Source organism: Pseudomonas citri, assembly GCF_025336485.1.
GTDB lineage: Bacteria > Pseudomonadota > Gammaproteobacteria > Pseudomonadales > Pseudomonadaceae > Aquipseudomonas > Aquipseudomonas citri.
In genome coordinates this window covers 1-56,444 of the sequence record NZ_JAODAB010000009.1, presented here as the reverse complement: position 1 = coordinate 56,444, position 56,444 = coordinate 1, and the positions used below count along the sequence as shown (strand labels likewise).

At 62.4% G+C, this 56,444-nt stretch carries 52 protein-coding genes (1 of these 52 running past the window's edge); 25 read left to right on the top strand and 27 right to left on the bottom strand.

From position 1 onward, the window contains the following. Both N4Q37_RS12655 and N4Q37_RS12650 read right to left on the bottom strand, forming a co-directional pair. A protein-coding gene (locus N4Q37_RS12655) for a methionine ABC transporter permease (protein ID WP_053149304.1) crosses the window boundary here: on the bottom strand, positions 1-493 show its 5' portion. It extends 170 nt beyond the left edge of the window; 493 of the gene's 663 nt are visible here — the first part of the coding sequence; it begins with the start codon at positions 491-493; the stop codon falls past the left edge of the window. Next, positions 493-1,500 (bottom strand): methionine ABC transporter ATP-binding protein, encoded by a 1,008-nt coding sequence (locus N4Q37_RS12650; RefSeq protein ID WP_260958339.1) that lies wholly within the window; start codon positions 1,498-1,500, stop codon positions 493-495. Before N4Q37_RS12650 ends, N4Q37_RS12655 begins: the two co-directional genes overlap by 1 nt. 203 nt (positions 1,501-1,703) lie before the next feature. Between N4Q37_RS12650 and katE the strand changes: the two genes are divergently transcribed. Then, positions 1,704-3,866, top strand: a complete 2,163-nt coding sequence (gene katE, locus N4Q37_RS12645) for a catalase HPII (protein WP_260958463.1) — start codon at positions 1,704-1,706, stop codon at positions 3,864-3,866. Positions 3,867-4,029: 163 nt separating this feature from the next. Here the strand turns inward: katE and N4Q37_RS12640 are convergent, their stop codons facing one another. From N4Q37_RS12640 to zur, 4 genes are read right to left on the bottom strand one after another with little or no spacing between them, the layout of a single operon-like run. Beyond that, the gene (locus N4Q37_RS12640; RefSeq protein ID WP_260958338.1) at positions 4,030-4,743 is read right to left on the bottom strand and encodes a PA5502 family lipoprotein; all 714 of its coding nucleotides are present in this window, start codon (positions 4,741-4,743) and stop codon (positions 4,030-4,032) included. Between the two features lie 37 nt (positions 4,744-4,780). After that, entirely contained in the window at positions 4,781-5,569 is a 789-nt protein-coding gene (gene znuB, locus N4Q37_RS12635; protein WP_260958337.1) for a zinc ABC transporter permease subunit ZnuB, read from the bottom strand. Next, entirely contained in the window at positions 5,562-6,344 is a 783-nt protein-coding gene (znuC, locus tag N4Q37_RS12630) for a zinc ABC transporter ATP-binding protein ZnuC (RefSeq protein WP_260958336.1), read from the bottom strand. Before znuC ends, znuB begins: the two co-directional genes overlap by 8 nt. After that, positions 6,344-6,826, bottom strand: coding sequence for a zinc uptake transcriptional repressor Zur (zur, locus tag N4Q37_RS12625; protein WP_260958335.1), 483 nt, complete (start codon positions 6,824-6,826; stop codon positions 6,344-6,346). Before zur ends, znuC begins: the two co-directional genes overlap by 1 nt. 66 nt (positions 6,827-6,892) lie before the next feature. Between zur and N4Q37_RS12620 the strand changes: the two genes are divergently transcribed. Next, complete coding sequence (locus N4Q37_RS12620; protein WP_260958334.1) at positions 6,893-7,816, top strand: zinc ABC transporter substrate-binding protein; 924 nt, start codon at positions 6,893-6,895, stop codon at positions 7,814-7,816. 66 nt (positions 7,817-7,882) lie between these two features. Here N4Q37_RS12620 and N4Q37_RS12615 read toward each other — a convergent pair whose 3' ends face one another. Further along, positions 7,883-8,833, bottom strand: coding sequence for a homoserine kinase (locus tag N4Q37_RS12615; RefSeq protein ID WP_260958333.1), 951 nt, complete (start codon positions 8,831-8,833; stop codon positions 7,883-7,885). A gap of 54 nt (positions 8,834-8,887) precedes the next feature. Continuing rightward, positions 8,888-9,178 carry a DUF2782 domain-containing protein gene (locus N4Q37_RS12610; protein ID WP_260958332.1) on the bottom strand — a complete coding sequence of 97 codons (291 nt, stop codon included), beginning with the start codon at positions 9,176-9,178 and terminating at the stop codon, positions 8,888-8,890. Positions 9,179-9,252: 74 nt separating this feature from the next. Between N4Q37_RS12610 and polA the strand changes: the two genes are divergently transcribed. Next, on the top strand, positions 9,253-12,021 hold the full coding sequence (gene polA / locus N4Q37_RS12605; RefSeq protein ID WP_260958331.1) for a DNA polymerase I: 2,769 nt from the start codon (positions 9,253-9,255) through the stop codon (positions 12,019-12,021). Positions 12,022-12,301: 280 nt separating this feature from the next. Here the strand turns inward: polA and yihA are convergent, their stop codons facing one another. Continuing rightward, positions 12,302-12,943, bottom strand: coding sequence for a ribosome biogenesis GTP-binding protein YihA/YsxC (gene yihA / locus N4Q37_RS12600; protein WP_260958330.1), 642 nt, complete (start codon positions 12,941-12,943; stop codon positions 12,302-12,304). A gap of 190 nt (positions 12,944-13,133) precedes the next feature. Between yihA and N4Q37_RS12595 the strand changes: the two genes are divergently transcribed. The 7 genes from N4Q37_RS12595 to N4Q37_RS12565 all read left to right on the top strand — a co-directional run bounded on the left by N4Q37_RS12595 (position 13,134) and on the right by N4Q37_RS12565 (position 20,446). Further along, positions 13,134-13,424 (top strand): c-type cytochrome, encoded by a 291-nt coding sequence (locus tag N4Q37_RS12595; protein ID WP_003196231.1) that lies wholly within the window; start codon positions 13,134-13,136, stop codon positions 13,422-13,424. A 46-nt stretch (positions 13,425-13,470) separates the two neighbouring features. After that, positions 13,471-14,082, top strand: a complete 612-nt coding sequence (locus tag N4Q37_RS12590; protein ID WP_260958329.1) for a c-type cytochrome — start codon at positions 13,471-13,473, stop codon at positions 14,080-14,082. Positions 14,083-14,281: 199 nt separating this feature from the next. Then, complete coding sequence (locus N4Q37_RS12585; RefSeq protein WP_260958328.1) at positions 14,282-14,926, top strand: thiol:disulfide interchange protein DsbA/DsbL; 645 nt, start codon at positions 14,282-14,284, stop codon at positions 14,924-14,926. Positions 14,927-14,940: 14 nt separating this feature from the next. After that, a complete protein-coding gene (locus N4Q37_RS12580) occupies positions 14,941-15,819 on the top strand; it encodes an endonuclease/exonuclease/phosphatase family protein (RefSeq protein WP_260958327.1) in 879 nt (292 codons plus the stop codon). Next, positions 15,816-17,873 (top strand): GGDEF domain-containing protein, encoded by a 2,058-nt coding sequence (locus tag N4Q37_RS12575; RefSeq protein WP_260958326.1) that lies wholly within the window; start codon positions 15,816-15,818, stop codon positions 17,871-17,873. The genes N4Q37_RS12580 and N4Q37_RS12575 overlap by 4 nt, the downstream gene beginning before the upstream one ends. Before the next feature lie 104 nt (positions 17,874-17,977). Beyond that, on the top strand, positions 17,978-18,757 hold the full coding sequence (locus N4Q37_RS12570) for an N-acetylmuramoyl-L-alanine amidase (RefSeq protein ID WP_260958325.1): 780 nt from the start codon (positions 17,978-17,980) through the stop codon (positions 18,755-18,757). 75 nt (positions 18,758-18,832) lie between these two features. Continuing rightward, positions 18,833-20,446 carry an EAL domain-containing protein gene (locus tag N4Q37_RS12565; RefSeq protein WP_260958462.1) on the top strand — a complete coding sequence of 538 codons (1,614 nt, stop codon included), beginning with the start codon at positions 18,833-18,835 and terminating at the stop codon, positions 20,444-20,446. A gap of 7 nt (positions 20,447-20,453) precedes the next feature. Here N4Q37_RS12565 and N4Q37_RS12560 read toward each other — a convergent pair whose 3' ends face one another. Both N4Q37_RS12560 and algB read right to left on the bottom strand, forming a co-directional pair. Continuing rightward, entirely contained in the window at positions 20,454-22,244 is a 1,791-nt protein-coding gene (locus N4Q37_RS12560; protein ID WP_260958324.1) for an ATP-binding protein, read from the bottom strand. Between the two features lie 10 nt (positions 22,245-22,254). Then, positions 22,255-23,601, bottom strand: a complete 1,347-nt coding sequence (gene algB, locus N4Q37_RS12555) for a sigma-54-dependent response regulator transcription factor AlgB (RefSeq protein ID WP_260958323.1) — start codon at positions 23,599-23,601, stop codon at positions 22,255-22,257. 445 nt (positions 23,602-24,046) lie between these two features. Here algB and N4Q37_RS12550 point away from each other — a divergent pair, with 445 nt between their 5' ends. The 4 genes from N4Q37_RS12550 (at position 24,047) to N4Q37_RS12535 (ending at position 28,069) form a co-directional block, all read left to right on the top strand. Continuing rightward, positions 24,047-24,328 carry a hypothetical protein gene (locus N4Q37_RS12550; protein ID WP_260958322.1) on the top strand — a complete coding sequence of 94 codons (282 nt, stop codon included), beginning with the start codon at positions 24,047-24,049 and terminating at the stop codon, positions 24,326-24,328. Positions 24,329-24,408: 80 nt separating this feature from the next. Then, entirely contained in the window at positions 24,409-24,573 is a 165-nt protein-coding gene (locus N4Q37_RS12545) for a DUF1328 domain-containing protein (RefSeq protein WP_003177151.1), read from the top strand. An 801-nt stretch (positions 24,574-25,374) separates the two neighbouring features. Beyond that, positions 25,375-26,706 (top strand): glutamate/aspartate:proton symporter GltP, encoded by a 1,332-nt coding sequence (gene gltP / locus N4Q37_RS12540; RefSeq protein ID WP_260958321.1) that lies wholly within the window; start codon positions 25,375-25,377, stop codon positions 26,704-26,706. Positions 26,707-26,839: 133 nt separating this feature from the next. Beyond that, on the top strand, positions 26,840-28,069 hold the full coding sequence (locus N4Q37_RS12535; RefSeq protein WP_260958320.1) for a nucleoside recognition domain-containing protein: 1,230 nt from the start codon (positions 26,840-26,842) through the stop codon (positions 28,067-28,069). Here the strand turns inward: N4Q37_RS12535 and N4Q37_RS12530 are convergent. The 10 genes from N4Q37_RS12530 to N4Q37_RS12485 form a co-directional block, all read right to left on the bottom strand. Continuing rightward, positions 28,051-28,680 (bottom strand): ABC-type transport auxiliary lipoprotein family protein, encoded by a 630-nt coding sequence (locus tag N4Q37_RS12530; RefSeq protein WP_260958319.1) that lies wholly within the window; start codon positions 28,678-28,680, stop codon positions 28,051-28,053. The genes N4Q37_RS12535 and N4Q37_RS12530 overlap by 19 nt on opposite strands. Further along, complete coding sequence (locus N4Q37_RS12525; protein WP_260958318.1) at positions 28,677-29,615, bottom strand: MlaD family protein; 939 nt, start codon at positions 29,613-29,615, stop codon at positions 28,677-28,679. Before N4Q37_RS12525 ends, N4Q37_RS12530 begins: the two co-directional genes overlap by 4 nt. Position 29,616: 1 nt before the next feature. Next, positions 29,617-30,420, bottom strand: a complete 804-nt coding sequence (locus tag N4Q37_RS12520) for an ABC transporter ATP-binding protein (protein WP_260958317.1) — start codon at positions 30,418-30,420, stop codon at positions 29,617-29,619. Beyond that, positions 30,417-31,565, bottom strand: a complete 1,149-nt coding sequence (locus N4Q37_RS12515; protein WP_260958316.1) for an ABC transporter permease — start codon at positions 31,563-31,565, stop codon at positions 30,417-30,419. Before N4Q37_RS12515 ends, N4Q37_RS12520 begins: the two co-directional genes overlap by 4 nt. A gap of 52 nt (positions 31,566-31,617) precedes the next feature. Then, the gene (locus N4Q37_RS12510; RefSeq protein ID WP_260958315.1) at positions 31,618-32,640 is read right to left on the bottom strand and encodes a DUF2914 domain-containing protein; all 1,023 of its coding nucleotides are present in this window, start codon (positions 32,638-32,640) and stop codon (positions 31,618-31,620) included. Between the two features lie 208 nt (positions 32,641-32,848). Next, a complete protein-coding gene (locus N4Q37_RS12505; RefSeq protein ID WP_260958314.1) occupies positions 32,849-34,240 on the bottom strand; it encodes a M16 family metallopeptidase in 1,392 nt (463 codons plus the stop codon). 175 nt (positions 34,241-34,415) lie between these two features. After that, on the bottom strand, positions 34,416-36,074 hold the full coding sequence (locus N4Q37_RS12500; protein ID WP_260958313.1) for a Na/Pi cotransporter family protein: 1,659 nt from the start codon (positions 36,072-36,074) through the stop codon (positions 34,416-34,418). 228 nt (positions 36,075-36,302) lie between these two features. Then, the gene (locus tag N4Q37_RS12495) at positions 36,303-37,070 is read right to left on the bottom strand and encodes a TerC family protein (RefSeq protein ID WP_260958312.1); all 768 of its coding nucleotides are present in this window, start codon (positions 37,068-37,070) and stop codon (positions 36,303-36,305) included. A gap of 76 nt (positions 37,071-37,146) precedes the next feature. Further along, the gene (locus tag N4Q37_RS12490; RefSeq protein ID WP_260958311.1) at positions 37,147-38,454 is read right to left on the bottom strand and encodes a CitMHS family transporter; all 1,308 of its coding nucleotides are present in this window, start codon (positions 38,452-38,454) and stop codon (positions 37,147-37,149) included. Positions 38,455-38,728: 274 nt separating this feature from the next. Beyond that, a complete protein-coding gene (locus tag N4Q37_RS12485; RefSeq protein ID WP_260958310.1) occupies positions 38,729-39,055 on the bottom strand; it encodes a DOPA 4,5-dioxygenase family protein in 327 nt (108 codons plus the stop codon). Positions 39,056-39,139: 84 nt separating this feature from the next. Between N4Q37_RS12485 and N4Q37_RS12480 the strand changes: the two genes are divergently transcribed. Beyond that, positions 39,140-39,799, top strand: coding sequence for an NAD(P)-dependent oxidoreductase (locus N4Q37_RS12480; protein ID WP_260958309.1), 660 nt, complete (start codon positions 39,140-39,142; stop codon positions 39,797-39,799). A 15-nt stretch (positions 39,800-39,814) separates the two neighbouring features. Here the strand turns inward: N4Q37_RS12480 and N4Q37_RS12475 are convergent, their stop codons facing one another. After that, the gene (locus N4Q37_RS12475; RefSeq protein ID WP_260958308.1) at positions 39,815-40,765 is read right to left on the bottom strand and encodes a choline sulfate utilization transcriptional regulator; all 951 of its coding nucleotides are present in this window, start codon (positions 40,763-40,765) and stop codon (positions 39,815-39,817) included. Positions 40,766-40,879: 114 nt separating this feature from the next. Between N4Q37_RS12475 and betC the strand changes: the two genes are divergently transcribed. From betC to N4Q37_RS12460, 3 genes are all read left to right on the top strand, one after another. Beyond that, positions 40,880-42,391 carry a choline-sulfatase gene (betC, locus tag N4Q37_RS12470; protein WP_260958307.1) on the top strand — a complete coding sequence of 504 codons (1,512 nt, stop codon included), beginning with the start codon at positions 40,880-40,882 and terminating at the stop codon, positions 42,389-42,391. A 20-nt stretch (positions 42,392-42,411) separates the two neighbouring features. Further along, positions 42,412-43,332: a choline ABC transporter substrate-binding protein gene (gene choX, locus N4Q37_RS12465; RefSeq protein ID WP_260958306.1), complete on the top strand. Its 921-nt coding sequence runs from the start codon at positions 42,412-42,414 to the stop codon at positions 43,330-43,332. Positions 43,333-43,553: 221 nt separating this feature from the next. Further along, positions 43,554-45,122: a SulP family inorganic anion transporter gene (locus N4Q37_RS12460; protein ID WP_260958305.1), complete on the top strand. Its 1,569-nt coding sequence runs from the start codon at positions 43,554-43,556 to the stop codon at positions 45,120-45,122. 140 nt (positions 45,123-45,262) lie between these two features. Here N4Q37_RS12460 and aroE read toward each other — a convergent pair whose 3' ends face one another. Next, positions 45,263-46,084, bottom strand: coding sequence for a shikimate dehydrogenase (aroE, locus tag N4Q37_RS12455; RefSeq protein WP_260958304.1), 822 nt, complete (start codon positions 46,082-46,084; stop codon positions 45,263-45,265). Between the two features lie 14 nt (positions 46,085-46,098). Beyond that, positions 46,099-47,013 carry an oxygen-dependent coproporphyrinogen oxidase gene (gene hemF / locus N4Q37_RS12450; protein WP_260958303.1) on the bottom strand — a complete coding sequence of 305 codons (915 nt, stop codon included), beginning with the start codon at positions 47,011-47,013 and terminating at the stop codon, positions 46,099-46,101. 164 nt (positions 47,014-47,177) lie between these two features. Between hemF and N4Q37_RS12445 the strand changes: the two genes are divergently transcribed. Further along, positions 47,178-48,155, top strand: a complete 978-nt coding sequence (locus N4Q37_RS12445; protein ID WP_260958302.1) for an NADPH:quinone reductase — start codon at positions 47,178-47,180, stop codon at positions 48,153-48,155. Between the two features lie 171 nt (positions 48,156-48,326). Here N4Q37_RS12445 and N4Q37_RS12440 read toward each other — a convergent pair whose 3' ends face one another. From N4Q37_RS12440 to N4Q37_RS12430, 3 genes are all read right to left on the bottom strand, one after another. Then, a complete protein-coding gene (locus tag N4Q37_RS12440) occupies positions 48,327-48,884 on the bottom strand; it encodes an L-threonylcarbamoyladenylate synthase (RefSeq protein ID WP_260958301.1) in 558 nt (185 codons plus the stop codon). A gap of 73 nt (positions 48,885-48,957) precedes the next feature. After that, the gene (dprA, locus tag N4Q37_RS12435) at positions 48,958-50,052 is read right to left on the bottom strand and encodes a DNA-processing protein DprA (RefSeq protein ID WP_260958300.1); all 1,095 of its coding nucleotides are present in this window, start codon (positions 50,050-50,052) and stop codon (positions 48,958-48,960) included. A gap of 92 nt (positions 50,053-50,144) precedes the next feature. Beyond that, positions 50,145-51,170, bottom strand: a complete 1,026-nt coding sequence (locus tag N4Q37_RS12430; RefSeq protein ID WP_260958299.1) for a LysM peptidoglycan-binding domain-containing protein — start codon at positions 51,168-51,170, stop codon at positions 50,145-50,147. A 166-nt stretch (positions 51,171-51,336) separates the two neighbouring features. Here N4Q37_RS12430 and def point away from each other — a divergent pair, with 166 nt between their 5' ends. The 6 genes from def to N4Q37_RS12400 form a co-directional block, all read left to right on the top strand. Then, the gene (gene def, locus N4Q37_RS12425; RefSeq protein ID WP_144931056.1) at positions 51,337-51,843 is read left to right on the top strand and encodes a peptide deformylase; all 507 of its coding nucleotides are present in this window, start codon (positions 51,337-51,339) and stop codon (positions 51,841-51,843) included. 71 nt (positions 51,844-51,914) lie between these two features. Then, complete coding sequence (gene fmt, locus N4Q37_RS12420) at positions 51,915-52,874, top strand: methionyl-tRNA formyltransferase (RefSeq protein ID WP_260958298.1); 960 nt, start codon at positions 51,915-51,917, stop codon at positions 52,872-52,874. After that, a complete protein-coding gene (gene rsmB, locus N4Q37_RS12415; RefSeq protein WP_260958297.1) occupies positions 52,871-54,181 on the top strand; it encodes a 16S rRNA (cytosine(967)-C(5))-methyltransferase RsmB in 1,311 nt (436 codons plus the stop codon). Before fmt ends, rsmB begins: the two co-directional genes overlap by 4 nt. A gap of 24 nt (positions 54,182-54,205) precedes the next feature. Beyond that, positions 54,206-55,579, top strand: a complete 1,374-nt coding sequence (trkA, locus tag N4Q37_RS12410) for a Trk system potassium transporter TrkA (RefSeq protein ID WP_260958296.1) — start codon at positions 54,206-54,208, stop codon at positions 55,577-55,579. A gap of 28 nt (positions 55,580-55,607) precedes the next feature. After that, entirely contained in the window at positions 55,608-55,919 is a 312-nt protein-coding gene (locus N4Q37_RS12405; RefSeq protein WP_260958295.1) for a tetratricopeptide repeat protein, read from the top strand. 126 nt (positions 55,920-56,045) lie between these two features. After that, positions 56,046-56,444, top strand: a 399-nt coding sequence (locus tag N4Q37_RS12400; protein ID WP_260958294.1) for a hypothetical protein, incomplete at its 3' end; no start/stop codon positions are given.

Below are 56,444 nucleotides of genomic sequence, written 5' to 3'. Positions count from 1 at the left end.
CCGTGTAGGAAACCAGCGTAATGGCTGTGACCGTAATCGCCGCGAAAATGCCCGGGCGGGCTTCTGGCAGCAAGGCGTTGACGATGATCTGCCGGGTGGTCGCGCCCATGGCCTGGGTGGCTTCGATGATGCCGCGATCCACTTCGCGCAGGGCGGTTTCCACCAGGCGGGCGAAGAACGGTGTCGCGCCCACCACCAACGGCGGAATGGCCCCGGCCACGCCCAAGGACGTGCCAGTGATCAATACCGTGAACGGGATCATCACGATCAACAGGATGATGAACGGCAACGAACGCAGGATGTTGACGATCAGCGACAGCAGCGCATACACGCCCCGGGCTTCGAGCAACTGGCGCGGGCTGCACAAAAACAGCAACACGCCCAGCGGCAGGCCGAGCAGGACGGTGAACAGCAGCGAACCGAACAGCATGAGGAAGGTGTCGCCGGTTGCCAGCCAGATTTCCAGCCAGTCGATGTTTGCAAAAAATTCCATCAGCGCAGCACCTCCATGTGGACATCGGCCGCGGTGAAGCGGGCAAACGCCGCCTCCAGGTCACCGCCGGTGATGGCGAGGGTCAGTTGCCCGTAGGGGGTGTCTTTGATGCGGTCGATACGGCCGGCCAGGATGCTGTAGTCCACGCCCGTTTCGCGGGCGACGGTGCCGAGCAGCGGTGCGTAGGTGGAATCGCCCTGGAAGGTCAGACGCACGATGCGTCCCGGTACGTGGGCAAAGTCGTCGCGCTGTTCGCTTTCGTCGATTTGCTCGTCTTCCTGGACAAAACGCTTGGTGGTCGGGTGCTTGGGGTGCAGGAACACCTCGGCCACCGGGCCTTGTTCGACGATGACGCCGGCGTCCATCACCGCCACTTGATCGCAAACGCGGCGGATCACGTCCATTTCATGGGTGATCAGCACGATGGTCAGTTTCAGTTCGCGGTTGATCTCGGCCAGCAATTGCAGCACCGAGGCGGTGGTTTGTGGGTCGAGGGCGCTGGTGGCTTCGTCGCACAGCAGGATCTTGGGCTTGGTCGCCAGGGCGCGGGCGATACCGACGCGCTGTTTCTGGCCGCCGGACAGTTGCGCTGGGTATTTCCTGGCGTGGTCGGACAAACCCACCCGCGCCAGCAATTCGGCGACCCGTTGGTCGATTTCGCTGCGGGACAATTCGCCGGCCAGCGTCAGTGGCAGCGCCACGTTGTCGGCCACGGTCTTGGACGCCAGCAGGTTGAAGTGCTGGAAGATCATCCCGACCTGCTGGCGAAAGCGCCGCAGGCTGTTGGCGTCCAGGGCGGTGACTTCCTCGCCGTCGACGATGATCTTGCCGCCGCTGGCATCTTCCAGACGATTGATCAGGCGCAGCAGGGTACTTTTTCCCGCACCGGAATGACCGATGAGGCCGAAGACCTGGCCGTTCTCAATCGTCAGATTGGTCGGGTGCAGCGCGGGGATTTCCTTACCGGCAACCCGGTAGGTTTTATAAACGTTTTGAAACTCGATCACGTAGCGAACCTTGTGGGGCGCGTTGGAATAGGATCAGCGGTTAGCCGGGCGCGCATTTTAGCCTGTCCGTATAGAGGTTCTTAGCATTTATTTGCCAATCAACCAGCCAATTGGCAATAACGCGATCAAAGGCATAAAAAAGGAACGCTGCCAAACGGCGTCGGTCACTCCTTAAGCCACTCGAAAATGCCCGGGCTCTGTGCCTGGCCCCCGAGGAGTTATGCCTGATGAGTACCGACAAGCCCACCGCCACCCCGAGCCAATTGGCCGGTACCGACGCCCTGAACCGCGCCAACACCAACGCCAAGCTCGACAGACTTGAAGCGTTTCGCGTCGACGCCACCGAACAGGCGTTGCGCACCAACCAGGGCGTGAAGATCGCCGATAACCAGAACACCCTGCGCGCCGGCCCCCGTGGGCCTTCGTTGCTGGAAGACTTCATCATGCGTGAAAAAATCACGCATTTTGACCATGAGCGCATTCCCGAGCGCATCGTGCACGCCCGTGGCACGGGTGCCCACGGCTATTTTCAAGCGTATGAGGCCCATTCGGCCTTGACCAAAGCCGGTTTCCTACAAGATCCGAGCAAACAAACCCCGGTGTTCGTGCGTTTTTCCACGGTGCAGGGGCCACGGGGCTCCGGCGACACCGTGCGGGACGTGCGTGGCTTCGCGGTGAAGTTTTTTACCGATGAGGGCAATTTCGACCTGGTGGGTAACAACATGCCGGTGTTTTTCATCCAGGATGCCATCAAGTTCCCGGATTTTGTCCACGCGGTTAAACCCGAACCCCACAATGAAATCCCTACCGGCGGTTCGGCTCACGACACCTTCTGGGACTTTGTCTCGCTGGTGCCGGAATCGGCGCACATGGTGATCTGGGCTATGTCCGACCGGGCCATTCCCAAAAGCCTACGCACCATGCAGGGTTTTGGGGTGCACACTTTCCGAATGATCAACGCTGAAGGCCGTAGCAGTTTCGTCAAATTCCATTGGCGGCCCAAGGCCGGCACCTGTTCATTGGTGTGGGACGAAGCGCAGAAACTGGCCGGCAAGGACACCGACTACCACCGTCGTGACCTGTGGGAAGCGATCGAGATGGGTGACTACCCGGAATGGGAATTTGGCGTCCAGGTTGTCGCCGAGGAAGACGAGCATAAATTCGACTTCGATCTGCTCGATCCGACCAAGATCATTCCTGAGGAACTGGTGCCCATCACGCCGTTGGGCAAGATGGTGCTGAACCGCAACCCGGACAACTTCTTTGCCGAGGTCGAGCAAGTGGCGTTCTGCCCCGGGCACATCGTGCCGGGCATCGACTTTTCTAACGACCCTCTGCTGCAAGGCCGACTGTTTTCCTACACCGATACGCAAATCAGCCGACTCGGCGGACCGAATTTTCATGAGCTGCCGATCAACCGTGCGATCACGCCGGTGCACAACGGCCAGCGCGACGCGATGCACCGCACCACTATCGACAAGGGGCGCACGTCCTACGAGCCGAACTCCATCGACGGCGGCTGGCCGAAGGAAACTCCGCCGGGCCCGGCGGACGGCGGCTTCGAAAGCTATCCGGAGCGGATCGATGCCTACAAGATCCGCCAGCGCAGCGAGTCGTTCGCTGATCATTTCTCCCAGGCGCGGCTGTTCTACAAGAGCATGAGCGCCCACGAGCAGGAGCACATCATCGCGGCCTACAGTTTTGAACTGGGCAAGGTGGAGCGTGAGTTCATCCGGGTGCGGCAAGTGAATGAGATCCTCGCCAACATCGACCTGGAGCTGGCCGCGCGGGTGGCGAAGAACCTGGGGTTGCCGGCCCCCACCTGCGGCACCGTCGATGTGCCGACGCCTTCCCTGGAACAGTCGCCGGCGTTGAGCCAGGCGAACCTGTTGTCCGGCGATATCAAGACGCGAAAAGTGGCGGTGTTGGTGGCGAACGGCGTCGATGGGGCAATCATCGATACGCTCAAGCAGGCGCTGATGGTCGAGGGCGCTTACGCCAGGATCCTGGGGCCGACTTCGGCGCCGGTCACCACCGCTGACGGGCAGACATTGCCGGTGGATGCGTCTATGGAAGGGCTGCCGTCCATTGCCTTCGACGCGGTGTTCGTGCCAGGTGGTGCGGAGTCGATCAAGGCGTTGAGTGGGGACGGTGTGGCGGTGCATTACGTGCTGGAGGCCTACAAGCATTTGAAGGCCATTGGGCTTCATGGCGAGGCCCGGCAGTTGCTGGTGGAGTTGAAGCTGGAGGTGGATGCGGGGTTGATCGAGGATGCGGAGGCGAGCAATTTTTCGCGGTTTTTTGCGGCGATTGCCCAGCACCGGATTTGGCGGCGGGAGGCCAAGGCTAAGGGGGTGCCGGCTTGAGGGGGCTGAAAGGGTTTGTTGTTTAGTCGCGCGCTATCGCGGGCAAGCCTTGCTCCCACAGGTCGACTCTTGTAGATCCATTCTCACAGGGGAAACTCATTCACCTGTGAGAATTGCCCTGTGGGAGTCAGTCCTGTGGGAGCAAGGCTTGCCCGCGATGCTTTCAGGGCTGCCGAGGTGTCAACACCACCTGCGCCGGCACGTTGCGCAAAATCTGCTTCTGCAGCTTCAGATCAAACCCAGGGTCGAGTTTTGTCACGCGCTTGGTCAGCAACGTCGCCAGCCACGGATAGTCATCGATCCGCGGTACCTGGATGCTGACGTCGCAGTGGAAATTCACCACATCCGCCGCAATGGCGTCCAATTGCCGGCGCAGTTGCTGCATATCGCCGATATTCAGGGCAATCGTCGTGCTTTCCGCACTCGGGTCGATCAGTTTGGCGACGGGTTTGGCTTCGGCGGCCTTGAGGTCGGCCTCGGCTTTTTCCAGGTCGGCCTTGCGCGCTTCGGCGATGGCGCTGTTGACTTCGCCGGTCAATGCCGGGGCCTTGGGCATCAAGGCGCGGGCGCGGCTCAGGGCGGTGGCGGCGGCGTTGACATCGCCTTTTTGCAGGTCGATCTGGCTGCGGCGCAGGTACGCCTCGGCCAGTTGCCGCTGAAAGGGTTCCAACGACGCATCTTTCGGCGACTGGGCCTGCAACGCGGCCAACTGGTCTTCAGCGGTGGCCAGTTCATTGCTGGCCAGGCTTTGCTCGAGCTGCGCGATGGCCGGGCCCCGGGTATCGGGGGCCTCGGCGACCGGCGGCGGACTCTGGCAAGCACCCAGCAGCAGGGAAAATGCGACAAGGAGCAGATAACGGGAGGCGGACGGCTTCATTCCTGCGACTCTCTATTTGCGCAAAAAGCGAGCAAGTCTACACCCCTCGACGAGGCAGGACAAAACTCAGCAGAAACAATCCGGCGGCGCTGACCACGATCGAGGGGCCGGCGGGGGTGTCCTTGAACCACGACAATGCCAGCCCGCCGCACACCGCGAGCATGCCCAGCAGGCTTGCGCCGAGGGCCATCTGTTCCGGCGAGCGGGCGTGACGCTGTGCCGCAGCTGCCGGGATGATCAGCAAGGAGGTGATCAGCAGCACGCCGACGATTTTCATCGCCACGGCAATCACCACGGCAATCAGCAGCATCAGCGCCAGGCGCAAGCCCGTTACCGGAAGGCCTTCGACCCGCGCCAGTTCTTCATGCACGGTGACCGCCAGCAATGGGCGCCAGAGCGCTACCAGCAACAGCAGCACTGCCGCGCTGCCGCCGAGGATCCACGACAGGTCCATCGGGCTGATGGCCAGCAGGTCGCCGAACAGGTAGGCCATCAGGTCGACCCGCACGTCATGCATGAAGCTGAGCACCACCAGCCCGAGGGACAAGGTGCTTGGCGCCAGTATGCCCAGCAGCGTGTCGGAGGCCAGCGGTTGGCGCTGTTGCAAGGTCACCAGCACCACCGCGAGCAGCAGGCAGCCGACGGTCACCGCCACGGCCGGGCTGACGTCCAGCAGGAACCCGAGCGCCACGCCGAGCAACGCTGCGTGGGACAAGGTGTCGCCAAAATAGGCCATGCGCCGCCAGACCACGAACGAGCCCAGCGGCCCGGCCACCAGCGCGAGGGCCAGGCCTGCGAGCAGGGCGTACAACAGAAAGTCAGCCATGCTTGCAGCCGTCTCCATGAACATGGGGGGTGACAGGGGCACCGATGACCACCGAACCGTGCAGGTCGTGGGCGTGGTCATGATGGTGGTGATAAATCGCCAGGCTGGAGGCGTTCTTGCCGAACAGCTCGACGAACGCCGGGTCGCCGCTGACGTGTTCCGGGTGCCCGGAGCAGCAGACGTGGCGGTTGAGGCAGACCACCTGGTCGGTGGTGCTCATGACCAGGTGCAGGTCGTGGGAGACCATCAGCACGCCGCAGCCGTGACGGTCGCGCAGGCGGGTGATCAGGCTGTACAGCTCGGCCTGGCCCGCTACGTCGACGCCTTGCACTGGTTCGTCGAGCACCAGCAGTTCAGGCTCGCGCAGCAGGGCGCGGGCCAGCAATACGCGCTGCATCTCGCCGCCGGAAACGCTTTGCACCGGGCTGTCGATCACGTGTTCGGCGCCGACTTCGTTGAGGGCCGCCAAGGCCCGCGCGCGGTCCACCCCCGGCACCAGGCGCAAGAAGCGCAAGACCGACAGCGGCAGCGTCGGGTCGACGTGGAGTTTTTGCGGCATATAGCCGATCCGCAGCTTCGGCTTGCGCCAGACGCTGCCGCTGTCGGGCTTGAGCAAACCCAGCACGGCGCGCACCAGGGTGGTCTTGCCGGCACCGTTGGGGCCAATCAGGGTGACGATCTGCCCCGGCTCCACGCTCAGGTGGATGTTGTCCAGCACGCTCTGCCCGGCGAAGGTCACGGCCACTTGTTCGAGGCGGATCAACGCGTTGCTCATCAGGCCCCCTGGCAACCGGAACACAGGCCGACCACTTCGACGGTCTGGCTGTCGACCACGAAGCCGACCTCTTTGGCGCTGGCGACGATGGCATCGCTGATGGATTTTTGTTCGAGTTCGATGGCGGCGTGGCATTCGCGGCAGATCAGGAACTGGCCTTGGTGGGCGTGCTCCGGGTGGTTGCAGCCGACGAAGGCGTTCAGCGACGAGATGCGGTGGACCAGGCCGTTTTCCAAGAGAAAATCCAGCGCTCGATAGACTGTCGGCGGCGCGGCACGGCGGCCGTCCTGCTCGCTGAGCACCGCCAGGATGTCGTAGGCGCCCAGGGGTTTGTGGCTTTGCCAGACCAGCTCCAACACCCGGCGACGCAGGGCAGTCAGGCGCAACCCTTGGCGTGTGCAGAGGGCGTCGGCCTCGGACAATGCGCTGTGCACGCAGTGGGAGTGATCGTGGGGGCGACTGGCAAGTGGGGTGATAGGCATGGGCAGCGACGAGTTCCGTTAGAGACGTTATTATGTTACCCGGTCTCGCCTCTTCGAGTGGTCATCGTGTCTCGATTTTTTTCGCTGTTTGTCGTTTTTGTCGCAAGTTTTCTACTGATCGGCCCGGCCCAGGCCGACGTCAAAGTCCTGACCAGCATCAAGCCGTTGCAGTTGATTGCCGCTGCGGTGCAGGACGGCGTGGGCGTTCCGGAAGTGTTGTTGCCGCCAGGGGCTTCACCTCACCACTATGCGCTGCGACCGTCGGACGTGCGAAAGGTGCAGTCGGTGGACCTGCTCTACTGGATCGGCCCGGACATGGAAGGCTTCCTGCCGCGGGTGTTGAACGGTCGTACGCTGCCTTCCGTCGCGGTGCAGGAGCTGCCGGGGCTCAAGTTGCGGCATTTTGCCGAGGACAGCCAATCCCATACCGACGATGACGGCGACGAGCATGATCACGACCATCGTCCCGGCACGATCGATGCGCATTTGTGGCTTTCACCAATCAATGCGCGGGTGATCGCTGCCAAGATGGCCGCTGACCTGAGCGCCGCCGATCCGGCCAATACCGCTCGTTATCAAAGCAACCTCAAGGGTTTCAACCAGCGTCTGGATGCAATGGATGCGCGCTTGAAGACGCGCCTGGCGGGAATTGCGGGCAAGCCGTATTTCGTGTTCCACGAGGCGTTCGATTATTTCGAAGACAACTACGGGCTCAAGCACGCCGGGGTATTTGCCGTGGCTGCCGAAGTCCAACCCGGCGCCCAGCATGTGGCGGCGATGCGCACGCGCTTGCAGGCCGTGGGCAAGACCTGCGTTTTCAGCGAACCACCGCTGCGCCCGCGCCTGGCCGAAACCCTGGTGGCCGGGTTGCCGGTGAAGCTGGCGGAGTTGGATGCATTGGGTGGCTACACCCCGGCGACGGCGCAGGGGTATGAGCAGTTGTTGGAGAAGTTGGGGAGTGATTTGGCGGGGTGCCTGGAGTCGTTGTAGTTCGCTGCTAGAAACCCCGTGGCGAGGGAGCAAGCTCCCTCGCCACAAGAGTGTTCGGCTTTGCTGTTACAGGGCGAACGGCAACAACGTGTGAACCGTCTGCCGCTGCGCCAATCGCTGCTCAAACTCCATCGGGTCGTGAATCAACACATCCTGTCCGGCAAACGATTCGGCAGCGATCAAGCGTGACAGCCAGAACCGCACGCACGCCACGCGCAGCATGGTCGGCCACAGCTCGGCCTCGGCGGTGGTGAACGGTCGTAGCGCCGCATAGGCCCCCAGCAACGCCCGTGCCCGGGCGTCATCGAGCACGCCGTCGTCGTCCGAACACCAGTCGTTCAAGGCAATGGCGACGTCATACAGCATCGGCCCGGAACAGGCGTTGTAGAAGTCGATCAGCCCGGTCAGGTGGGTGCCTTCGAACATCGCGTTGTCGCGAAACAGGTCGGCGTGGATGTTGGCACGGGGCAGCGCGAGGATGCCGACCTTCTGCACGGCGATTTCGTCCAGCGCCGCCTGAAGCAACCGACGGGGATCGGTGTCGAGGTGCGACAACAGCTTGCTGCCCTCCTCCTGCATCCAGTCCAGGCCGCGATCGGTCTTGCGCTTGATCATGTTGTGCTGGGTGGCCAGGTGCAGATGCGCCAGCAACTCGCCGACCTGGGCGCAGTGTTGCGCGTTGGCCTGCTTGATGTGCTTGCCGGCCAGGCGCGGTTGCAGCAGCGCCGGCTTGCCCGCCAGTTCCCGCAGCGCATGGCCCTCGGTGGTGCGCAAGGCGTAAGGCACCGGCAGGTCGGCGGCGTGCAGCACGTCCAGCAGTTCGATGAAGAACGGCATTTCCTGCACTGGGCCGCGTTCAATCAGGGTCAGGACGAATTCGCCCTGCTCCAGGCTGATAAAGAAATTGGTGTTTTCGCTGCCAGCGGCGATCCCCTGGAAATCAAGCAGACGGCCAAGCCCGTAAGGGGCGAGAAAGGTTTCCAGCTCGGGCCGAGCCAGGGGGGTGAACACAGACATGGTTAAACTGCCAGTACGGGCGCCCTTGAGCGGGCGCCGATTGAAATTAGGAAACTATTTCCACTCAAAGATCTTCCATGACGGGATCAGCATATCCGGTTGGTCCGAACGGATGAAGTTTGCATCAGTGCCATCGGCGCGCACCAGGAAATATGGCTTGCCGTGCTTTGGCGTGACCTTGATCGCGTACAGGAAGCCGTTTTGCCGATACTCCTGAATGGTTTTGTCACCTTCGGTGCGGATGGTGACGTCCGGGTCCGCCGAGGGTGCGTCATCCGCTGCCATGACGGCCAACGGGGTGAATGCAAACAAGCCAGCCAGTAACAGGCGATTGAGTGTGCGCATGATAACCTTGTCCCTTTGTCGTCAACGGTCCCGCTATTCTAGCCTCGGACCCGCCGAAAAGGTTGATCCTGCTCATGAGCCAAGCGCCCCTCGTCCTGGTGGACGGTTCTTCTTATCTGTACCGCGCCTTTCACGCGCTGCCACCGCTGACCACTTCCAAAGGCCTGCCGACCGGTGCGGTCAAGGGCGTGTTGAACATGCTCAAGAGCCTGCGCAAGCAGTATCCGGACAGTCCGTTCGCGGTGGTGTTCGACGCCAAGGGTGGGACTTTTCGCGATGCGCTGTACGCCGAGTACAAGGCCAACCGCCCGAGCATGCCCGACGACATGCGCGTGCAGATCGAGCCGCTGCATGCCAGCGTCAAGGCCCTGGGCTTCCCGCTACTGTGCGTGGACAACGTCGAGGCCGATGACGTGATCGGCACCCTCGCCCGCAGCAGCGCGGCGGCCTCGCGCCCGGTGGTGATTTCCACGGGCGACAAGGACATGGCGCAGTTGGTCGATGGGCACATTACCTTGGTCAATACCATGACCGGTAGCGCCCTGGATGTGGCTGGCGTGAAGGAGAAGTTTGGCGTCGCTCCGGAGCAGATCATCGATTATCTGGCGCTGATGGGCGATTCTTCCGACAACATCCCGGGCGTTCCGGGAATTGGGCCGAAGACTGCATCCGGCCTGCTGGTGGGTGTCAACGGCGGTTTGGTCGAGCTGTATGCGCAACTGGACATCGTCGCCACGTTGCCGATCCGCGGCGCCAAGACCTTGGCCGCCAAGCTTGAAGAACACAAGGAAATGGCCTTCCTGTCCTATGAACTGGCGACCATCAAGACCGACGTGGCGCTGGACGTCGGTCTCGACGACCTGAAAATGGGCGCGCCGGATCACGAGAAACTCGCCGAGCTGTACACGTTGCTGGAGTTCAAGAGCTGGTTCGAAGAAAACCAGCGTGAGGCCAAGCGTGTCGGCCAGGACATTGCCGAAATCGCCGATGAACAGCCTGGCGCGGCCGAGGCCAGGTACGAGGTCATTCTCGATCAGGCGCGCTTCGAGGCCTGGCTGGCCAAGCTGGAAAAGGCGCCGCTGTTTGCGTTCGTCACGGAAACCAACGGTGACGACCCCCAGCATGCGCAACTGGTCGGGTTGTCGTTCGCCGTGGCCCCTTTCGAGGCGGCGTACATCCCGCTGACCCACTCCTACATGGGCGTGCCGGAACAGCTGGACCGTGACACCGTGCTCAAGGCCCTCAAGCCGCTGCTGGAAAACCCGACCAAAGCCAAGATCGGCCAGCACGCCAAATTCGAGACCAATATCCTGGCCAACTGCGCCATTGGTGGCGATCAGGACAACGGCATCCAGGTCCAGGGCATTGCCTTCGACACCATGCTTGAATCCTACGTGCTGGACTCCACCGCGACCCGCCACGACATGGACAGCCTGGCGCTCAAGTACCTGGGCCAGAGCAAGACCGATTTTCAGGATATCGCTGGAAAAGGGGTCAAGCAGCTGACATTCGACCAGATCTCCCTGGAATTGGCCGGCCCGTACGCTGCCGAAGATGCCGATGTCACCTTCCGTTTGCACCAGGCCTTGCAGGAAAAACTGGCGGCAATCCCGAGTCTGGGCAAGGTGCTCAACGAAATCGAGATGCCGCTGATGCCGGTGCTGGCGCGGATCGAGCGCCAGGGTGCGCTGGTCGATGCCAACCTGCTGGGCGTGCAGAGTGTCGAGCTGGGCGAAAAACTGGTGGCGCTGGAGCGTGAGGCGTTTGCCATTGCCGGCGAGGAATTCAACCTCGGTTCGCCGAAGCAATTGGGCGTGATCCTGTACGAAAAGCTCGGTTTGCCGGTGCTCAGCAAAACCGCCAAGGGCCAGGCCAGCACCGCCGAAGCGGTGCTGGCCGAACTGGCTGAGCAGGATTACCCGCTGCCCAAGGTGCTGATGCAGTACCGCTCGCTGAGCAAGCTCAAGAGCACCTACACCGATCGCCTGCCAGAGCAGATCAACAGCCGCACCGGGCGCGTCCACACCAATTACCAGCAAGCTGTCGCCGCCACCGGGCGCTTGTCCTCCATCGACCCGAACCTGCAGAACATTCCGATCCGTACCGCCGAAGGCCGACGGATTCGTCAGGCGTTCGTCGCGCCGAAAGGCTACAAGCTGCTGGCGGCGGACTATTCGCAGATCGAACTGCGGATCATGGCGCACCTGGCTAAGGATGAAGGCCTGCTCCACGCCTTCCGCAATGATTTGGATGTGCACCGTGCCACCGCTGCCGAGGTTTTCGGTGTCGAGCTGGACGCCGTCACCCATGACCAGCGCCGCAGCGCCAAGGCGATCAACTTCGGCTTGATCTATGGCATGAGCGCGTTCGGCCTGGCCAAGCAGATCGGTGTCGATCGCAAGCAGTCCCAGGCTTACATCGACCGCTATTTCGCCCGCTACCCGGGCGTGCTGGCGTACATGGAGCGCACCCGCGCCCAGGCTGCCGAACAAGGTTTTGTCGAAACCATTTTCGGTCGCCGGTTGTACCTCCCGGACATCAATGCGAAGAATCCGGCCTTGCGCAAAGGTGCCGAGCGCACCGCCATCAACGCGCCGATGCAAGGCACGGCGGCGGACATCATCAAAAAAGCGATGGTGGCGGTGGATCGCTGGCTGAGTGCTTCAGGGCTGGACGCCAAGGTCATCCTGCAGGTGCACGACGAACTGGTGCTGGAGGTGCGTGAGGACCTGGTCGAGCAGGTGCGCGAGGAAATCCGTCAGCACATGAGCGCCGCCGCCACGCTGGACGTGCCGTTGCTGGTGGAAGTGGGCGTGGGCAACAACTGGGACGAGGCGCACTGAGGCGTTGCCAGATAAGTGAGCGGACTCTGTGGCGAGGGGGGGGCCTCTCGCCGCATGGCTTTAGTTCGGAAAATTCCTACGGCTATTTCCAAAAATAATCTGAACTAAACCCGTGAACTGCTACTCAGAGAGTTTGAATGGCTGGTGAAGCCCTTCAATGCTCCTATGTTGTGTTAAGTGTTGGCAGATATCTGGACCCCGCCCTAGCGGTCCGGAACTTGGACCCCGAACTTCCCCCTCCCCATACGAAGTCCGGGGTTTTTTTTGCCTGCGATTTGGCTTATTCCGCCTCGTCGCTGCCCTTGTCCGCCAGTTCCATCCAATTGGCCAGCACGGTATAGGCCTCTTCCAGCCCCATGCGCTTGGGTGCCGAAAACAGCTGGATGGTGATCGCATCGCCCCAGCCCTTGCGGATCTGCGACTGGACTTTGAGCAAGGTGTTCTTGGCCGCGCCGTAGGTCAGCTTGTCGGCCTTGGTCAGCAGGATGTGCATCGGCATACCGCTGGCGACGGCCCAGTCAAGCATCAGCGTGTCGAAATCGGTCATCGGATGGCGGATGTCCATCATCAGGATCAGCCCTTTCAAACTCTCGCGGCTGCCCAGGTAGGCTTCCAGGTGACGCTGCCAGTGCTGCTTGAGCGGAATCGGCACCTTGGCGTACCCGTAACCGGGCAAGTCGACCAAACGGCGTTCGTCGTCTAGCTTGAAGAAGTTCAAGAGCTGCGTGCGTCCCGGCGTTTTCGACGTGCGGGCCAGGCTGGCATGGGTCAGGGTGTTCAGGGCGCTGGATTTGCCGGCGTTGGAGCGCCCGGCAAATGCCACCTCGAAGCCTTCGTCATCGGGGCACTGCTCGACTTTGGCGGCGCTGAGCATGAAGGTGGACTGTTGGCACAGGCCGAGGATGGGGTTCTTCAGTTGCATGGGATTTCCGATGTGGGCGGCGTCGGGAATGGACGCGGCAAGCTGTTCGTTTCCGTTTCAGTGACGCCAGTATATAATGCCGCAGATTTTGTGTGCGCTTTGTCCCAGCGTAGGACGAAGCACACGGGAGCGATCGACCGAAATTGCGCACTAGAACGCAGCTCGTTCCCAACCCTGAAAAGGTCGTTTTATGACGAAATGGCTGCTAGCTGCCGGTGTCTTGATGCCGCTTTACAGCGCTCAGGCTACACAGGATCCGGAAGCTGTGTACAACCGTGTTTGTGGTGCCTGTCATTCCGGCCAACTCCCCATGGCGCCCCGCAAGGGCGATCAGGAAGCTTGGACGCCGAGGTTGGCGAAAGGTATGGAGACGCTGGTGCAACACGTGACCCAGGGTTTCAAGGCGATGCCGCCGCGTGGTTTGTGCATGGATTGCAGTGCCGAGGATTACCGAGCCATCATCCAGTGGATGAGCGAGTGAACCCGGTCCATAACTCTTCAACCCTTAGCCGTAGTTGGATTAGCTGATGAACAAACTGATCGTGAGTCTGCTGTTGACCCTGGGGATATCCGGTGTAGCCCACGCCGCTGGTGACGCCACTGCCGGCCAGGCGAAAGCGGCCGTATGCGGGGCCTGCCATGGTCCGGATGGCAACAGCATGGCGCCAAACTTTCCAAAACTGGCGGGCCAGGGCGAGCGTTACCTGACCAAGCAACTGCACGACATCAAGTCGAACAAGCGCACTGTCTTGGAAATGACCGGCCTGCTGACCAACCTGAGCGATCAGGACCTGGCGGATATTGCGGCCTATTTCGCCAGCCAGAAGGGTAGCGTGGGCGCTGCCGATCCAAAACTCGTGGCTCGCGGCGAAGCGATTTTCCGTGGCGGCAACCTCGATAAAGGCCTGCCAGCCTGCACTGGCTGCCATTCGCCTAACGGTGCCGGCAACGCCGCTGCCGGCTTCCCGCACCTGGGTGGCCAGCATGCGCAGTACGTGACCAAGCAACTGACCGATTTCCGCAAGGAGGAAGGCGGTCGCGCCAACGACGGCGACGCGATGACCATGCGCACCATCGCGCGCAAGCTGAGCGACGAAGATATCGCGGCGGTGTCCAGCTACATTCAGGGCCTGCACTAAGAGCTTGGCGCCTGCGTTGCAGGGGGTGTCCGCCCCTTGCAACGTTAACGCTCGATTAATCTGTCGATGCAAGCATCAAAAGGGTGGCTTTGGCCGCCCTTTTTTGTGGCCGCTGCCGTTACACTAAGCACTTGAATCCGCCGCGACCGGTCTCGAAGATCGCCCATGGCGAGGTCACCTCATTGTCCAGGAGTAAAGCATGCGTAATCTGATCATCAGCGCCGCGCTCGTTGCCGCCAGCCTGTTCGGCATGGCCGGCCAGGCCACCGCCGAGGAGTCGAAGGCCCCTTACGTCGAACTGACCAACCCCGTTCCGGTGGCCGAGCCTGGCAAGATCGAAGTGGTGGAATTGTTCTGGTACGGCTGCCCGCATTGCTACGCGTTCGAGCCAGTCATCAACCCATGGGTCGAGAAACTGCCGGCTGACGTGAATTTCGTCCGCATCCCCGCCATGTTCGGTGGTCCATGGGATGCCCACGGCCAGATGTTCCTGACCCTCGAAGCCATGGGTGTCGAACATCAGGTCCACGCTGCGGTGTTCAATGCGATCCAGAAAGAACGCAAGAAGCTGACCGACAAAGAAGACATGGCGGCCTTCCTGGCAACCCAGGGCGTGGATAAGGACAAGTTCCTGGCCACCTTTGACTCCTTCGCCATCCAGGGCCAGATCAAGAAGGCCCGCGAGCTGGCGAAGAAATACGAAATCACCGGCGTACCGACCATGATCGTCAACGGCAAGTACCGCTTTGACATCGGCTCTGCCGGCGGTGCCGAGCAAGCGCTGCAACTGGCCGACCAGTTGATCGCCAAGGAGCGCGCGGCAACCAAGGCTGCCGCCAACTAAGCGCGGCCCACGCCATGGCCCGTTGGAGCACCGAGCGTATCGTTGGCCTGCATCAACCGCGGGTCAACGAGCATCATGTCACGTCCACGGGCCTGCCCGCCGAAAGTCGCCTGCGACTGCTCAGCTTCAACATCCAGGTGGGCATCAGCACCGAACGCTACCGGCACTACCTGACCCGTGGCTGGCAGCATTTGCTACCGCACCCCGGGCGGGCCGGTAACCTGCAGAAAATCGGCGACCTGCTGAAGGATTTCGACCTGGTGGCGTTGCAGGAAGCCGACGGCGGAAGCCTGAGGTCCGGCTACGTCAACCAAGTGGAGCATCTGGCCCAACTGGGTGCGTTCCCGTATTGGTACCAACAGCTCAATCGCAACCTGGGGCGTCTCGGCCAGCACAGCAATGGTGTGCTGAGTCGCCTGCGTCCCTGGGCGATCGAAGACCATCCGTTGCCGGGTCCCAAGGGGCGCGGGGCGATCTTGGCGCGTTTCGGCGAGGGCCCGGAGGCTCTGGTGGTGGTGATGATGCACCTGGCGCTGGGTGCTCGCACACGAACGATGCAGTTGGCCTATATTCGCCAGCTGATCGGCGATTATAAGCACCAGGTCCTGATGGGTGACATGAACACCCATGCCAACGACCTGCTGCACACGTCCCCTTTGCGCGACCTGGGCCTGCTGGCCCCGCAACTGGAGGCGACGTTCCCCAGCTGGCGTCCGCAACGCTGCCTGGACCATATCCTGCTGAGCCCGACCTTGACCCTCGAACGTGTCGAGGTATTGCCCCAGCCTATTTCCGATCACCTGCCGGTTGCGGTTGAAATTCGTCTGCCGGGTTCGCTCACGGCCGACGCATTCCCCGCGCTGAGTCCTGCCCCCTGCGGATCCGATGAATGAGCGACGACGCCGAACGCTGGAGAGAGAAGTACCTCAAGAGTATCGAACAGCAGGAAAAGCTTGAGCGCCGCTGGGACGCTCGGCTCGACTTGCTGCGTCGAGGCCTGGTGCGCAGCACCCTGGCCGCCGAAGGTACTGACAAGGCCGTCGATCAATGCATGAAGGAAATGCGCGAGGTGGTGCGTACCAATGACATGGACGCCGGCCTCGCCGCCCTGTTGCCACGCCTGGAGAAAGCCGTGCTCGATTCCGAGCAGCGCCGCGAGACCCGGCTCGAACAAATGACCGCTGCGTTGACGGCGTTGGTCGCGCAGCTACAAACCCTGCCGCTGCCCAAGGAAGTCAGTCGTCCCCTGAAGAAATTTGCCAAGCAACTGGAGGACCGGGTCGGCCAGGCGCGGGAGATACCGCTGCTGCTCGGCGAATTGAGCGGCTTGCAGGGCAAGGCGTTGAGCGCGCTGCAAACACCGGCCGAGCCGAGTCGACCGGGCTTGCTGCAACGGCTGTTTGGTGGCGCCGGCCCAGAGCAAGAGACGTCCCTGCTGCCAGAGAAGACCCAGGACAGCGTGGTGTCCGCGCCCGAGACGTCGCTGCCGTCCCCCGTGGTCCCGGATATCGATGCGACGACGCTCGCGTCAGCTCCGGTCCCCTCTCCTGCCGTCGCGCCGGAAGAGGCGCGGGAAGAGGTGCCCGCACCAACAGCGCCAGCGCCCTCCGAGCCCGTCGCCGTCGTGCCGCCAGTGATCGAGCCTGTTCCGGACCCTGCCCCGGCGCTTGCCGCCGAAGAGACGGAGCCGTCCGACGAACCGACCGAAACCGCCGAGCCGATCTCCAGGGCTGATGACCAGGACGTGTCGCCGTCCCTGCGCGAGAGTCCCGATGAGCTGCTGCCAGAGGCCGCCGTACAAGCCCTGCCCGCCGAGCCTGCCTCGGAGGAGTCTGTCGAGCCCACGCTCGCTGGCGATGCGGATGACGCCCACTACGCCCTGCCCGACTCGCCGGAGCCCTCGTACAGTTCGGTCGCCAAGCACATCGAGGACACGCTGCTGGGCCTGTTGGGCGACCTGACCTTGCCCGAGCGGCATCGACCTCAAGCCGAGTCGATGCGTGAACGGCTGAAAAACGGTTTGAATTGGTATGAATTGCTGCCGGTCCTCGATGACCTCGCGGTGCTGATGCTGGCGATCACGGACAGTGGCCAGCACGAATTCGAAGCGTACCTGCAACGGCTCAATGACCGGCTCGAGTCGTTCCAGAGCAGCCTGCGGGCCGCCAGTGAAGACCATGCCGACAACCTGTCGGCGTCCAGGGAAATGGACTCGCAGATCCGCGAGCAGGTAGATGGCCTGCAGAGCAGCGTGCAGCAAGCCGATGACCTGGAAGGCCTCAAGCAGGTGCTGGAAAACCACCTCGAAGGCTTGCTGGGCACCATGGACCAGCATCAGAAGCAACGCGACCAGCGGGAACAGGAAGTCTCGGCTCGCCTGAAAAGCCTGGCCGAGCGTGTGGCGTTGATGGAGCAGGATGCGCTGATCGTCCGGGAAAACCTCGAAGAGCAGCGACAAAAAGCACTCATCGACCCGCTCACCGGGCTGCCCAATCGTGCGGCCTGGTCGGAACGTCTGGAGCACGAAGTCGCGCAATGGCAGCGGCAGGGCAACAGCCTGTTGCTGGCCATGCTCGACCTCGATCATTTCAAGCGCATCAACGACAACTATGGTCACCTGGCCGGCGACCGAGTGCTCAAGCTCATTGCCTCGGTCCTGCGCAAGCGCTTGCGCGGCAGCGATTTCATCGCCCGGTTTGGCGGTGAGGAGTTTGTCCTGCTAATACCTGATACACCATTGGCTGCCGGGACGAAGCTCGCGGAGAACTTGCGCGCCGCCATCGAGGCCTGCCCCTTCCACTTCAAGGGCGAGCCGGTGACGGTGACCGTGTCCATTGGCATGACGGCGTTCAAAACCGGCGAAAACAGCGATTCTGTGCTCAAAAGAGCCGATCAGGCGCTCTATAGAGCAAAAAATGCTGGGCGTAACCGCGTGGAAATGGGGTGACCGGCAATTGTTCCATTTTGTGTCACCCGCAGAGGCGAGCCAACTCATTGCCGGGCAATACGTTACACTGTTGCATTAAATCCAGTGTGTATTGCTTTTCCGCCATGAAATTCGTCTCGCTCATTGTTGCGTTGTTGGTGTTGGCCGGTTGTGCCAGCGGTCCCCGGCTCGATACCCGCCACCCGTCCGCGAACCAGGACAGTCGCATCCAGTTTGTGGTGGTGCATTACACCTCGGCGTCCCTGGAGCGTTCCCTGGCCTTGCTGACCCATGGCGAAGTCAGTGCCCATTACCTGATCGGCGATGACAAAGGCGCGACTATCTACAAGCTCGTGGATGAAAACCGGCGGGCCTGGCACGCCGGGGAAAGTGAATGGGAGGGCCGGACCTGGCTCAACTCCAGCTCCATCGGCATCGAAATCGTCAACCCGGGTTTTGTCGACACACCGACCGGGCGTCTCTGGTACCCCTACAGCGAAGCGCAAGTCCAGGCCTTGATCGTCTTGCTCAAGGACATCGTCCAGCGCAATGGCATCAATCCCCGCGGCATCATCGGTCACAGCGACATCGCCCCCCTGCGCAAGCTGGACCCGGGGCCGCTGTTCCCCTGGAAGCGCCTGGCGCAGGCGGGCCTGGGCATCTGGCCGGACGAGCAGGCCGTGGCCCGCCAGCAAGCCATTTTCGCCACGCAGTTGCCCAGCGCCGGTTGGTTCCAGACCGAGCTGGCTCGCCTCGGCTACCCAACGCCGCAGACCGGCGAATGGGATGTAGCCACCCACCATGTGCTGGCGGCCTTCCAGATGCACTACCGGCCCACCCGCTTCGATGGCGCGCCGGACGCGCAAAGTGCGGCGATCCTCCAGGTGCTCAACCAGACAAATTAATGACGCCCGTCTGACGGTCACCGACAAATCAAAAACAGCAGCTATAACTCATTGGTGCCTTTCGGATTACCCATGATGACGGCTGCCCGCGAAACCCTGCAGAGCTGGCTCCATCGCCCTCTTTTCCTGGCGATTCTGGCGGCGACCCTCAGTACGCTCCTGTTGTTGGCGGGGAGTCTGTTTGTCGTGAAGCAGCAGATCGAGCTACGCGAAAGCGAGCAGATGAATGCCCAGGGCGGGCGCTTCGTGCAGCGCTTGGAACAGCTCTTCGGGCAGTTGCGTGAAAGCCTCGACGACCTGCAAAACCAACCGTTGCGCGGCTGTGACGACGACATGATCGCGACGCTGCGGCAGGTCAGCTTCAATTACCGCTTCGTCTATGAGGCGGTGTACATCGACAGCAATGGCAGCTGTTCCAACCGCCCTCGCCAGAGTGGCTTGTCGGTGGCGCGCCCGCCAGACGTCCGTGATGCGACCTACAGCTACTGGCTCGATACCACCACCGAACCCAATGAAAACCGCGCAGCGTTGATGCTGGGGCGCGGTAACTTCCGGGTCGCCACCTCGCGCGGGCATTTGACCGACGTGGTGGATTTACCCGCCGGTGGCAGCCTGTTGGTGGTCCTGGACCACGGTCGGCGAGCGATTCCGGTGCTGGGCGCCGAACAACTCTGGCCACCCACGGAACCCTGGCAGGCGAAAAACAAGCCTGCCCTGCAAGTGACGAAGACCCGGCTGATCTATCGGATGCCCACCGATACCCCGGAATATCAACTGGTGCTGATCGCCCCGCGCGATGGCTTTCATGTTCCGGCGAGCGCTTGGTGGATCTTGCCTATCAGTCTGGTGTTGGGCCTGGGGATCGGCTTCCAGGTGTTTCTGCTGGCACGCCATCGCCAGTCCCTGGACGCCGAGCTGAACGGAGCCCTGCGGCGCGGTGAGTTGCAGGTGCTATACCAGCCGATCTTCGATCTGCGCAGCCGTAATTGTGTCGGCGCCGAGGCCTTGCTGCGCTGGCGCCGACCGGACGGCACCCTGACCAGCCCGGACCTGTTCATCCCGATGGCCGAGGACACCGGGCAAATCCGCCAGATCACCGATTTTGTCCTGCACCGGCTGTTCGATCAGTTGGGCCAACTGCTGCGAGCCAACCCCCAGTTGTATATCTCGGTGAACCTGGGGGCGTGCGATGTGATGGTGCCGCGCATTGGTGAGGTGATCGCCCGATTGTTGGCGCGGCATCGGGTATCGGCGCACCAGATTGCCTTCGAAGTAACCGAGCGCGGGCTGATCGATGTGTTGGTCGCCCGGGAGAACCTGCAAGCGCTGCGCGACGTTGGGCACCAGGTGCTGATCGATGATTTTGGCACCGGCTATTGCAGCCTCGCTTATCTACAGACCCTCCCGGTGGATTGCCTGAAGATCGACAAGGCATTCATCGACGCCCTGGGCCACGATGCCGCCAGCAGCGGCGTGGCTCCGCACATCATTCGCATGGCCCACGACCTGCAACTCAAGGTGATCGCCGAAGGCATCGAGCACGAGTCCCAGGCGTCTTATCTGAGCAGCGAGGGGGTGACGTTCGGCCAGGGTTGGCTGTTTGCCCACGCCCTGAGCGCGGTGCAGCTCATCGAACTGATCACACGCGGGCGGCGTCGGCTCGGACGGCGTCTGGAGGACGAAGCCTGAACAGCCCTCAGACGGTCAACGCCATATAAAACTGGGTGCCCTGCCCGGGTCTCGAATAAACCCCCATGCGCCCGCCGTGGAGCTGGACGATCTCCTTGCACAGCGCCAGTCCAAGGCCCGCGCCGCCCTTCTTGCGTCCGACCTGGACGAAAGGTTCGAAGATGCGTCCCTGTTGACCGTAGGCAATGCCTTCACCGTTGTCCTCGACGCTGATGATCACCCGTTCGCCGTGGCGCCGGGCCTGGAGGCGGATCTGGCCATGGTCGCTGGTGTGGCGCAGGGCGTTGTCGATCAGATTGTCCAGCACCCGGTCCAACTGGGGAGCGTCGGCGTGCAGGCGCGGCAGCGGGCCTTGGATCGTCACCAGCAACTCGATGCCCTTGGCCTGGGCCTGGGGGGTGAATCGCAGGCGCGCGGCTTCGAGCATGTCCTCGATGGAGCAAGGGGCCAGGGTCAGCTTCTGCAAGCCGTTCTGGTAGCGAGAGAAATTCAGCAAGTCGTTGATGAGCTGCATCAGCCGCTGCATTTCTTCCGTGACGGTGTTGAGCAAGTCTGTTTCGCGGGACTCCGGCGGGAAATGCAGACGTTCCTGCAACAGGCCGAAGGCCATGTGCATGCCGGTGACCGGCGTGCGCAGCTCGTGGGAGGCGCGCAGGACGAATTCACTGCGGACCCGCTCGAAAGCTCGCTGTTCGGTGACGTCGTGTAACACCATCACCGCGCCGAGGATTTGGCCTTGGCCTTGGCTCATGGGGGTGAGGCTGTAGGTCAGCAAGCGTGACTCGCCGTCCACCTCGATACTCAAGTCTTGCGGTGCGCGTTCCAGGGTGCCGCCGCGCAGCACCAGTCGCAGTTCTTCATCCAGTTGCGGGTGCCCCAGCGCCTCGCCCAACCCCAGGCCCAGGCGCTCCTCTTCCCAGCCCAGTTGACGCTGGGCCACTGGGTTGAGGTGTTCGAGGCGGCCCTGGCGATCGATGATCAGCAAGCCGTCGTCGATGCTGTCGAGCACTGCCTGCAAGCGTTGCTGGCCAGCGAGCAATTCGTCGACATTGGTCGCCTGGTGCTTGCGCAGAGCCTGGGCCATGGCGTCGAAACGGCGTGCCAGAAGATTCAACTCGGCGGAGGTCGACGTCGGCAGCGTCACTTCGAAATTACCCTGGCCGATATCGTCCGCCGCTGCCGCCAGCGCCTCGATAGGTGCGCCGAAACGCTGGGCGATGCCGTGGGCGGTAATGAAACCGATGATCAGCACCGCCAGCCCAACCAGCCCCAGCAGGCCGGAAATCAACAACGCCTGGTTGCGGGCGCGGGTCTGGGTTTCGCCAATGTTGTTCAAGGCCTGCCGATACCCCTCGATCAGCCCATTGCGCAACGCGTTGAATTTATCGGTGAGGTCCTGGACCCCGGTGAGTTTGTTCGGTGACTGACGCGACGCGGCGAATGCCTCGAGAAACCCCATATAGTCCACTTTGGCCTGGCTGAAGTGGCGGGTCGCATCGTCCAGTTCGCGTTCGTGGGCGATGCCCTCCTCGATCAACGCCAAGTATTGCCCCTTGGATTGCTCCAGCTTGGCCGCGTCGGGCTGCTCGTCGAGCATGATGATCAACTGATCGCCCAGGGTCTGGCGCAGCTTGAGTCCCAAGTCCAGCAGGATGAAGTTGTCGCGTACCGATTGTTCCTGGGTGTTGGCCATCTGCATCACGCTGACCAGGCCTAGCAAGAGCCCCAGCAGTGCGACTGTGATCAGGGCCGAGATACTGAGAAACAGTCGGGTGCGCAGCTTCATCGCCAGTTTCATAGGGCATCGCTCACAGGTTGTATTGCTTGCGTTTGCGATACAGCGTGGAAGCATCGATGCCCAGGGTCTTGGCGGCCTGGTCCAGGGTGTCGGCCGTGGCCAGCACCGCGCCGATGTGGGCTTTCTCCAGTTCGTCGAGGCTCAGCGCGGCGCCGATGCGCGGTGCGTTGTTGATCGGTTGCTCGGCCATGCCCAGATGGCTGACTTCGACCTTTTCCTGGGGGCAGATAATGCTGGCGCGCTCGACCACGTTGCGCAGTTCGCGGATGTTGCCTGGCCAACGGTAACCCAGCAGCGCTTCGCGCGCCTGGTCGCTGAAGCCCCGGGCCGGGCGCGCGTATTCCTTGACGAAGCGTGCCAGGAAACGGTCGGCCAGGGTCAGGATGTCTTCGGCACGCTCGCGCAAAGGCGGCAGATGCAGGGTAATGACGTTCAAGCGGTACAGCAGGTCTTCGCGAAAGCGCCCGTCACGCACCATGTCTTCGAGGTTGAGGTTGGTCGCGGCGAGAATCCGCACGTCGGCGCGACGGGTGACGGGGTCGCCTACTCGCTCGTATTCCTTGTCTTGAATGAATCGCAGCAATTTCGGCTGCAATGTCAGGGGAAAATCGCCAATCTCGTCGAGAAACAGTGTGCCGCCATCGGCCTGGTTGACCCGTCCCAGCGTGCTTTCGCTGGCGCCGGTGAACGCCCCGCGGCTGTGGCCGAACAACTCGCTTTCCATCAGCTCGGTGCTTAGCGACGGGCAATTGATGGTGACACAGGACTTTTTCGCCCGTTTGCTCCAGCCGTGGATGGCCCGGGCCAACTCGCCCTTGCCGGTGCCGGATTCGCCGAGGATCAGGATGTTGGCGTCGGTGCTGGCGACCTGGCGGGCGGTCTCGAGGACGACTTTCATCGCTGGGCTGTGGGAGTCGAGGCCGTCCTTGGGTTTGCGCACTTCGCCTTCCAGGGCTTCGAGTCTTGCCGACAGTTGGCGGACTTCCAGTTGCTTGGCGGTCGCCAGGCGCAGTTGGTCCGGGCTGCACGGCTTGACCAGGTAATCGGCCGCCCCGGCCTGGATCGCATCGACGGCCGTGTCCACGGCCGAGTGAGCGGTGACGATCACCACCCGCATCCAGGGTGCCTGGATACGCATCTGGGCCAGCACGTCGAGGCCGTTGTCTTCACCCAGGCGCAGGTCGAGAAAACACAGGTCGAACACTTGGCGTTGCAGCAGGGCATCGGCCTGGGCGGCGCTGCTGGCGGTGGCGACGGTGTAGCCTTCATCTTCCAGGCAATAACGGAACGTACGCAGGATGGCGGACTCATCATCTACCAGCAGAATGCGGCCTTGATGCTCGGTAGTAGATTCCATTTTTCCTACGCTCCTTTAATGAATGATGTTGGTTAGTGTCAGAAAAATCGGGCAAGTTGCATGGTTAATTCCTATGCGCTGTGGCGCAGTCAGCGTAGCCTTACCCATGTCCGACCGCTAAAAGATTGATTTGAGTTCATTTTTTTGTCCCCCGCCAATGTCGAGCGATTCGGCTTGCCGATTCCGACAGTCAATCCCAGCGGGTCATTCAAAAGTCCTTTGGCAATCTGCCCTCCTTCTATCGTGCAAAACGCACGAGTCTTACGGCGACGATCGTGCAGGATGCGTCTTCGGTCTTTCTCGAAGCTTTTATAACGTATTGATCAGGAAGAGATTTTTCTGACAGAAAAGATGGCATGGGCACTGCAATGACCTGATCAACGTGGGCGTCACTTATGCCTCAATCAGATCACCGCACCCGGTCGGGGTGGGGAGGAAATTCAGGATGAATCGTCAACGCAGCGCTCGATTTCACATCACTCCCCTGCATATCCAGCAGGGCCTGTGGGCTGCCCTGGCGTTGCTGGTTACCCTCGTGGTCGGCCAGCAATGGCTGCTCTGGCAAGAAAACCAGCGCCCCGAGGCGCCAGCGGTGTCGATCCATCGCGCCGCGCAGATTCATTTCAGTGCCGTCGGCAACGTCGCGCAAGCGTCCGCTTCGATGCGAATGATCGAGGTGGACCAGGCTCAGCCTGTGACCGACAAGCAGGAGCGTTGGGTGTTTTAACGCAGGGACCCGGTCGTCCGCTTTCGCGCAACTCTCACCGCCAGACCCTCACTAAGTAGAAAAGCGTAAGGAGAATCACCATGTTGAGTTGGGCAATCACCTTCCTGATCATTGCCATCATCGCTGCAGTCCTGGGCTTCGGTGGTATCGCTGGCACCGCCACGGGCATCGCCAAGATTCTCTTTGTCGTGTTCCTGGTGATGTTCATCGCTTCCTTCTTCTTTGGCCGTCGCGGCCGAGGATGATCGTGGGGTCGCCGTCGTGCGCCTGGGCAAGTTGCTGAAGGTATGCACAAACAGTTAACGCAACCCCTCAGTAAAGACCCGAATGGGCAGTCGAGTTCGAGAACGGGAAAGGCAGCCTTTGCTTTTCCCTCTGCACGACCCGAGGAGGGTCGCTGCATGACCAGGGGGCCGGGACGTTCTGACCGTTTTGGGTCGGAGGGACCTACGGGTACAAGGAGTGCCTGCGCAAGGGCCGGGTCAGGAAAAGCTGCGACGCAGGTTCGCAAAGCCTTGAAGGCTGGGCGAACTTGCGCTGGGCTGTTCATGCGGCAAAAGCGTGTTCCAGAGCGGCCGGATTGATTACATATCATTACGGGTCCCGCGCTGCGGCATTTTGACTCGCTACCTTCGACACCCTCTGCGCGCCTGACCGTATATCGGAGAATGTTGGCACGATTCCTTCTGCCGATAGCGTCCGGCGGAGCGCGCGTTTCAGCGGTTCCCACAGGCAGGCGGAATAAAGGCGACTACGCTGCAATGGTCGTTTCACGGCACTTATGCCTGCTTGAATGTCGCATTCGAACTAACTCGGACGCGGCTTTTTTTCTGACAGACTCATGCCGATTCGGCATAGGGTAGGCGTTTACGGCATTAGACGAGCCCCCCCTCCATCGCAATAGTTGCGCCTTTTTTCGCCTGCCAGTAAGCCGCAAATGCGCGCTCGGGGTGACCTTATACGGGGGCAGAGGCCACGTGTGCGTATCGCCATTGGCGAACGGCACATGGCCTTTGCCCGTGTCCAACTGAAGTAAGGGTAATGATATGAAGAAGGCAAAACTAAGCCTCGCCTGGCAGATCCTCATCGGTCTGGTGCTCGGTATTGCACTGGGCGCGCTGCTCAACCATTTCAGTGCTGAAAAGGCCTGGTGGATCAGTAACGTGTTGCAACCGGCAGGCGATATCTTTATCCGCTTGATCAAGATGATCGTGATCCCGATCGTGATTTCCTCGCTGATCGTCGGCATTGCCGGAGTCGGGGACGCCAAGAAACTCGGGCGTATCGGCTTCAAGACCATCATTTACTTCGAAATCGTTACCACCATTGCCATCGTCGTTGGCCTGCTGCTGGCCAACTTCTTCCAGCCGGGCAGCGGCATCGACATGAGCACCCTGGGTACGGTGGACATCTCCAAGTACCAGGCCACCGCCGCCGAGGTCCAGCATGAACATGCGTTCGTCCAGACCATCCTCAACCTGATCCCGTCGAACATCTTTGCCGCGATGATGCGTGGCGAGATGTTGCCGATCATCTTCTTCTCGGTGCTGTTCGGCCTCGGTCTGTCGAGCCTGCAAGCAGACCTGCGCGAACCGCTGGTGAAAATGTTCCAGGGCGTGTCGGAAAGCATGTTCAAGGTCACCCACATGATCATGAACTACGCCCCGATCGGCGTGTTCGCCCTGATCGCGGTGACTGTCGCCAACTTTGGCTTCGCGTCCCTGTTGCCGCTGGCGAAACTGGTGATCCTGGTTTACGTCGCCATCGCTTTCTTCGCCTTCGTGGTGCTGGGCCTGATCGCCCGCCTGTTCGGTTTCTCGGTGATCAAGCTGATGCGCATCTTCAAGGATGAGCTGGTGCTGGCCTACTCCACCGCCAGCTCCGAAACCGTGCTGCCACGCGTGATCGAGAAAATGGAAGCCTACGGCGCGCCGAAAGCCATCTGCAGCTTCGTGGTGCCTACCGGCTATTCGTTCAACCTCGACGGTTCGACCCTGTACCAGAGCATTGCGGCGATTTTCATCGCCCAGCTGTACGGCATCGACCTGTCCATCAGCCAGCAATTGCTGCTGGTGCTGACCCTGATGGTCACCTCCAAAGGCATCGCCGGCGTACCGGGCGTGTCCTTCGTGGTGCTGCTGGCGACCCTGGGTAGCGTGGGTATCCCGTTGGAAGGCCTGGCTTTCATCGCCGGTGTCGACCGCATCATGGACATGGCCCGCACCGCGCTGAACGTGATCGGCAACGCCCTGGCCGTGTTGGTCATCGCCCGTTGGGAAGGCATGTACGACGATGCCAAGGGCCAGCGCTACTGGAACTCCCTGCCGCACTGGCGCAGCAAGGAGCCGCTGCCGGCGGGGGAAACTTCCCGGAACTGATTGCGCCTGTCTCCTTGTGGGAGCCTAGCTTGCTCCCACAACAGCGATACCAGCAAACCCCGGCGCAATCCGGGGTTTGTCGTTTCTGTCAGCCCCGCTATCATTCCCGGCATCTTCCGGGGGAAATTCACCAATGCTCAATGGCCTGTGGCTTGGCTTCTTTATCGTGGCGGCCGTGTCGGCGCTGGTGCAATGGCTGGTTGGCGGCAATGCCGGGATCTTCGCCGCGATGGTGGAAAGCATTTTCGCCATGGCCAAGCTGTCGGTGGAGGTGATGGTCCTGCTGTTCGGCACCTTGACCCTCTGGCTGGGGTTCCTGCGCATCGCCGAGAAGGCCGGCATCGTCGACTGGCTGGCCAAGGCCCTGGGCCCGCTGTTTTCACGGCTGATGCCGGAAGTACCGCCCGGCCATCCAGCCATCGGCCTGATCACCCTCAACTTCGCCGCCAACGGTCTCGGGCTGGATAACGCCGCCACCCCCATCGGCCTGAAGGCCATGCGCGCCCTGCAAGACCTCAACCCCAGTGCGACCATTGCCAGCAATGCGCAGATCCTGTTCCTGGTGCTCAATGCCTCGTCGCTGACGCTGCTGCCGGTGACCATCTTCATGTACCGCGCCCAACAAGGCGCGCCGGACCCGACCCTGGTATTCCTGCCGATCCTCATCGCCACCACCGGCTCGACCGTGACGGGACTGCTGTCGGTGGCCTTCATGCAGCGCCTGCGGCTATGGGACCCGGTGGTGCTGGCCTACCTGATCCCCGGGGCGCTGGCGCTGGGCGGCTTCATGGCGCTGTTGGCGACGCTCTCGGCCACGGCGCTGGCGAGCCTGTCGTCGGTCCTCGGCAACGTCACGCTGTTCGGCCTGATCATCCTGTTCCTGGTGATAGGCGCCCTGCGCAAGGTCAAGGTCTACGAGGCCTTCGTCGAAGGTGCGAAAGAGGGGTTCGATGTCGCCAAGAACCTGCTGCCGTACCTGGTGGCGATGCTCTGCGCAGTCGGTGTGCTGCGGGCTTCCGGGGCGCTGGATTTCGGCCTGGACGGCATCCGGCACCTGGTGCAGTGGGCCGGTCTGGACACGCGTTTCGTCGATGCCTTGCCGACCGCCATGGTCAAGCCGTTCTCCGGTAGCGCGGCACGGGCGATGCTGATCGAAACCATGAAGACTTCCGGCGTGGACAGCTTCCCGGCCCTGGTGGCGGCGACCATCCAGGGCAGCACCGAAACCACCTTCTACGTGCTGGCGGTCTATTTCGGCGCCGTGGGCATCCAGCGAGCGCGCCACGCGGTGGGCTGTGCGCTGCTGGCCGAACTGGCTGGGGTATTGTCGGCGATCGGTGTCTGCTACTGGTTCTTCGCTTGAGCTGAGCCTTGCGCCAATGTCCAGGCCACCACGTCGGCGGTCAGCCGGTCACTGGCCTGGCCAAAGCCGTCCACCACCGCCGACATCTTCACGTCGCGCAACGGCTGGCGCACTTCAAAGCGGCGACTGGCGAGGATGCGCTGGTCGAATCCGCGTACCAGCAGCGCGTCCAGGCGAATCACCACACTGGCCGTCGTCCCCTGGTATTCGGTCTGGAACGCCTGCAATTGCCCGCCCAACTCCAGGTCCGCTTGCAGGTTGCTGTCGGCGACGCTCAACCGGTTGAGGCGTCCGTCCTGAACGAAACCATCGAGCAGGCGGTTGCGCAACAACACCGGGGCCGGGTCGCTCCAGCGCGAGGCGGTGTAGCTGCGCAGCAGGTTGCCTTGGGGGATGACCGCGATCTTCGGGCTGTTAAGCACCTCGCTGGCCTGCGGGCTGGCCAGGCGCAACGACCAGTTGACCGGCGTACCCGAGGCCGCAGGCGCCTGGGTGGCGGGCAGGCGATAGACGTCCGCTGGCTCGCTCTTGGGCAGGATCGAGCAGCCGCCCACCAGGATCAATCCCGCCAGCAACAGGCCCGGGTGGAGGAAGCGATTGAACGGCTTCATGGCGTGAACTCCTTGTCCTTGTCGTTGCCCAGCAGGTAGCCGCTGGGGTTGGCGTCCAGGCGCCGGGAAATACCGCGCAAGGCGCTGAGGGTCTCGCGCAGCTCACGCACCGCGGGAGCCAGGGCGTTGAGGCCTTGCATGCCGTTGTTCACGGCGTCGCGGTTGTCGTTCAGCAGGCTGTCGAAGGTTGCCGCGCTGCGGGCCAGCGATTGCATGGCCTGCCCGGCGCTGCCCATGACCTCTTTGCCTTGGTCGTCCAACAGGCCATTGGCGTTGCGCATCAACGCGGTGGTCTGTTCCAGGGTGGCGCTGGCCTGTTTGCCGATGGACGCCAGTTGCTGCATGGCCTGGCGGATGTCGCCGCGCTGCTCGGCCACGACTCCGGTGGTTTGTTCCAGGTGTTCGAGGGTCTTGCCCAGGCGCTGGACGTTGTCCGAGGAAAACACCTCGTTGGCGTTGTGCAACAGCAGGTTGATGCTGGTCATCAGGTCATCGCTGTTGTTGAGCAGGCGGGCAATGGGCGAGGGCGCGGCGATGATCACCGGCGGTTCGCCGTCATGCCCTGTCAACGCCGGGCTCTGGGGTGTGCCGCCACTGAGCTGGATGATCGAGGTGCCGGTGATGCCGGTCAGGGCCAGTTTGGCCTGGGTGTCCTGCTTGACCGGCGTTTCGGCGCTCAAGCGTACCTGGGCCAGTACCCGGCGCGGGTCGTTCGGGTCCAGGCGCAGATTGACCACGTCGCCGACCTTGATGCCGCTGTATTCCACCGAGCTGCCCCGGGACAAGCCGCTGACCGCTTCGTTGAACACCACTTCGTAATACTTGAACTCGCTGTCCACGCTGGATTTGGCCAGCCATAGGCCAAACAGCAGGGCGCTGGCGACCACAATGACGGTGAACAGGCCGATCAGCACATGATGGGCTCGGGTTTCCATGTCAAACCTCGTTGGACTGTGTAACGGCCGACAGCGCCGCGCGGCCGCGAGGGCCATGGAAGTACTCATGAATCCAGGCGTCGTTGGTTTCCGACACCTTGTCGATGACATCGGCCACCAGCACCTTTTTCTGCGCCAGCACCGCCACCCGGTCGGTGATGGTGTAGAGGGTGTCCAGGTCGTGGGTGACCAGGAACACGCTCAGGCCCAGGGCATCGCGCAGGGTCAGGATCAACTGGTCGAACGCCGCCGCGCCGATGGGGTCGAGGCCGGCGGTGGGTTCGTCGAGAAACAGGATGTCCGGGTCCAGGGCCAGCGCACGGGCCAGGGCGGCGCGCTTGATCATGCCGCCGGACAACGAGGCCGGGTATTTATCCGCCGCCGACAGCGGCAGGCCGGCCAAGGCCAGCTTCACCGCCGCCAAGTGCTCGGCATCGGCCCGGCTCAGGCCGGCATGTTCGATCAACGGCAGGGCGACGTTCTCAGTCACGGTCAGGGAAGAGAACAGGGCGCCTTTCTGGAACAGTACGCCCAAGCGCCGTTCCACCCGCGAGCGGCGTTCCTGGGACAGGCTCGGCAAGTCCTCGCCAAACACCCGCACCTCGCCTTCGCTGGGTCGGTTCAGGCCGACGATGCTGCGCAACAGCACCGACTTGCCGCTGCCGGAGCCGCCGACCACGGCGAGGATCTCGCCTTTGTACAGGTCCAGGTCGAGGTTTTCATGCACGCTCTGGCGACCGAAGCGGTTGCACAGTCCGCGCACCTGGATCACCGCCTCGGTGGACGGTCGCAAGGATCGGCTCACCAGTTCATCTCCATGAAGAACAACGCGGCCATGGCGTCGAGCACGATCACCACGAAAATCGACTGCACCACGCTGGAGGTGGTATGGGCCCCGACCGACTCGGCGCTGCCGCTGACCTTGAAGCCTTCCAGACAGCCCACGGCGGCGATCAGGAAGGCGAAGACCGGTGCCTTGGCCATCCCCACCAAGAAATGCTGCACGCCGATGTCCGACTGCAACAGCGTCAGGAACATGGCCGGGGAAATGCCCAGCGCCAGGGCACACACGACACCGCCGCCGATGATGCCCGAGAGCATGGCCAGGAAGGTCAGCATCGGCAGGGCGACCAGCAGCGCCAGCACCCTTGGCACCACCAGCAACTCGACGGGATCGAGGCCCAGGGTGCGGATCGCGTCGATTTCCTCGTTGGCCTTCATCGAGCCGATTTGCGCGGTGAACGCGCTGGCGGTACGACCCGCCATGAGGATGGCCGTCAACAGCACGCCGAATTCGCGCAGGAACGAGAACGCCACCAGGTCCACGGTAAAGATGCTGGCACCGAAATCGGCCAGGACCGTCGCCCCGAGGAACGCCACCACCGCGCCCACCAGGAACGTCAGCAAGGCGACGATGGGCGCCGCATCCAGGCCGGTCTGTTCGATGTGCACGACCATCGGTGTCATGCGCCAGCGCCACGGGCGCAACAGGTTGCAGGCCAGGGTCTGGAGGATCAGGCCGACGAAGCCGAGCAGTTGCAGCAAGTCCTGCCAGACCTTTTCCACGGTCAGGCCAATGCGGGTCAGCAGTTGGGTGACGACGCTGACGTCCGGCTCTTTTTCCGGGACGCAGAAGTCTGTCAGCGAGCGATAGACCGTCTGCAACAGCGCGCGCTCGGCGGCCGGCAAGCTGCAATCGGGATGTTCGGCGGTCTTGCCCAGTCGTTCGGAGCCCAGCAGCTCCACCAGCAACGAGGCGCCGGCGGTGTCGAGGGCACCGAGGCCGTTGAGGTCGATCCGGGTGTGTTCGTCGTACTGGCCGCGCAGCGAGTCGCTCAGGCGCTTGAGCTGGGCATAATGGGCCAGCGTCCAGTCGCCGCTGACCCACAACTGCGCCGGGGAGCGGGACGTATCCAGGCGAGCGCTGCCAGTGTGTGGGGCTGGGGTCATAAGCTCCATGCTCGTTCGACTTGAACAGCGCTACGTAATAACACGACCGCGATCATTTTGCTGCGGGTGCGGCGCTCACGGTAAAACGCAGTACACCGATCATCTGGCCATTTTCCGTCAGCACCCGCACCTGCCATTTACCGGTCGGGTCGTCCGGGAAGTTCTGCTTGTGGGTCCAGGCGCGATAGCCTTCCTTGCGTCCGCCGTGGATGTCCAGGGCGATGCGGTCGACTTCTTTGCCGTTGAACTGCCAGACGTGATAAATCCGCTCGTCGAGGCCTCGCGGTGCGTTGATGGCGGTGTAGGCGTACAGGCCATTGCCACGGATCTGGGCGGCGCTGACCTCCTTGAGCCTGTCGCCCGGCGTGCGGTCTTCCACTTGGGTACTGATCGCCACTTCGGTCATCCACAACGTCGCGGGCGGTACCCAGGAGCGCAGGACCCAGCCGGTGGCGCCAATGCCCAAGGTGATGCACGAAATCGCCAAGGCATTGCGCACGGTGCGGATCGGGAAGATCGAGGCCAGGCTGGGGAACGACAGCAGCATGGCAATGCCCAGTGCCAGCTTGAAGCTCTGGTCGGTGGTCAGGTGCAGGATGACCGGCAACGCGGTGAGCAGGGCGGCGAACAGCGTCAGGGTGTGCAACGCCAGGAACGCCCAGCGTCGCGGTGCCAGCCATTTGTAGTACAGCGGATCGGTGATCGAGATCAGCGCCGCAGCCCCGAGCAGGCCGGTGAAGATCAACTGGCTGCTGTTCCAGGTGGTGGTGATGAAAAAGAACGGCAGGACGAAAAACAGGCTTTCCTGGTGAATCATCTGCGTGGCGTAGCGCAGCAGCGGCTGGGGGATTTCCCGTTTGAAAATCCGCGCGAACAGCCGCGTCATGCTGTTCTCCACCATCAGCCAGAGCCAGCTGACCAGCATCATGACGGCGATCCAGGTCGCCAGGCCTTGCTGGCGGTCCACCAGCATGAAACTGCCGACCCCGGAGATGAAACCACCGAGTGCAATGACCCCTGGGTAGCGCTTCATCAATTCAAGGAGGCGCTGGATAAGGAGAGTCAGGTTTTGCATTAGGTGTTTTCACAGTAAGTCGTGGGAAATATCCCCGACAGAGTATCGTCAGGACATCGCTGTGACGAGCACTCTTGTGGCGAGAGCGCCAACTGTGGGAGCAAAGCTTGCTCGCGATGACGGCAGCACAGCCGACCTCAGTGCCAGCAGATCCACCGCTGTCGCGAGCAAGCTTTGCTCCCACAGAGTGGGCGATGCCACTGCAAGCCTATTCCTCTAGCGGTCGAGCCCGGCGACGCACCTGCCACGCCACCAACCCCACCAGCAGCAACCCCACCAAGCCAGCCGACACCCAGACCAGTTCATCGTCACTGAGCAGCGGTTTCTCGATGCGCAGGTAACCCGGGTCCTTGAGCAGTTCGCGCAGGGCCAGGTTGGCCTGTTCCAGGCTGACCGCCTGCAAGCGCTCGGCCGGGTTGGCGAAGCGGCCGTCTTCATAGTCGCCCAGGGCGCCCCAGTAGTAATCGGCCAGTGCGCTGTTGCCTTGAACCGCCCAGGACTGGTGCGCGATTGCCGCGCGTTTGATGCGCACGAAACTGGCGGGATCCAGGCCATCCTTGAGCAAGGTCTGGCGCAATTCTTCAAGTGCCTGTTCGGCCTGCGGCAAGTCTTCGCGGGCCAGGTCTGCGTTCAGGCTGAAGAAGCCGACGCCGCCGAACACTTCCCGTTCCGTCCACGGCCCGTAGGACAGGCCGCGAGCCAGGCGCAGTTGGCGATAGAGCGCCCAGTCCATGTAGTCCTTGAGCAGGTCGAAGGTTTCGTCGTGTTGCTGTTCCAGCACGGGCTCGGGGAACAGCCAATGCAGCTTGGCGCTATTACCCACCAGGCCGCGGATCAGGTTGCGCTTGGTCACCGCGCTGTAGCGGATCTGCGGCAGTGGCTGGTGGATGCTGGGCTCCACCGGCTTGAGCGCGCCGAAGCTGCGCTCCAGATAGGCTGGCAACAGCCGGTCGAGATCGCCGACCACGATCAGGGTCATGTTGTTCGACGCGTACCAGGCTTTGCGCACGTGTTCGATGCGGGCAAGGGTGAGGTGTTCGACCTCGGCCCGTTCCGTACAGCGCAGGCCCAGCTCCACGGCCAGTTGGTTGCTGGCCTTGTGGCTCAGGTCCTGGCGGTCGAGCCAGCGTTGCAGGTGGGTGTAATGGCCGCCGTCCTCGCGCTCCACCACTTGCTTGGCGGCCGCCAGGGCCTTGTCGTCGATGTGCGTACGGGTCAGCAGTGCCAGCAGCATGTCGAGGACCTTGCGCTGGTTGCTCGCCGGCGCCTCGATGACGAACGTGGTATCGGCGTCGCTGGTGAAGGCGTTCCACTCGCCACCCAGCGCTTGCATGCGTTCCTCCAGCCCGCCTTCGCCGCTGTCGTCGACGCCACTGAACAACAGGTGTTCAAGCAGGTGCGGCAGTTCCTTGTCGGCGCACCGGAAGTCGTCCAGGCCCACGCCAACCACCAGCCGGATCGCCACATGGCCGCGTTCGCTGCCGGGCTTGAGCAGCACTTGCATGCCGTTGGGCAGCGTATAGCCTTCGACCTGGAAGCGATCCAGGGCAACCACTGGCAGTGAGCCGAGCAAGAGACAGGCGAGCAACAGAAAACGCATTGACGGGCTTCCAGGCGAGCTGATTGAAGGTCCAGGGGGCTGGGCTGGCCGTCATCTCGAGCAGGCTCGCTCCCACAACGACTCTACGTAGCATTTATGACCGTGGGAGCAGGCGGGGTTCGTGAATGGCTTCAAGCCCAAGCCATTGTTACTGACTGATCAATGCGCCAGTTGTTCAAGGAGAATGGGTGATGTCGGAAATTTCATCCGCTGCCAGCGCACCAATCTCGACTGTTTCCAGCACCACGTAGGCGCTGCCGCAGAACAGCGAATTCAGGCGGCGCATGTCGGCGATCAGCTCCAGATGCAGGGAACTGGTCTCCAGGCTTTGTACGATTCTGCGGTGCAGGCGGCTGACATGGGCGTGGGCCATGCGTCTTTCCTGCGCCCGAAAGCGACGTTTCTCGCGCAGCAATTGCCGTGCGCTTTCCCGGTCCGCACTCAGGAACACCGACAACCCCAGGCGCAGGTTGGCGATCAGGTGGCTGTGCAGCCCTGCCAGCTCCTCCAGGCCGACGTCGGAGAATGACCGGCCCTGGGCGGTTTTCTGCTGCTGGATCTTGCGCAACATGCGCTCGATGAGGTCGCTGGCCAGTTTCAGGTTGATCGCCAGTTCGATGATTTCCGCCCAGCGGCGGCTGTCCTGCTCGCTGAGGTCCTCGCGAGGCATTTGCGCCATGTACAACTTGATGGTGCTGCACAGGGCTTCGACGTCATCGCTCATGCGCCGCACGTCCTGGGTGAGGGCGGTTTGCTGGCCGCGCAGGACGTCCGGCAGGGCTTCGAGCATGTTTTCGATCAAGTCGCCGATACGCAAGGTTTCCCGGGCTGCGTTGGCCAGTGCCAGGCTCGGCGTGGCCAGCGCGGTGGGGTCCAGGTGGCGGGGCTTGGCCGTGCCGTTGGTGTCCGGCCGGTCCGGCAGCAGCCAGCTGCACAGTCTGGCCATGGGCGCTACGCTGGGCAGTAGCACCAGGCAACGCACGCTGTTGTAGAGCAGGTGGAAACCGATGACCGTCTCCTGGGCGCTGAAATCCAGGCTGTCGAGCCAGTGCACCAGCGGATCGAGCACCGGGATGATCAGCAACAGGCCGATCAGCTTGTACAACAGGCTGCCCAACGCGACCTGCCGCCCGGCGGCGTTCTGCATGCTGGTGCTGAGAAACGCCAGCACGCCGCTGCCGATGTTGGCGCCGATCACCAGGCCAATGGCTACCGGCAGGCTGATTACCGCCGCGCCCGCCAGTGTCGCGGTCAGCAGCACGGCGGCCAGGCTGGAATAGGAGATCATCGCGAACAGCGCACCGACCAAGGCGTCGAGCAGGATATCGCCGGTCAGCGAGGCGAAAATCACCTTCACGCCCTGGGCATGGGTGATGGGCGTGGCGGCCTCGACGATCAGTTGCAGCGCCAGGATGATCAGGCCCAGGCCTATGCCGACCCGACCCATCTGCCCGACGCGGGTCTGCTTGCGCGACAGGAAGAAAATCACCCCGAGGAAGATCAGTAGCGGCGACAACCAGGACAGGTCGAGGGTCAGCACCCGCGCCATCAAGGCGGTGCCGACATCGGCGCCGAGCATGGTCGCCAGGGCCGGGGTCAGTGCCATCAGGCCCTGGCCGACGAAGGACGTCACGAGCATGGCCGTGGCGTTGCTGCTCTGGACCATGGCCGTGACCATGATGCCCGCCAGGAACGCCAGCCAGCGCCGGGCCATGTTCTGGCCGATGACGTGGCGCAGGTTGGAACCATAGACCCGCAAGATGCCGGTACGGACGATGTGCGTGCCCCAGATCAGCAGGGTCACGGCGGAGAGCAAATTGAGCAGGGTCAGCATGGCAAGCCCCCTGTTAACGTCCCAAAGGGACAAATTGACGGTGCCACATTCTTCTTTCTTGTACTTAAGCTGTAGTTGGCGAACGCTTTGGGCGCCAGCATTGCACAGCTAAAGAATGCTTTGAAATAAATCTGTCATGAACCCCCGGCGGGGCGGTGTACTTCGCAGCATTGCTGCAGGCATGAAAAAGGGGCTCCAAGAGCCCCTTCGTTCATTGCCCCCGTATCATTACTGACCCGGGACATCCTTGCGCAGTTTCACCGGTTCCTGCTGCTTGCGCTTGCGCGCCATGGCGGTACGCATCCTGATGTTGATGGCTTCCACCGCCAGCGAGAACGCCATGGCGAAGTAGACGTAGCCTTTTGGCACATGCACGTCGAACGACTCGGCGATCAGCACGGTACCGACCACCAGCAGGAACGACAGCGCCAGCATTTTCAGCGACGGGTGCTTGTCGATGAACTCACTGATGGTGCCCGAAGCCAGCATCATCACCAGCACCGCCACGATGATCGCGGCGACCATCACCGGAACATGGGAGACCATGCCGACCGCGGTGATGACTGAGTCCAGGGAGAACACGATGTCGATGATCGCGATCTGGATGATGGTGTAGAGGAAGTTGCCGCCCTTGCCCGAAGGCTCTTCGTTGCTTTCGTCTTCGCCTTCCAGCGCGTGGTACATCTCCTGGGAGCTTTTCCACAGCAGGAACAGGCCACCGAAGAACAGGATCAGGTCGCGGCCGGAGATGCCCTGGCCGAACACTTCGAACAAATCGGCGGTCAGGCGCATGACCCAAGTGATCGACAGCAGCAGCATGATCCGCGTGATCATGGCCAGGGCCAGGCCGAAGATCCGGGTGCGTGCCTGCATGTGCTTGGGCATGCGGCTGACCAGGATCGAGATCATGATGATGTTATCGATGCCCAGGACGATTTCCAGGGCGGTCAGGGTGAAGAAAGCAACCCAGATTTCCGGGTTGGTCAGCCATTCCATGTGAGTTCCTTTGTACGAGTGTTAAACCAAGACGCCAGCGATGAGCTGGCGGCGTGGTTGTTTGAGGCCGTTATAGTTACAGAGTGCTGAACAGCGGAAAAGTCCCCAACAGCAATGCCGCGACCAATATGCACAGGCAGACCAGCACTGCCCACCTCAGGGTGAAACGCTGATGGTCACCGAATTCGATCCCGGCCAGCGCCACCAGCAGGTAAGTCGAGGGTACCAGAGGGCTGAGCAGGTGGACCGGTTGGCCGACGATCGAGGCACGGGCCATTTCCACGGCGGTGATGCCGTAGTGGCTGGCCGCTTCGGAGAGCACCGGCAACACGCCATAGTAAAACGCGTCGTTCGACATGAAGAACGTGAACGGCATGCTCACCAGCGCGGTAATCACCGCCAGGTACGGGCCGAGGAAATCAGGGATCACCGCCAGCAGGCTTTTCGACATGGCATCGACCATGCCGGTGCCGGACAGGATACCCGTAAAGATACCGGCCGCGAAAATCAGGCTGACCACCGACAACACACTGCCGGCATGCGCCGCGACGCGATCCTTCTGCTGTTGCAGGCACGGGTAGTTGACGATCATCGCGATGCTGAACGCCACCATGAACAGCACGGGCAGCGGCAGGAGGCCGGCGATCAGGGTGCACATCAGCGCCAGGGTCAACAGGCCGTTGAACCAGATCAGTTTCGGACGGCGCGCATCGGGGAACTGCGAAACGGTGATTTCGCTGTGATCGATCTCATCGCCGATCAGGTGCAACTCGCCGAGGCGCGCACGCTCACGCTTACCGTAGAAGTAGGCAATGATCAGGATCGCCACCACACCGGCGGCCATCGCCGGAATCATTGGCACGAAGATGGCGGACGGGTCCACATGCAACGCACTGGCCGCACGGGCCGTCGGGCCGCCCCACGGGGTCATGTTCATCACGCCACCGGCGAGGATGATCAGGCCGGCCATGATCCGTGGGCTCATGCCGATGCGGCTGTAGAGCGGCAGCATTGCGGCCACGCAGATCATGTAAGTGGTCGCGCCGTCACCATCGAGGGAAACGACGAGCGCCAGGACGGCGGTACCGACCGAAACTTTCAGCGGGTCACCCTTGACCAGCTTGAGGATCTTGCGCACGGCCGGGTCGAACAGGCCGGAGTCGATCATCAGGGCGAAGTAGAGAATCGCGAACATCAGCATCACCCCGGTCGGGGCGAGCTTGGTGATGCCTTCGAGCATCATGGGGCCGATCTTCGGCGCAAAACCGCCGAACAGGGCAAACAGAATAGGGATGATGATCAGGGCGATCAGCGCGGACAGGCGCTTGGTCATGATCAGGAACATGAACGTGATGACCATGGCAAAGCCAAGGAAAGTCAGCATGGGAAATACTCCAGGCGTGGCGCGGCGGGCAAGGGCGAACCGAAAGGGTCAGCGCAGGATGCGGGGCTCGGGACGGACGGATGGAGTTGACGCGACGGGACAGGTTGGAGCGGACATCAGGGTCACCATTGTTGTTGTTAAAAAGGCCAAACGAGTAGAAATCCGTTTTCTGGCCACCGGTCTTTTGCCGGTAGTGGGGCGATCCTAATCGGGCAAGCTTTCAGCCAGCTTTCGCTGTTGCAATGGTTGATGACCGGCCAAACGAGCTTTTGCTTCATAAGGCTGACAGATCCAACGGCCGCACAGCCCCCATCCAAATTGCATGGTCAGTGTGATCGGCCAGCTCATCGCCGGTGTTCGGGTGCAGGAAGACCACCAGGCCTTTGCGATAGAGCGCCAGCCACGGCAGGACCACACCGATGTACTGCGGATCGAACGACAACTGACAGCTCCAGTCCGGGTGAGGGCCGACCGGGCGCTCGTGGACACGGCCCATTTTCACCGGAAACAGTCGCGACGCTTCCTCGCACAGTGCCCGCGCCTGGTCGATGGTGCTGGCGTCGAAATACACGTGGGCGTGATAGCCCTTGATTCGTTGCATTTGTCACTCCTTGTCAAAGCGGCCGAACCCTCTTCGTTTCCTGCGGGTCAGAGTTTTACACGCGCAAAGAAAGGAAACACAGCCATGAAAAATGCCGAAACCCCGGCCATCAAAGTGGTGCTCTATGGTGCCATGAGCAGCCTCGGTGGTGCGTTGATGGCTGAAATGTTGCGGCGCCAGCATGAAGTCATCGCCGTTCTCGATGACCTCACCGCGCTGGCACCGCGCCCGGGCCTGCGCACCAAGACCGGTGACCTGTTCGACCCGGAGCGGGTCAAGCAAAGCGTTGCCGGGGCCAGCGCCGTGGTGTGCCTGCTGAATGCACCGGGGTTGCCGATCAGTAGCGAACAAGTGGAGCGCACCTTGATTCCGGGGCCGGTGGAGCAAGTATTGGCGGTCGACGCGCTGATTGCCGGGATGGAGGCGGTGAAGGTCTCGCGTCTGTTCCTGGTAGGCGAATTTGCCGTGCTCGACGAGGAACCGGCGGACGATGATCTGCAACGCCACGCCGCCGAAGAAGTGCTCGATGCCTTGCAGCACAGTACGTTGCGATGGACCTTGGTCAATACGCCCTACGCCGTGCCAGGCTTGGGCATCGAGCATTTCAGCCAGGTCAGCACGAGCCTGGAGCCGGGCCTGGCCGAATCCCTGGCGCGGCTCAACCGAGTGGCGATCGGCATCGCCGATGAGCTGCGCTTGAACCTGCATGTCGGGCAGCACGTCAGTTTCGTGCCTGCCACGTAAAGGCCCTCGCCACGTTCAGACGGCAATCGATGGCAGCGGCAGGCCGGTGAGGGTTTCGGCGCTATTGGCTTGTTCTTCCATCAGCCAGTCGACGAATTGCCGGATCAACGCCCCGCGCCGTTTGCGTTGGGGCAGGACCACGTAATAACCCAGCCGCGACAGCACCGTTTCCTCAATGGGGCGGCACAGCAGCCCCTGCGCCAATAAGTTATCCACAAGGTGGCGCCAGCCGATGGCGACACCCTGGCCGCCAATCGCCGCTTGGATGAGCAAGGTGTAGTTGTCGAAACGCAATTGCCCGGGGGCCGGCGGCGAGGTGATGCCCAGCTCACGGAATACGCCGCTCCAGTCGAACCAACTGCTGCTGTTTTCCGCGCGCAGATGCAGCAACGGCAGTTCGGACAACATCTGCGCGGGCAGGGGCAGCGAGAGTTCCTTGAGCAACAAGGGGCTGCACACCGGAAAGACCTCTTCGCTGAACAACCACTGACTTTCGCCCTGTTTGAAGCGACCATCGCCGAACAGCACGGCTACGTCGATATCGGTGCGGAGCATCGCGTGGTTGCGCTCGCCGGTCACCAGGCTCACGTCTATTTGCGGGTTGGCGGCGTGAAAGCGGTGCAGGCGCGGCATCAGCCAGTAGGCGGCGAAGGCGAAATCGGTGGCGACTTGCAGCACCTCATGCTGATGCTGCGCGGTGATCGCGCTGAGTCCTGCGTCGATACTCTGCAAACCGGCCTGTACTTGCTCGAACAGGATGGTGCCCGCTTCGGTCAGTTCGATGCCACGGTAGATGCGATCGAACAGCCGCGTGCCCAGCTGTTCTTCCAAGCGCTTGATTTGCTGGCTAATGGCCGGTTGCGTAGTACCCAGTTCAATCGCCGCCGCCGTGAAGCTTCGATGGCGCGCAGCGGCCTCGAAGGCGCGGAACAGGTCCAGGGACAGGTCACCCAGGGCGTCATACATAAGCTGTGCTTATCCTAGTCATTATCCTGCGTGGGCTTTACCCCAACATCTGGGGGCCACATGCTCGATTGCAGCAATCTCGCATAACTGCCCACTATGGAATGCCGCGAATACATGAAGCGCAAGAACATTCTTTTCATCATGGCCGATCAAATGGCCGCGCCAATGTTGCCGATCTACGGTCCTTCGCCGATCAAGCTGCCCAATCTCTCGCGCCTGGCCGCCGAGGGCGTGGTGTTCGACTCGGCGTATTGCAACAGCCCGTTGTGCGCACCGTCACGCTTTACCCTGGTGAGCGGCCAGTTGCCCAGCAAGATCGGCGCCTACGATAACGCCGCGGATTTCCCTGCGGACGTTCCGACCTATGCCCACTACCTGCGTCGCCTCGGTTACCGCACGGCGTTGTCCGGCAAGATGCATTTTTGCGGGCCGGACCAGCTGCACGGCTACGAAGAACGCCTGACCAGCGACATTTACCCGGCCGACTACGGCTGGGCGGTGAACTGGGATGAACCGGACGTGCGACCCAGCTGGTATCACAACATGTCGTCGGTCTTGCAGGCTGGCCCTTGCGTGCGCACCAACCAGCTGGATTTTGACGAGGAGGTGGTGTTCAAGGCCCAGCAGTACCTGTTCGACCATATTCGCGAAGACGGCGACCAGCCGTTTTGCCTGACCGTGTCCATGACTCACCCTCACGACCCGTACACCATCCCCAAGGCCTTCTGGGACCTGTACGACGACGATGACATCCCGTTGCCGCACACCCCGGCGCAAACGCAGCTCGATCCGCATTCCCAACGCCTGCTGAAGGTGTATGACCTGTGGGACAAGCCGCTGCCTGTGGATAAGATTCGCGACGCTCGCCGGGCCTACTTCGGCGCGTGCAGCTACATCGACAGCAACGTTGGCAAGCTGCTGCAAACCCTGGAAGACACCGGCTTGATGGACGACACCATCATCGTCTTCTCCGGCGATCATGGGGACATGCTCGGCGAAAAAGGGCTCTGGTACAAAATGCACTGGTTCGAAATGGCCGCGCGTGTCCCACTGCTGATCAGCGCGCCGGGCCAGTTCGCCAGCGCTCGGGTCAGCGCCTCGGTGTCCACCGCCGACCTGTTGCCGACCCTGGTGGAACTGGCTGGCGGTACGCTGGAGCCGGGGCTGCCGCTGGATGGCCGCTCGCTGGTGCCGCACCTGCAAGGGCAGGGCGGGCATGACGAGGTCTTTGGCGAATACATGGCCGAAGGCACCATCAGCCCGTTGATGATGATCCGGCGCGGTCCATGGAAATTCATCTACAGCGAAGACGACCCGTGCTTGCTCTTCGACGTGCGAAACGACCCGACGGAAGCGAAGGATCTCAGCAAATCCCCCGAACATCAGCAGCTCTTCGCCGATTTTCTCGCTGAAGCACGCACCAAGTGGGACATCCCCACGCTTCACCGACAAGTACTCGCCAGCCAGCGACGGCGGCGTTTCGTGGCCCAGGCGCTGACCCTGGGCAAACTCAAGAGCTGGGATCACCAGCCGTGGGTGGATGCCAGTCAGCAATACATGCGCAACCACATCGATCTGGATGATCTGGAGCGCAAGGCTCGTTATCCACAACCCTGCCAAAATTAAATAAACGTAAGGGGACGCACATGCAAAAGTTATCCACAGTACTGACCGCTGGGCTGTTGGCGTTGAGCAGTGTCTCGGCCTGGGCCGAGCAGAGTTGCGAAACCGTGAAGATGGCCGACCCGGGCTGGAGCGACATTGCGGCGACGAACGCCATCACCACCTTCGTGCTCGAAGGCATGGGCTACAAGGCCAAGGTCGATACCCTCGCGGTGCCGATTACCTTTGGTGGCCTCAAGGATGGCCAGGTCGATGTGTTCCTGGGTAACTGGATGCCGGCGCAGCAGGGGTTCTATGACAAGTTCGTGGCCAGCGGCGACGTCACGCAACTGGCCAAGAACCTCGATGGCACCGAGTTCACCCTGGCCGTCCCGGACTACGTCTGGGACGCGGGTGTGCATAACTTCGCGGACCTGAACAAATTCGCCGACAAGTTCGACAAGAAGATCTATGGCATCGGCTCCGGCGCCCCGGCCAACCTCTCCCTGAAAGAAATCATCAGCAAGAATGACTTCAACATGGGCGAGTGGAAACTGGTGGAATCCAGCGAACAGGCGATGTTGGCGGAAGTCTCCCGGGCCGTGAAAAAGCAGAAGTTCGTGACCTTCCTCGGCTGGACGCCACACCCGATGAACGTGCAGCTGAAAATGCACTACCTCAAGGGCGGGGAGAAGTACTTCGGCGACACCGGCAGCGTCCATACCCTGACGCGCAAAGGTTATGCACAGGCCTGCCCGAACGTGGGCAAGTTCTTGACCAACCTGAGTTTCACCCAGGACATGGAAAACAGCATCATGGCGAACGTGGTGAACAACAAGGTCAGCAACGCCGACGCGGCCAAGGCCTGGATCAAGGCCAACCCGGCCGTGCTGGACAAATGGCTGGAGGGCGTGAAAACGGTCGATGGCCAGGATGCGTTGGCGGCGGTGAAGGCCAAACTGTAAGGCTGTGGATAACTCGCTGTGGGGGGAGCTTGTTGTGGCGAGGGAGCTTGCTCCCGCTGGGCCGGTCCGCGTTCGGGCATAGCAGGCCCCAACCCAGGGATCGGCGGGCACAGGTTTGGGAGGGCTTTGCCCTCCAGCGGGAGCAAGCTCCCTCGCCACGGTAAGCCCTTGTCCCAGAGAGCACCTGTTACTCTTTCGCCAAACCCCACCCTTGAGGCCCCATGGCAATCCCCACCGTCCGTTCACTTTTCCCGTTCCTGAGCTGGCTGCCCCGGCAGACCCGCGCCAGTGTCGGGCGTGATCTCATCGTCGGCCTGAGCGGCGCGATTCTCGCGTTGCCGCAGTCCATTGCCTACGCGCTGATTGCCGGTTTACCTCCCGAGTACGGCTTGTACGCAGCGATCGTGCCGGTATTGATCGCTTGTCTGTGGGGTTCGTCCTGGCACCTGATCTGCGGGCCCACGGCAGCGATCTCCATCGTCCTGTATGCCAGTGTCAGCCCGCTGGCGGTGCCCGCGACCCAGGACTACGTCACCCTGATCCTGTTACTGACAGTGCTGGCGGGCATTTTCCAGTGGTTGTTGGGGTTGTTGCGGTTCGGGGCGCTGGTGAACTTCGTCTCGCACTCGGTGGTGCTTGGTTTCACCCTGGGGGCGGCGGTGGTCATCGCGCTGGGGCAACTGCCGAACCTGCTGGGGCTCGACCTGGCGAACGAAGCCACGGCGTTGAAAGGGCTGGCGCTGCTGGTCAGTCACCTCGGGGCTGTGGATAAACCTTCGTTGCTGTTGGGCCTGGGCACCCTGGTGCTGGGGATCGTCTTCAAGCGCTTGCTGCCGCGCTGGCCGAGTCTGTTGATGGCGCTCGTCATCAGCAGCCTGGTGGTCTGGTTGTGGCCGGCGATGTTCGGGCATGTGGCGTTGGTCAGCGCCTTCGCCGGGCGTCTGCCGCCGCTCGCGTCGCTGCCGTTGGATCTTGAATTGATCCTGCGCCTGCTGCCCGGCGCCGTCGCAGTGGGCATGCTCGGGTTGGTCACCAGCCTGTCCATCGCGCGCTCATTGTCGGTACGTTCCGGGCAGTTGCTCGACGCGAACCAGGAGGTCCGGGCACAGGGGCTTTCCAACGTCATTGGCGGATTCTTCTCCGGATCGTTGTCGGCCGGTTCCTTCACCCGCTCCGGCCTCAGCTATGAAGCTGGCGCCTGTTCACCGCTGGCCGGCATTTTCTCGGCGCTGTGGGTGGCCTTGTTTGCGCTCGCCGGGGCGAAACTGATCGCCCACATCCCGATTCCGGCCATGGCTGGCAGCATTCTGTTGATCGCCTGGGGCCTGGTCGACCACCGTGCCTTGCGGGCGTTGTACCGCGTGAGCCATGCCGAGTTCATGGTCATGGGCCTGACTTGCCTGGCCACGCTGCTGTTGGAGCTGCAAACCGCCATCTATGCCGGCGTGCTGGCGTCGCTGTTCTTTTACCTCAAGCGCACCTCGCAACCGCGGGTGCAGCATTTTCGCGAAGGCGAGGCAGAGATCCTGCGAGTGGGCGGCTCGATCTTCTTTGGCGCCAGCCATTACCTGCAAGTGCGCCTGCAACGGTTGCAAGCGCAACGGGTGGTGATCGAAGCCCAGCAGATCAACTTCATCGATTATTCCGGGGTGGAAATGCTCCATCAGGAAGCCCGGCGCCTGCGCAGCCACGGCCGCAGCCTGACCTTGCGCAAGGCCCGGCCGCAGGTGGTGGAGGAGTTATTGAAGCTTGAGGGCGAGCAGCACTGCCCGATCCTTTTTGAGGATTGAACATTCTCAAGACTTGAGACAACCCTGTGGCGAAGGAGCTTGCTGTGGCGAGGGAGCTTGCTCCCGCTGGGCTGCGCAGCGGCCCCAAAAGTTTAGGGAGGGCTTCGCCCTCCAGCGGGAGCAAGCTCCCTCGCCACGGTTTATAGCGCTAGCTGTCTACGAAGCTCAGCCAGTACCGGCGCGGTGTCCGGGCGTACCCCGCGCCACAGGTAGAACGCCTCGCCAGCCTGTTCGGCCAACATGCCCAGGCCATCCATCGCCACGGCCGCGCCGTGTTCCTTGGCCCAGCGGCAAAAGGACGTCGGCTCCTTGCCATACATCATGTCGTAGCAAAACGTCTTGCCAGGCTCAATCAAACTTCCGGCAATCGGCGGTACATCGCCTGACAGGCTTGCGGAAGTGGCGTTGATGATCAGGTCCACCGGCTCTTGCAGCCAGTCAAAACCACTGGCCGAGACCGGGCCCAGATCGGCGAACAACTCGGCCAGCAATTCGGCCTTTTCCACCGTGCGGTTGGCGATGATCACCGAAGCCGGCGCCTCGGCCAGCAACGGTTCCAGGGCGCCGCGCACCGCGCCGCCAGCCCCCAGCAGCAGGATGCGCTTGCCCTTGAGGCTCAAGCCGGCGTTGACGGTCAGGTCCCGTACCAACCCGGCGCCGTCGGTGTTATCGCCCAACAGACGGCCGTCAGCCAGTTTGCTCAGCGTGTTGACCGCCCCGGCCCGCTGCGCCCGTTCGGTCAACTGGTCGGCGAGCCGGAAGGCATCTTCCTTGAACGGCACGGTGACATTCGCCCCACGCCCCTCACGGAAAAATTCCCGCGCGCAACCGGCAAAATCCTCCAGCGGCGCGAGCAAGGTGGTGTAGTCCAGTCGCTGTCCGGTCTGTTCGGCGAACAGGCGGTGGATCAGCGGCGACTTGCTGTGGCCGATCGGGTTACCCATTACAACGTAGCGATCCATGGACATCCCCTCGTTCAAGCCGTCGCCAGCCAATCGCGATCCTGCAGGAAGTACTCGGTCAACCGTGCTTCTTCGCTGCCCGGTTCGGCTTTCCAGTCGTAGCCCCAGCGCACTTGCGGCGGCAGCGACATCAGGATCGATTCGGTGCGCCCGCCCGATTGCAGCCCGAACAGCGTGCCACGGTCGTAGACCAGGTTGAACTCCACGTAGCGGCCGCGGCGGAATTCCTGGAATTCGCGCTGCTTGGCGGTGAACGGATCCTGTTTGCGGCGACGCACGATGGGCAGGTAGGCGTCGATGTAGGCATCGCCGATGGCGCGGATGAAGGCAAAGCAGGTGTCGAAACCCCACTCGTTCAGGTCGTCGAAGAACAGGCCGCCGATCCCCCGGGGCTCGTTGCGATGCTTGAGGTGGAAATAGCTGTCGCACCAGGCTTTGTAGCGCGGGTAGACGTCCGGCCCGAACGGCGCGCAGGCCTGCTCGGCGATGCGGTGCCAATGCACGCAGTCTTCCTCCACGCCGTAGTAAGGCGTCAGGTCGAAACCGCCGCCGAACCACCAGACCGGCTCTTCGCCTTCCTTTTCGGCGATGAAAAATCGCACGTTGGCGTGGGAAGTCGGCACGTGGGGGTTATGCGGGTGGATCACCAGCGACACGCCGAGGGCTTCGAAGCCGCGCCCGGCCAGTTCCGGCCGATGGGCACTGGCCGACGGTGGCAGGCCGCTGCCGAAGACGTGGGAAAAATTCACGCCGCCCTTTTCGATCACCGTGCCGTTTTCGATCACCCGCGTGCGACCGCCACCACCGGCAGGCCGGGTCCAGGCGTCTTCAACGAAGCGCGTGCCGCCGTCCTCGGCTTCCAGGGCGGCGCAGATGCGGTCTTGCAGGTCGAGCAGGTAGGCTTTCACGGCCTCGGTGCGAGTGGTCATGACATCACCTTGATCAGGGCTTCGCTGCGCGGCGTACAGCGGGCCGGTGGCAAATGGGCGCACAGGATACCACCGCACTTGTCCACGCCACAGTTGACGAAGGTCAAGCTTAGGAGTCCGATGGCAGGCCTGGTAAAAAGTCCTGTGACATGGAGAGAGTGAAGATGGCCAAACGTATCCAGTTCAGTTTCCACGGCGGTCCCGAAGTACTTGAGTACGTGGACTACCAGCCCGCCGAGCCGGGCCCGCAGCAGGTGCGCGTCAGCAACCGGGCGATCGGCCTGAATTTCATCGACACCTATTACCGCAGCGGTCTTTATCCGCCACCAGCCTTGCCGTCAGGCCTGGGCGCCGAGGGGGCGGGGGTGGTCGAGGCGGTCGGCAGCGGCGTCACGCGGTTCAAGGTGGGCGACCGCGTGGCTTATGGCAGCGGGCCACTGGGCGCCTACAGCGACGTGCATGTGCTGCCCGAGGCCAACCTGGTGCACCTGCCCGACTCCATCAGTTTCGAACAGGCGGCCGGGGTGATGCTCAAGGGCCTGACCGTGCAGTACCTGTTGCGCCAGACCTATGAGCTCAAGGGTGGCGAAACCATCTTGTTCCATGCTGCCGCCGGTGGCGTGGGTTCGTTGGCCTGCCAGTGGGCCAAGGCCCTGGGCGTGAAGCTGATCGGTACTGTCAGCTCGCCGGAAAAAGCCGCCATCGCCCAATCCCACGGCGCCTGGGCAACCATCGACTACAGCAAGGAAAACGTCGTACAGCGCGTGCTGGAACTGACTGACGGCAAAAAAGTGCCCGTGGTCTACGACGGGGTCGGCAAGGACACTTGGCTGACGTCCCTGGATTGCGTCGCCCCCCGGGGTCTGGTGGTGAGTTTCGGCAATGCGTCCGGCGCAGTCGACGGCGTGAACCTTGGGATTCTATCGGCCAAGGGTTCGCTGTATGTCACCCGCCCGACCCTGGCGACCTACGCCAACAACGCCGAAAACCTGCAGCGCATGGCCGATGAACTGTTCGGGATGATCAGCAGCGGCAAGCTTTCGGTGGACATCAACCAGCGTTATCCACTGGCTGACGCGGCCAAGGCCCAGGCCGAACTGTCGGCGCGGCGGACGACGGGGTCGACCATTCTTCTGCCTTGAATGACAGGATATTTGTGAGGGCCTCATCGCGGGCAAGCCTTGCTCCCACAGAATCCAATTTGTGAGAGCAAGGTTTCCTTCCACAGAACTTGGCCTGTGAGAGCAAGATTTTCTTCCATAGAGCTTGGTCTGTGGGAGCAAGGCTTGCCCGCGATGAACGATGACGCGGTATCAGTCCGGCCGAACCACTTTCCCGGTCGCCAGGTCGCGGATCACGCTGGGGTTCTTGCGCCCGCCCAGGTTGCCGCCCAGCACCAGGTCGATCTGCCCGCGAAAATACTGCTCGACGCGAATCCGCGTGCGTGCCGCCGGGCGGCCCTGGGGGTTGGCCGAGGTCGACACCAGCGGTCCGACCAATGAGCACAGGTCACGTACGGTAGGGTGGTCGCTGACCCGCAGTGCGACGGTGTCATGCACTCCGGTGATCCATTCCGGCAACAGGTTCTGGTGCGGCACCAGCCAGGTATTGGGCCCCGGCCAGGTACTGGCCATGCGGTCCATCCACATCTGGGGGAAATCCTCGAAGAGAAAATCGAACTGGTGAATGTTATCGGCCACCAGGATCAGCCCTTTGTCAGGCAGTCGCGACTTGATCGCCAGCAAGCGTTCCACCGCTTCTTCGTTCCACGGATCGCAGCCCAGGCCCCAGACCGCTTCGGTTGGATAGGCAATCACCGCCCCGGCGCGAATTTCTCGCGCGGCTTGTTGCACACGCCAACTATTGACCATGAAGGATTCTCCGCAACGCAAATAAGGCTGTGCGCAGTTTACCGATCTTACTTATAAAACCTAGCGTACAAACCTAACGCGCAAACCAGCGGCCATTGTCACACGTGGCCCGTCCCTCCATTTCCAGCTCGGTCAGCGCCGCCAGCACTTTGGACAAGCCCCAGCCACTGGCCTCGGCCAACGCTTCGCTGCTCAACGGCGCGGCATGGAGCAGGCGCAGCAGCGGATGGGTCGCAGGCACCGGTTCTGAAGCCAACGGCAACCGCTGCCAGCCGCGCAACGCCTCGAGGATGTGCTCGACGGTTTCCACCAGCGCCGCGCCGTCGCGGATCAACTGATGACAACCGCGGGCCCCCGGATGATGGATCGAGCCGGGAATGGCGTACACCTCGCGACCCTGTTCCGCCGCGAGCCGTGCGGTGATCAGCGAACCGCTGGCCACACTGGCCTCGACCACCAGCACGCCCAGGGACAACCCGCTGATGATCCGATTGCGGCGCGGAAAGTTGCTGGCGTGGGGCGGCGTGTCCAACGGAAACTCCGAAACCACGGCGCTGCCTTGGGCAATCATCGCGTCGGCCAGTCGACGATTGCGCTGTGGATAAAATTTTTCCAACCCGGTGCCCAATACCCCGATGGTCTGCCCGCCGACATCCAGCGCGGCTTGATGCGCGGCAGCATCGATGCCCAGGGCCAGGCCGCTGGTGATGACGAAACCGGCGCCGGCCAGGCTCCGGGAAAACGCCGCCGCCGTGTCCATGCCTGGTCGCGATGCACGACGACTGCCGACCATCGCCAACTGCGGTTTTTCCAGGATCCCGGCGTCGCCGGCAACGAACAGCAGCGGTGGTGCATCGCTGATCTGCGCCAGCAAGGCCGGGTAGTCAGGTTGGTCCCACATCAGTAAATGCTGGGCCGGAGCCTTGAGCCAGGCCATGGCATGGACGGCGCCGTCACGTACATCCGGGTTGCGCCGAGCCTCGGCACAGGTGGCTGGCAAGCCCAGCGCTCGCCATGCGCTGGCCGGTGCGCTGATGGCTTTCGACGCCGAGCCAAAGGCGCTCATCAGGGTCATGAAACGTTTGGGGCCCAGCTCCGGCAAACGGTGCAGGCGCAGACGAGCTTCCAGCTCCGCTGGGGAAACCGAAGCAGATTCAGGCAATGGCATGGATCATCCTTGATCGTTATAAAGCCCCTTACTCAGGGGAATAAGCTGTGGATAACTCTGTTGGTAACTTGTGAGGTTCGTCGCCTTTTGGGTCAGGGATTGCGCACCTTGTCGAGCACTGCCAACGAGCGCGAGGCATAGAGCACCAAGCCGTAGCTGAGCTTGTCGTAGGTGCGGAACACCATCAGCAGGCCGGCCCGTTCGTCGGGAATTTTCACCGGTTGACCGGTGATGCGGTCGCGCACGGTTTCGCCGGTCTTCATCACCGCCAGCACATTGCCTTCGGTCAGCCCATCGCGCTGGCCCTTGTTCAGGGTGACCACGTCCAGCGCGCCGATCTGGGTCACGCCCCGGGGCACGTCGAGGATCAGCCCGTCGATCGCCGATGTTGGCGCGCTGGGCATGAAGGTCGAGTTGATCGAGCGTTCCTCACCGCTGAACAGCCGGTCGCCGAGGCGCACTTCCTGGGTGGTGCGTTGCAGGGCGAGGGTGGTGACGTCGGCCTCGCTGGCAATCACCTGCGCGCCGCCGATGTCGTCGGCGTTGATGCCCAGGAACTCCTGGGTCTTGGGATCGGTGTAGATTTTGCCCTGGCGGAAGATGCCATAGGCCGATTGGTTCGCGTCGAATGTGCCGCGGGCAAAGATCCGGTCACCCGTACCGCTGAGCACCCGTTCGGCATCGCCGGCGACGATGTAGGGCGCCTTGTTGAAGTCCTCGGCCCGGTCGACGATGCGGTTGCTCAGCAGGAAGCTGTTGATCGCTTGCAGCGGGATGCTCGGGATGGCGTCCGCTACCGGTGAGCTGCGAATGCGGGGTGACAACTTGATGGTGCCGCGTGAAGCGCCGCGGTTGAGGGTCAGGCGCGGCTGGCCGTCGATGTAGACCAGCGACAGGGTGTCGCCGGGATAGATCAGGTCCGGGTTCTGGATCTGCGGGTTGGCGTGCCAGAGTTCGGGCCATTTCCAGGGCTCGCGCAGGTATTTGCCGGCGATGTCCCACAGCGTGTCCCCCGTCGCCACCGTGTACTGCTGGGGAAAACCTTCCCGAAGTTGCACTTGCCCGTGCGCGATACCGGCCGAGGCCAGGAGCAGCAGGGCGAGTAGTGATTTCCTCATGCGGTGAATCCCTTTATCATGTGCGTTCGCGTAAAACGCCAGAGCCCCCATGGCCCGCCCCGTGAGGCACTAAGCTTCAAGAGCGACGTTTTACAACGGTAGCCTGCATCCCAAGACACGCCAGGCCAGCCACCGACTTCAGCCCACACGTGCATTGATCAAGCTTATGGCCATTTTGAACATCCTCGAATTTCCGGACCCGCGCCTGCGCACTATCGCCAAACCGGTGGCCGTAGTGGACGACGAAGTGCGTCAGTTGGTCGATGACATGTTTGAAACAATGTATGAAGCACCGGGTATCGGCCTCGCCGCGACCCAGGTCAACGTGCACAAGCGTATCGTCGTGATGGACCTCTCCGAAGACCGCAGCGAGCCGCGAGTGTTCATCAACCCTGAGTTCGAAACCCTCACCGACGAGATGGAGCAATACCAGGAAGGCTGCCTTTCGGTACCCGGCTTCTACGAGAACGTCGACCGTCCGCAGAAGGTCAAGATCAAGGCGTTGGACCGTGACGGCCAGCCCTACGAACTGATCGCCGAGGGTTTGCTCGCCGTGTGCATCCAGCATGAATGCGACCACCTCAACGGCAAGTTGTTCGTCGACTACCTGTCGACCCTCAAGCGTGACCGGATCAAGAAAAAACTGGAAAAGATTCATCGCCAGAATGCTTGATGCCCCTCTTCAAAGGCTTGCCACGGCAAGCCTTTTTCTTTTTGCGACTGCTTTGTAACTGAGAGCCTCCCATGACTGAGCCCCTGCGCATCGTCTTTGCCGGCACCCCTGAATTTGCCGCCGAACACCTCAAGGCCCTGCTGGCCAGCCCTCACGAAATCGTCGCGGTCTATACCCAGCCGGATCGCCCGGCCGGTCGTGGGCAAAAACTGATGCCCAGCCCGGTCAAGCAACTTGCTCTGGATAATGGCCTCCCGGTGTTGCAGCCGCCGACCCTGCGCGACGCGCAGGCCCAGGCCGAACTGGCGGCGCTGAAACCGGATTTGATGGTGGTGGTGGCCTACGGCCTGATCCTGCCCCAAGTGGTGCTGGACATCCCGCGTCTGGGTTGCATCAACAGCCACGCCTCGCTGCTGCCACGCTGGCGCGGTGCGGCGCCGATCCAGCGCGCCGTGGAAGCGGGTGACGCCGAGAGCGGCGTCACCGTGATGCGCATGGAAGCCGGCCTCGACACCGGGCCGATGCTGCTCAAAGTCAGCACGCCCATCAGCGCCGAGGACACCGGCGGCAGCCTGCATGACCGCCTCGCACTGATCGGCCCGCCTGCCGTGGTCCAGGCCATTGCCGGGCTGGCCGCCGGTACGCTGGAAGGCGAAGTGCAGGATGACAGCCTGGCAACCTACGCCCATAAACTGAACAAGGACGAGGCCCGCCTCGATTGGAGTCGCCCGGCCGTCGAGCTGGAGCGCCTGGTGCGTGCCTTCAACCCATGGCCGATCTGCCACAGCACCCTGAACGGCGAAGCCCTGAAAGTGCTGGCCGCCAGCCTTGCTGAAGGCAAGGGCACACCGGGTGAAATCCTCAGTGCCAGCAAGGACGGCCTGGTCGTCGCCTGCGGTGAGCAAGCGCTGTGCCTGACCCGTCTGCAATTGCCCGGAGGCAAGGCGTTGGGCTTCAGCGACCTGTTCAACAGCCGTCGCGAGAAATTCGCCGTCGGCACGCTTCTCGGCCAACCGGCGGACGCCTCATGAACCCGCGCCTGGCCGCCGCCAAGGCACTCGCCGCCGTACTCAGCGGCAAAGCTTCCCTCAACAGTGCCCTGCCGACGCAGATGGACAAAGTGGAAGACCGTGACCGCGGTTTCACCCAGGACCTGGCGTTCGGCACCGCCCGCTGGCAACCGCGCCTGTCGGCCCTGGCCGCCAAGCTGTTGCAGAAACCGTTCAAGGCCGCCGATGCCGACGTCGAAGCACTGTTGCTAGTGGGCCTGTACCAACTGCTCTACACCCGCGTGCCCGCCCATGCCGCCATCGGTGAAACCGTGGGCTGCGCCGACAAACTGAAAAAGCCCTGGGCCAAGGCTCTGCTCAACGCCGTGCTGCGCCGCGCCCAGCGCGAAAGCGAAAGCCTGCTGGCCGAGCTGGAGCGTGACCCTGTGGTGCGCACGGCCCACCCGCGCTGGTTGCAGAAATCCTTGAAAGCCTTCTGGCCCGAGCAATGGGAAGCCATCTGCGCGGCCAACAATGCCCATCCGCCGATGATCCTGCGGGTCAACCGGCGTCACCATAGCCGCGAAGCCTACCTGGCCCTGCTGGGCGAAGCCGGTATTCCGGCCAGGCCGTGTGAATACAGCCGCGACGGCATCCTGCTGGAAACGCCGGGCGATGTACGCACGCTGCCGGGCTTTGCCGAGGGCTGGATCAGCGTCCAGGACGAAGCCGCGCAACTGGCCGCCGACCTGCTGGAACTGGCGCCCGGCCAACGGGTGCTCGACGCCTGCTGCGCACCGGGTGGCAAGACCTGCCACATCCTCGAAGCCGAGCCGAAGCTGGCCGGCGTAGTGGCGGTGGATCTGGAAGCCAAGCGCCTGGTGCGGGTGCAGGAAAACCTCCAGCGCCTGGGCCTGAACGCCGAACTGATCGCCGCCGACGGCCGCGACACCGCGACCTGGTGGGACGGCAAGCCGTTCCAGCGCATCCTCCTCGACGCTCCATGTTCGGCCACTGGCGTGATCCGCCGTCATCCGGACATCAAGCTCACCCGCCAGCCCGACGACATCGCCGCCCTGGCGCTGTTGCAGGGCGAACTGCTCGACGCGATGTGGCAGACCCTGGATGTGGGCGGGATCCTGCTCTACGCCACCTGTTCGACGTTGCCGACCGAAAACACCGAAGTGATCGAGGCCTTTCTCGCCCGCACCCCCGGCGCCCGGGAACTGGACATCGCCACCCAGGCTGGCGTGAAACAGCCCCATGGTCGCCAGTTGCTGGCCCAGGAAGGCGGTCACGACGGCTTCTACTACGCCAAGTTGATCAAGATCGCCGCCGCACGCGGTTAAGACCGATTCGAAAGGAGTGAACGGATGAAGATCATCATCCTCGGCGCAGGGCAGGTGGGCGGTACGCTGGCGGAACACCTGGCGAGCGAAGCCAATGACATCACCGTGGTCGACACCGACGGCGAACGCCTGCGGGATTTGGGTGACCGCCTCGACATCCGCACCGTACAAGGTCGCGGGTCTTTTCCTACGGTGCTGCGCCAGGCCGGCGCCGACGATGCCGACATGCTGGTGGCCGTCACCAACAGCGATGAAACCAACATGGTCGCCTGCCAGGTGGCCCACACGCTGTTCCACACCCCGACCAAGATCGCCCGGGTGCGCGAAGCGGCCTACCTGACCCGCGCCGGGCTGTTCGACAACGACGCGATCCCGGTGGATGTGCTGATCAGCCCCGAACAAGTGGTGACTAACTACATCAAGCGCCTGATCGAACACCCTGGCGCCTTGCAGGTGATCGACTTCGCCGAAGGCAAGGCGCAACTGGTGGCGGTCAGGGCCTACTACGGCGGGCCGCTGGTGGGCCAGCAACTGCGCCAGTTGCGCGAGCACATGCCGAATGTGGAAACCCGCGTCGCAGCGATCTTCCGCCGTGACCGCGCGATCCTGCCCCAGGGCGACACGGTGATCGAGGCGGACGACGAGGTGTTCTTCATCGCCGCCAAGGCCAACATTCGCGCGGTGATGGGCGAAATGCGCCGCCTCGACGAAAGCTACAAGCGCATCGTCATCGCCGGCGGCGGGCAGATCGGCGAGCGCCTGGCCGAAGCGATCGAAAGCCGCTACCAGGTCAAGATCATCGAAATGAGCCCGGCGCGCTGCCGCTACCTTTCAGACAACCTCGACAGCACCGTGGTACTGCAAGGCAGCGCCTCGGACCGCGACCTGCTGCTGGAAGAAAACATCGCCGACGCCGACATCTTCCTGGCCCTGACCAACGACGACGAAGCCAACATCATGTCCTCGCTGCTGGCCAAGCGCCTGGGCGCGAAGAAGGTCATGACCATCATCAACAACCCGGCCTACGTCGACCTGATCCAGGGCGGCGACATCGACATCGCCATCAGCCCGCAACTGGCGACCATCGGCACCTTGCTCGCCCACGTGCGCCGCGGCGACATCGTCAGCGTACACTCCCTGCGCCGTGGCGCGGCCGAAGCCATCGAGGCGATCGCCCATGGCGACGCCAAATCCAGCAAAGTGATTGGCAAAGCCATCCGCGACATCGGCCTGCCGCCAGGCACCACCATCGGCGCGATCATCCGCGACGAAGAAGTGCTGATCGCCCATGACGACACCACGGTCCAGACCGGCGACCATGTGATCCTGTTCCTGGTGGACAAGAAGCACATCCGCGATGTCGAGAAGTTGTTCCATGTGGGGTTGAGCTTCTTCTGACACAGGAACCCAATACAGGAGTTTTCAAATGCTGGATTCCCTGGAAAAAATGCTCGCCAAGGGTACGGACAACGCCCTGCTGCGCTTCGGCCTGGGCAAGGGCTACCTCGACCTCGGCGAATTCGCCCGCGCCGCCGAACACTTCCAACACTGCGTCGAATTCGACCCCAAGTACTCGGCCGCCTGGAAGCTGCTGGGCAAAGCCTACCAGGGCCAGGGCGACCTACCAGCCGCGCGCCAGGCCTGGGAACAAGGCCTGCAAGCCGCCCGCGCCCATGGTGACAAACAGGCTGAAAAGGAAATGACGGTGTTTCTCAAGAAGCTGGATCGTCATTCCTGATACCAAGCTTCCCGTGGCGAGGGAGCGGTTAACGTGGGTTGCCTTTATCCAGTACGCTGAAATGATTTGAATCCAACACGCTCGTTGTAGAGAATCGCCCCCTTTTGTCTCGAAGGGATATGAGCGATGAAGTTCGAAGGGACTTTCCAATACATGGGCAATCACGGGGTCGTCTTCAACGTCTCGCAGATCACCCTCACCGACAGCGAACGCGGACGCCTGCGCGAGCTGCATTTTGGCGAGGCGAAACGCGCCCACTATGAGGTCAACAGCAAGGTCGTCGAGGTGTACGACAAGATGCAGGCCAAGAACCTGCCTTGTGTGATGATGATCGGTATCTCCAAGCCGTTGACCCGGCAACAGGGCGATGCCCTCAATACCCAACGCACCGCGATCGCCAATCTTGCTGCCAGTGCCTTTGCTGCCGCCACCAAGGTCGTGGCCCCCTCCGGCGTTTTTCAAGGTAGTTGTCGCGTCAGCCATCAAACTATGCAGCTTGTTCGAGGTGCTGTTGCTCTTGATCAG

Coding starts and splice junctions, on each gene's coding strand:
- N4Q37_RS12565 (WP_260958462.1), top strand. CDS start 18,833: ATGACGGCTGCCCGCGAAACCCTGCAGAGCTGGCTCCATCGCCCTCTT.
- N4Q37_RS12510 (WP_260958315.1), bottom strand. CDS start 32,640: ATGCAAAACCTGACTCTCCTTATCCAGCGCCTCCTTGAATTGATGAAG.
- def (WP_144931056.1), top strand. CDS start 51,337: ATGGCCATTTTGAACATCCTCGAATTTCCGGACCCGCGCCTGCGCACT.
- N4Q37_RS12505 (WP_260958314.1), bottom strand. CDS start 34,240: ATGCGTTTTCTGTTGCTCGCCTGTCTCTTGCTCGGCTCACTGCCAGTG.
- N4Q37_RS12480 (WP_260958309.1), top strand. CDS start 39,140: ATGAAAAATGCCGAAACCCCGGCCATCAAAGTGGTGCTCTATGGTGCC.
- N4Q37_RS12640 (WP_260958338.1), bottom strand. CDS start 4,743: ATGAAGCCGTCCGCCTCCCGTTATCTGCTCCTTGTCGCATTTTCCCTG.
- algB (WP_260958323.1), bottom strand. CDS start 23,601: ATGGAATCTACTACCGAGCATCAAGGCCGCATTCTGCTGGTAGATGAT.
- N4Q37_RS12460 (WP_260958305.1), top strand. CDS start 43,554: ATGGCAATCCCCACCGTCCGTTCACTTTTCCCGTTCCTGAGCTGGCTG.
- rsmB (WP_260958297.1), top strand. CDS start 52,871: ATGAACCCGCGCCTGGCCGCCGCCAAGGCACTCGCCGCCGTACTCAGC.
- N4Q37_RS12485 (WP_260958310.1), bottom strand. CDS start 39,055: ATGCAACGAATCAAGGGCTATCACGCCCACGTGTATTTCGACGCCAGC.
- N4Q37_RS12590 (WP_260958329.1), top strand. CDS start 13,471: ATGAACAAACTGATCGTGAGTCTGCTGTTGACCCTGGGGATATCCGGT.
- N4Q37_RS12445 (WP_260958302.1), top strand. CDS start 47,178: ATGGCCAAACGTATCCAGTTCAGTTTCCACGGCGGTCCCGAAGTACTT.
- zur (WP_260958335.1), bottom strand. CDS start 6,826: ATGCCTATCACCCCACTTGCCAGTCGCCCCCACGATCACTCCCACTGC.
- znuB (WP_260958337.1), bottom strand. CDS start 5,569: ATGGCTGACTTTCTGTTGTACGCCCTGCTCGCAGGCCTGGCCCTCGCG.
- N4Q37_RS12515 (WP_260958316.1), bottom strand. CDS start 31,565: ATGACCCCAGCCCCACACACTGGCAGCGCTCGCCTGGATACGTCCCGC.
- betC (WP_260958307.1), top strand. CDS start 40,880: ATGAAGCGCAAGAACATTCTTTTCATCATGGCCGATCAAATGGCCGCG.
- N4Q37_RS12585 (WP_260958328.1), top strand. CDS start 14,282: ATGCGTAATCTGATCATCAGCGCCGCGCTCGTTGCCGCCAGCCTGTTC.
- N4Q37_RS12495 (WP_260958312.1), bottom strand. CDS start 37,070: ATGGAATGGCTGACCAACCCGGAAATCTGGGTTGCTTTCTTCACCCTG.
- hemF (WP_260958303.1), bottom strand. CDS start 47,013: ATGACCACTCGCACCGAGGCCGTGAAAGCCTACCTGCTCGACCTGCAA.
- gltP (WP_260958321.1), top strand. CDS start 25,375: ATGAAGAAGGCAAAACTAAGCCTCGCCTGGCAGATCCTCATCGGTCTG.
- N4Q37_RS12550 (WP_260958322.1), top strand. CDS start 24,047: ATGAATCGTCAACGCAGCGCTCGATTTCACATCACTCCCCTGCATATC.
- N4Q37_RS12525 (WP_260958318.1), bottom strand. CDS start 29,615: ATGGAAACCCGAGCCCATCATGTGCTGATCGGCCTGTTCACCGTCATT.
- choX (WP_260958306.1), top strand. CDS start 42,412: ATGCAAAAGTTATCCACAGTACTGACCGCTGGGCTGTTGGCGTTGAGC.
- trkA (WP_260958296.1), top strand. CDS start 54,206: ATGAAGATCATCATCCTCGGCGCAGGGCAGGTGGGCGGTACGCTGGCG.
- N4Q37_RS12405 (WP_260958295.1), top strand. CDS start 55,608: ATGCTGGATTCCCTGGAAAAAATGCTCGCCAAGGGTACGGACAACGCC.
- N4Q37_RS12530 (WP_260958319.1), bottom strand. CDS start 28,680: ATGAAGCCGTTCAATCGCTTCCTCCACCCGGGCCTGTTGCTGGCGGGA.
- fmt (WP_260958298.1), top strand. CDS start 51,915: ATGACTGAGCCCCTGCGCATCGTCTTTGCCGGCACCCCTGAATTTGCC.
- polA (WP_260958331.1), top strand. CDS start 9,253: ATGAGCCAAGCGCCCCTCGTCCTGGTGGACGGTTCTTCTTATCTGTAC.
- aroE (WP_260958304.1), bottom strand. CDS start 46,084: ATGGATCGCTACGTTGTAATGGGTAACCCGATCGGCCACAGCAAGTCG.
- N4Q37_RS12575 (WP_260958326.1), top strand. CDS start 15,816: ATGAGCGACGACGCCGAACGCTGGAGAGAGAAGTACCTCAAGAGTATC.
- N4Q37_RS12595 (WP_003196231.1), top strand. CDS start 13,134: ATGACGAAATGGCTGCTAGCTGCCGGTGTCTTGATGCCGCTTTACAGC.
- N4Q37_RS12570 (WP_260958325.1), top strand. CDS start 17,978: ATGAAATTCGTCTCGCTCATTGTTGCGTTGTTGGTGTTGGCCGGTTGT.
- N4Q37_RS12580 (WP_260958327.1), top strand. CDS start 14,941: ATGGCCCGTTGGAGCACCGAGCGTATCGTTGGCCTGCATCAACCGCGG.
- N4Q37_RS12545 (WP_003177151.1), top strand. CDS start 24,409: ATGTTGAGTTGGGCAATCACCTTCCTGATCATTGCCATCATCGCTGCA.
- N4Q37_RS12490 (WP_260958311.1), bottom strand. CDS start 38,454: ATGCTGACTTTCCTTGGCTTTGCCATGGTCATCACGTTCATGTTCCTG.
- yihA (WP_260958330.1), bottom strand. CDS start 12,943: ATGCAACTGAAGAACCCCATCCTCGGCCTGTGCCAACAGTCCACCTTC.
- N4Q37_RS12560 (WP_260958324.1), bottom strand. CDS start 22,244: ATGAAACTGGCGATGAAGCTGCGCACCCGACTGTTTCTCAGTATCTCG.
- znuC (WP_260958336.1), bottom strand. CDS start 6,344: ATGAGCAACGCGTTGATCCGCCTCGAACAAGTGGCCGTGACCTTCGCC.
- N4Q37_RS12615 (WP_260958333.1), bottom strand. CDS start 8,833: ATGTCTGTGTTCACCCCCCTGGCTCGGCCCGAGCTGGAAACCTTTCTC.
- N4Q37_RS12535 (WP_260958320.1), top strand. CDS start 26,840: ATGCTCAATGGCCTGTGGCTTGGCTTCTTTATCGTGGCGGCCGTGTCG.
- dprA (WP_260958300.1), bottom strand. CDS start 50,052: ATGCCATTGCCTGAATCTGCTTCGGTTTCCCCAGCGGAGCTGGAAGCT.
- N4Q37_RS12500 (WP_260958313.1), bottom strand. CDS start 36,074: ATGCTGACCCTGCTCAATTTGCTCTCCGCCGTGACCCTGCTGATCTGG.
- N4Q37_RS12475 (WP_260958308.1), bottom strand. CDS start 40,765: ATGTATGACGCCCTGGGTGACCTGTCCCTGGACCTGTTCCGCGCCTTC.
- N4Q37_RS12440 (WP_260958301.1), bottom strand. CDS start 48,884: ATGGTCAATAGTTGGCGTGTGCAACAAGCCGCGCGAGAAATTCGCGCC.
- N4Q37_RS12610 (WP_260958332.1), bottom strand. CDS start 9,178: ATGCGCACACTCAATCGCCTGTTACTGGCTGGCTTGTTTGCATTCACC.
- N4Q37_RS12430 (WP_260958299.1), bottom strand. CDS start 51,170: ATGAGGAAATCACTACTCGCCCTGCTGCTCCTGGCCTCGGCCGGTATC.